The sequence below is a fragment of the Rhizobium sp. 18055 genome (assembly GCF_902706285.1).
In the GTDB taxonomy this organism is placed as follows: domain Bacteria; phylum Pseudomonadota; class Alphaproteobacteria; order Rhizobiales; family Rhizobiaceae; genus Rhizobium.
The window spans coordinates 1-56579 of the sequence record NZ_CACSKD010000017.1; the positions used below are offsets into that span (position 1 = coordinate 1).

59 protein-coding genes (1 of these 59 running past the window's edge) are annotated in these 56579 nt (G+C 60.0%); 38 read left to right on the forward strand and 21 right to left on the reverse strand.

Features of this window, described 5'->3' with window-relative positions:
- The first annotated feature begins 210 nt into the window (after positions 1-210).
- Both GVL52_RS23300 and GVL52_RS23305 read left to right on the forward strand, forming a co-directional pair.
- On the forward strand, positions 211-477 hold the full coding sequence (locus tag GVL52_RS23300; protein ID WP_160011487.1) for a hypothetical protein: 267 nt from the start codon (positions 211-213) through the stop codon (positions 475-477).
- A gap of 132 nt (positions 478-609) precedes the next feature.
- Positions 610-843 (forward strand): hypothetical protein, encoded by a 234-nt coding sequence (locus GVL52_RS23305; protein ID WP_160011489.1) that lies wholly within the window; start codon positions 610-612, stop codon positions 841-843.
- Between the two features lie 19 nt (positions 844-862).
- Here GVL52_RS23305 and GVL52_RS23310 read toward each other — a convergent pair whose 3' ends face one another.
- Together GVL52_RS23310 and GVL52_RS23320 are read right to left on the reverse strand one after the other, a co-directional pair.
- Entirely contained in the window at positions 863-1111 is a 249-nt protein-coding gene (locus GVL52_RS23310) for a hypothetical protein (protein WP_160011491.1), read from the reverse strand.
- Positions 1112-1608: 497 nt separating this feature from the next.
- Positions 1609-1815: a hypothetical protein gene (locus tag GVL52_RS23320; RefSeq protein WP_160011493.1), complete on the reverse strand. Its 207-nt coding sequence runs from the start codon at positions 1813-1815 to the stop codon at positions 1609-1611.
- 273 nt (positions 1816-2088) lie between these two features.
- On the opposite strand from GVL52_RS23320, the gene GVL52_RS23325 reads away from it, so the two are divergent.
- Both GVL52_RS23325 and GVL52_RS23330 read left to right on the forward strand, forming a co-directional pair.
- A complete protein-coding gene (locus tag GVL52_RS23325) occupies positions 2089-2517 on the forward strand; it encodes an OsmC family protein (RefSeq protein ID WP_160011495.1) in 429 nt (142 codons plus the stop codon).
- Between the two features lie 153 nt (positions 2518-2670).
- On the forward strand, positions 2671-3567 hold the full coding sequence (locus GVL52_RS23330) for a DMT family transporter (protein WP_160011497.1): 897 nt from the start codon (positions 2671-2673) through the stop codon (positions 3565-3567).
- 6 nt (positions 3568-3573) lie between these two features.
- Here the strand turns inward: GVL52_RS23330 and GVL52_RS23335 are convergent, their stop codons facing one another.
- The 7 genes from GVL52_RS23335 to GVL52_RS23365 all read right to left on the reverse strand — a co-directional run bounded on the left by GVL52_RS23335 (position 3574) and on the right by GVL52_RS23365 (position 13471).
- Entirely contained in the window at positions 3574-4596 is a 1023-nt protein-coding gene (locus tag GVL52_RS23335) for a polysaccharide pyruvyl transferase family protein (RefSeq protein ID WP_160011499.1), read from the reverse strand.
- 49 nt (positions 4597-4645) lie between these two features.
- On the reverse strand, positions 4646-6136 hold the full coding sequence (locus GVL52_RS23340) for a lipopolysaccharide biosynthesis protein (protein ID WP_160011501.1): 1491 nt from the start codon (positions 6134-6136) through the stop codon (positions 4646-4648).
- 59 nt (positions 6137-6195) lie between these two features.
- Positions 6196-7113: a glycosyltransferase family 2 protein gene (locus tag GVL52_RS23345; protein ID WP_160011503.1), complete on the reverse strand. Its 918-nt coding sequence runs from the start codon at positions 7111-7113 to the stop codon at positions 6196-6198.
- Positions 7114-7731: 618 nt separating this feature from the next.
- Positions 7732-9291, reverse strand: a complete 1560-nt coding sequence (locus GVL52_RS23350; RefSeq protein WP_244619260.1) for a VOC family protein — start codon at positions 9289-9291, stop codon at positions 7732-7734.
- 62 nt (positions 9292-9353) lie between these two features.
- Entirely contained in the window at positions 9354-10967 is a 1614-nt protein-coding gene (locus tag GVL52_RS23355; protein ID WP_160011505.1) for a response regulator, read from the reverse strand.
- 4 nt (positions 10968-10971) lie between these two features.
- Positions 10972-11397: a response regulator gene (locus tag GVL52_RS23360; RefSeq protein WP_160011507.1), complete on the reverse strand. Its 426-nt coding sequence runs from the start codon at positions 11395-11397 to the stop codon at positions 10972-10974.
- Entirely contained in the window at positions 11384-13471 is a 2088-nt protein-coding gene (locus GVL52_RS23365; RefSeq protein WP_160011509.1) for a PAS domain S-box protein, read from the reverse strand. The genes GVL52_RS23360 and GVL52_RS23365 overlap by 14 nt, the downstream gene beginning before the upstream one ends.
- A gap of 188 nt (positions 13472-13659) precedes the next feature.
- Between GVL52_RS23365 and GVL52_RS23370 the strand changes: the two genes are divergently transcribed.
- The 3 genes from GVL52_RS23370 (at position 13660) to GVL52_RS23380 (ending at position 15592) form a co-directional block, all read left to right on the forward strand.
- Positions 13660-14028 carry a response regulator gene (locus tag GVL52_RS23370; RefSeq protein ID WP_160011511.1) on the forward strand — a complete coding sequence of 123 codons (369 nt, stop codon included), beginning with the start codon at positions 13660-13662 and terminating at the stop codon, positions 14026-14028.
- A 407-nt stretch (positions 14029-14435) separates the two neighbouring features.
- On the forward strand, positions 14436-15140 hold the full coding sequence (locus tag GVL52_RS23375) for a helix-turn-helix transcriptional regulator (RefSeq protein WP_160011513.1): 705 nt from the start codon (positions 14436-14438) through the stop codon (positions 15138-15140).
- A 14-nt stretch (positions 15141-15154) separates the two neighbouring features.
- On the forward strand, positions 15155-15592 hold the full coding sequence (locus tag GVL52_RS23380; protein ID WP_160011515.1) for a response regulator: 438 nt from the start codon (positions 15155-15157) through the stop codon (positions 15590-15592).
- Positions 15593-15596: 4 nt separating this feature from the next.
- Here the strand turns inward: GVL52_RS23380 and GVL52_RS23385 are convergent, their stop codons facing one another.
- From GVL52_RS23385 to ybaL, 4 genes are all read right to left on the reverse strand, one after another.
- Positions 15597-16289, reverse strand: a complete 693-nt coding sequence (locus GVL52_RS23385; RefSeq protein ID WP_160011517.1) for a sensor histidine kinase KdpD — start codon at positions 16287-16289, stop codon at positions 15597-15599.
- A 106-nt stretch (positions 16290-16395) separates the two neighbouring features.
- Positions 16396-18939: a protein translocase subunit SecD gene (gene secD, locus GVL52_RS23390; RefSeq protein ID WP_160011519.1), complete on the reverse strand. Its 2544-nt coding sequence runs from the start codon at positions 18937-18939 to the stop codon at positions 16396-16398.
- Between the two features lie 96 nt (positions 18940-19035).
- Positions 19036-19419 (reverse strand): hypothetical protein, encoded by a 384-nt coding sequence (locus GVL52_RS23395; RefSeq protein WP_160011521.1) that lies wholly within the window; start codon positions 19417-19419, stop codon positions 19036-19038.
- Positions 19420-19476: 57 nt separating this feature from the next.
- Entirely contained in the window at positions 19477-21291 is a 1815-nt protein-coding gene (ybaL, locus tag GVL52_RS23400; RefSeq protein ID WP_160011523.1) for a YbaL family putative K(+) efflux transporter, read from the reverse strand.
- Between the two features lie 35 nt (positions 21292-21326).
- Between ybaL and GVL52_RS23405 the strand changes: the two genes are divergently transcribed.
- Positions 21327-21632 carry a transcriptional regulator gene (locus GVL52_RS23405; RefSeq protein WP_160011525.1) on the forward strand — a complete coding sequence of 102 codons (306 nt, stop codon included), beginning with the start codon at positions 21327-21329 and terminating at the stop codon, positions 21630-21632.
- Between the two features lie 4 nt (positions 21633-21636).
- On the opposite strand, the gene GVL52_RS23410 is transcribed toward GVL52_RS23405, so the two are convergent.
- Positions 21637-23061, reverse strand: a complete 1425-nt coding sequence (locus GVL52_RS23410) for a glycosyltransferase family 39 protein (RefSeq protein ID WP_160011527.1) — start codon at positions 23059-23061, stop codon at positions 21637-21639.
- A 651-nt stretch (positions 23062-23712) separates the two neighbouring features.
- Between GVL52_RS23410 and GVL52_RS23415 the strand changes: the two genes are divergently transcribed.
- The 13 genes from GVL52_RS23415 (at position 23713) to GVL52_RS23475 (ending at position 35671) form a co-directional block, all read left to right on the forward strand.
- Positions 23713-25320, forward strand: coding sequence for a globin-coupled sensor protein (locus GVL52_RS23415; RefSeq protein WP_160011529.1), 1608 nt, complete (start codon positions 23713-23715; stop codon positions 25318-25320).
- 63 nt (positions 25321-25383) lie between these two features.
- On the forward strand, positions 25384-25677 hold the full coding sequence (locus tag GVL52_RS23420; RefSeq protein ID WP_160011531.1) for an STAS domain-containing protein: 294 nt from the start codon (positions 25384-25386) through the stop codon (positions 25675-25677).
- Complete coding sequence (gene cheY1, locus GVL52_RS23425; protein ID WP_160011533.1) at positions 25677-26042, forward strand: chemotaxis response regulator CheY1; 366 nt, start codon at positions 25677-25679, stop codon at positions 26040-26042. Before GVL52_RS23420 ends, cheY1 begins: the two co-directional genes overlap by 1 nt.
- 18 nt (positions 26043-26060) lie before the next feature.
- A complete protein-coding gene (locus GVL52_RS23430) occupies positions 26061-28292 on the forward strand; it encodes a chemotaxis protein CheA (RefSeq protein WP_160011535.1) in 2232 nt (743 codons plus the stop codon).
- 4 nt (positions 28293-28296) lie between these two features.
- On the forward strand, positions 28297-28764 hold the full coding sequence (locus GVL52_RS23435) for a chemotaxis protein CheW (RefSeq protein WP_160011537.1): 468 nt from the start codon (positions 28297-28299) through the stop codon (positions 28762-28764).
- Complete coding sequence (cheR, locus tag GVL52_RS23440; protein WP_160011539.1) at positions 28761-29672, forward strand: protein-glutamate O-methyltransferase CheR; 912 nt, start codon at positions 28761-28763, stop codon at positions 29670-29672. Before GVL52_RS23435 ends, cheR begins: the two co-directional genes overlap by 4 nt.
- Entirely contained in the window at positions 29669-30712 is a 1044-nt protein-coding gene (cheB, locus tag GVL52_RS23445; protein ID WP_160011541.1) for a protein-glutamate O-methylesterase CheB, read from the forward strand. The genes cheR and cheB overlap by 4 nt, the downstream gene beginning before the upstream one ends.
- The gene (locus tag GVL52_RS23450; RefSeq protein WP_148196492.1) at positions 30712-31101 is read left to right on the forward strand and encodes a response regulator; all 390 of its coding nucleotides are present in this window, start codon (positions 30712-30714) and stop codon (positions 31099-31101) included. The genes cheB and GVL52_RS23450 overlap by 1 nt, the downstream gene beginning before the upstream one ends.
- The gene (gene cheD / locus GVL52_RS23455) at positions 31098-31652 is read left to right on the forward strand and encodes a chemoreceptor glutamine deamidase CheD (protein ID WP_160011543.1); all 555 of its coding nucleotides are present in this window, start codon (positions 31098-31100) and stop codon (positions 31650-31652) included. The genes GVL52_RS23450 and cheD overlap by 4 nt, the downstream gene beginning before the upstream one ends.
- A gap of 12 nt (positions 31653-31664) precedes the next feature.
- Positions 31665-32057 (forward strand): hypothetical protein, encoded by a 393-nt coding sequence (locus tag GVL52_RS23460; RefSeq protein WP_160011545.1) that lies wholly within the window; start codon positions 31665-31667, stop codon positions 32055-32057.
- Positions 32058-32167: 110 nt separating this feature from the next.
- Positions 32168-33853, forward strand: coding sequence for a flagellar basal-body MS-ring/collar protein FliF (fliF, locus tag GVL52_RS23465; protein WP_160011547.1), 1686 nt, complete (start codon positions 32168-32170; stop codon positions 33851-33853).
- Positions 33854-34165: 312 nt separating this feature from the next.
- Positions 34166-34912, forward strand: coding sequence for a helix-turn-helix transcriptional regulator (locus GVL52_RS23470; RefSeq protein WP_160011549.1), 747 nt, complete (start codon positions 34166-34168; stop codon positions 34910-34912).
- 12 nt (positions 34913-34924) lie between these two features.
- Positions 34925-35671, forward strand: a complete 747-nt coding sequence (locus tag GVL52_RS23475; protein ID WP_160011551.1) for a helix-turn-helix transcriptional regulator — start codon at positions 34925-34927, stop codon at positions 35669-35671.
- 61 nt (positions 35672-35732) lie between these two features.
- On the opposite strand, the gene GVL52_RS23480 is transcribed toward GVL52_RS23475, so the two are convergent.
- The 6 genes from GVL52_RS23480 to motA all read right to left on the reverse strand — a co-directional run bounded on the left by GVL52_RS23480 (position 35733) and on the right by motA (position 40905).
- Positions 35733-36173 carry a hypothetical protein gene (locus GVL52_RS23480; RefSeq protein WP_160011553.1) on the reverse strand — a complete coding sequence of 147 codons (441 nt, stop codon included), beginning with the start codon at positions 36171-36173 and terminating at the stop codon, positions 35733-35735.
- 4 nt (positions 36174-36177) lie between these two features.
- Positions 36178-37257: a flagellar biosynthesis protein FlhB gene (flhB, locus tag GVL52_RS23485; protein ID WP_160011555.1), complete on the reverse strand. Its 1080-nt coding sequence runs from the start codon at positions 37255-37257 to the stop codon at positions 36178-36180.
- Positions 37258-37384: 127 nt separating this feature from the next.
- Positions 37385-38425, reverse strand: a complete 1041-nt coding sequence (gene fliG / locus GVL52_RS23490; RefSeq protein ID WP_160011557.1) for a flagellar motor switch protein FliG — start codon at positions 38423-38425, stop codon at positions 37385-37387.
- A gap of 29 nt (positions 38426-38454) precedes the next feature.
- Positions 38455-39024: a flagellar motor switch protein FliN gene (gene fliN / locus GVL52_RS23495; protein WP_160011559.1), complete on the reverse strand. Its 570-nt coding sequence runs from the start codon at positions 39022-39024 to the stop codon at positions 38455-38457.
- Between the two features lie 63 nt (positions 39025-39087).
- Positions 39088-40026 (reverse strand): FliM/FliN family flagellar motor switch protein, encoded by a 939-nt coding sequence (locus GVL52_RS23500; protein ID WP_160011561.1) that lies wholly within the window; start codon positions 40024-40026, stop codon positions 39088-39090.
- Between the two features lie 6 nt (positions 40027-40032).
- The gene (motA, locus tag GVL52_RS23505) at positions 40033-40905 is read right to left on the reverse strand and encodes a flagellar motor stator protein MotA (RefSeq protein WP_160011563.1); all 873 of its coding nucleotides are present in this window, start codon (positions 40903-40905) and stop codon (positions 40033-40035) included.
- Between the two features lie 250 nt (positions 40906-41155).
- On the opposite strand from motA, the gene flgF reads away from it, so the two are divergent.
- The 13 genes from flgF (at position 41156) to fliP (ending at position 50206) form a co-directional block, all read left to right on the forward strand.
- Positions 41156-41890 (forward strand): flagellar basal-body rod protein FlgF, encoded by a 735-nt coding sequence (flgF, locus tag GVL52_RS23510; RefSeq protein ID WP_160011565.1) that lies wholly within the window; start codon positions 41156-41158, stop codon positions 41888-41890.
- Positions 41891-42020: 130 nt separating this feature from the next.
- Positions 42021-43352 (forward strand): flagellar protein export ATPase FliI, encoded by a 1332-nt coding sequence (gene fliI, locus GVL52_RS23515; RefSeq protein ID WP_244619261.1) that lies wholly within the window; start codon positions 42021-42023, stop codon positions 43350-43352.
- Between the two features lie 52 nt (positions 43353-43404).
- Positions 43405-43956 (forward strand): flagellar protein, encoded by a 552-nt coding sequence (locus tag GVL52_RS23520; protein WP_160011569.1) that lies wholly within the window; start codon positions 43405-43407, stop codon positions 43954-43956.
- 165 nt (positions 43957-44121) lie between these two features.
- Positions 44122-44514: a flagellar basal body rod protein FlgB gene (flgB, locus tag GVL52_RS23525; protein WP_160011571.1), complete on the forward strand. Its 393-nt coding sequence runs from the start codon at positions 44122-44124 to the stop codon at positions 44512-44514.
- Between the two features lie 4 nt (positions 44515-44518).
- Positions 44519-44935: a flagellar basal body rod protein FlgC gene (gene flgC / locus GVL52_RS23530; RefSeq protein ID WP_160011573.1), complete on the forward strand. Its 417-nt coding sequence runs from the start codon at positions 44519-44521 to the stop codon at positions 44933-44935.
- Positions 44935-45261, forward strand: a complete 327-nt coding sequence (locus GVL52_RS23535) for a flagellar hook-basal body complex protein FliE (RefSeq protein WP_160011575.1) — start codon at positions 44935-44937, stop codon at positions 45259-45261. Before flgC ends, GVL52_RS23535 begins: the two co-directional genes overlap by 1 nt.
- A gap of 19 nt (positions 45262-45280) precedes the next feature.
- Positions 45281-46072, forward strand: coding sequence for a flagellar basal-body rod protein FlgG (flgG, locus tag GVL52_RS23540; protein ID WP_160011576.1), 792 nt, complete (start codon positions 45281-45283; stop codon positions 46070-46072).
- Between the two features lie 14 nt (positions 46073-46086).
- Complete coding sequence (flgA, locus tag GVL52_RS23545; protein WP_160011578.1) at positions 46087-46566, forward strand: flagellar basal body P-ring formation chaperone FlgA; 480 nt, start codon at positions 46087-46089, stop codon at positions 46564-46566.
- Positions 46563-47684 (forward strand): flagellar basal body P-ring protein FlgI, encoded by a 1122-nt coding sequence (locus tag GVL52_RS23550; RefSeq protein WP_160011580.1) that lies wholly within the window; start codon positions 46563-46565, stop codon positions 47682-47684. The genes flgA and GVL52_RS23550 overlap by 4 nt, the downstream gene beginning before the upstream one ends.
- Positions 47684-48229: a MotE family protein gene (locus tag GVL52_RS23555; RefSeq protein ID WP_160011682.1), complete on the forward strand. Its 546-nt coding sequence runs from the start codon at positions 47684-47686 to the stop codon at positions 48227-48229. The genes GVL52_RS23550 and GVL52_RS23555 overlap by 1 nt, the downstream gene beginning before the upstream one ends.
- Complete coding sequence (flgH, locus tag GVL52_RS23560; RefSeq protein WP_160011582.1) at positions 48226-48942, forward strand: flagellar basal body L-ring protein FlgH; 717 nt, start codon at positions 48226-48228, stop codon at positions 48940-48942. Before GVL52_RS23555 ends, flgH begins: the two co-directional genes overlap by 4 nt.
- A gap of 11 nt (positions 48943-48953) precedes the next feature.
- Positions 48954-49472 (forward strand): flagellar basal body-associated FliL family protein, encoded by a 519-nt coding sequence (locus GVL52_RS23565; RefSeq protein WP_160011584.1) that lies wholly within the window; start codon positions 48954-48956, stop codon positions 49470-49472.
- Complete coding sequence (fliP, locus tag GVL52_RS23570; RefSeq protein ID WP_160011586.1) at positions 49469-50206, forward strand: flagellar type III secretion system pore protein FliP; 738 nt, start codon at positions 49469-49471, stop codon at positions 50204-50206. The genes GVL52_RS23565 and fliP overlap by 4 nt, the downstream gene beginning before the upstream one ends.
- 82 nt (positions 50207-50288) lie before the next feature.
- Here the strand turns inward: fliP and GVL52_RS23575 are convergent, their stop codons facing one another.
- Entirely contained in the window at positions 50289-52211 is a 1923-nt protein-coding gene (locus GVL52_RS23575) for a glycosyl transferase (RefSeq protein ID WP_160011588.1), read from the reverse strand.
- Positions 52212-52582: 371 nt separating this feature from the next.
- On the opposite strand from GVL52_RS23575, the gene GVL52_RS23580 reads away from it, so the two are divergent.
- From GVL52_RS23580 to GVL52_RS23595, 4 genes are all read left to right on the forward strand, one after another.
- Positions 52583-53464, forward strand: a complete 882-nt coding sequence (locus tag GVL52_RS23580; protein ID WP_160011590.1) for a flagellin — start codon at positions 52583-52585, stop codon at positions 53462-53464.
- Between the two features lie 280 nt (positions 53465-53744).
- Positions 53745-54626, forward strand: coding sequence for a flagellin (locus GVL52_RS23585; protein WP_160011592.1), 882 nt, complete (start codon positions 53745-53747; stop codon positions 54624-54626).
- 259 nt (positions 54627-54885) lie between these two features.
- Positions 54886-55794, forward strand: a complete 909-nt coding sequence (locus GVL52_RS23590) for a flagellin (protein ID WP_160011594.1) — start codon at positions 54886-54888, stop codon at positions 55792-55794.
- A gap of 285 nt (positions 55795-56079) precedes the next feature.
- Positions 56080-56579, forward strand: the 5' portion of a protein-coding gene (locus GVL52_RS23595) for a flagellin (protein WP_160011596.1). Its footprint extends 466 nt past the window's final position; only the first 500 of its 966 coding nucleotides appear in the window; its start codon is at positions 56080-56082; its stop codon lies beyond the right edge, outside the window.

Consider the following 56579-nt stretch of genomic DNA (forward strand, 5'->3'; position numbering starts at 1 on the left):
CTTCGCCTTGAAAGCCGGGCTATGGTTCCGGCGCGGTCGTCTCGTCATGGTATCTCCTGTTCCCGGCATCTAAGCCGAAGTCAGGCAGAAATTCCACTTATCCCCAATGTGCAGATTTCCCGAGCCATCTCTGTATTTTTTGTTTGTGCAGGAAGTGCCTGCTGATACAGCAACGCGATATCGCGGCGATCACTGAGAAAAGCAAACACCATGGCAAAGACCAAAGAACCGAAGCTCGAGCATTCCGAACTCGCCGGCGAATTCACCGATGATGGCATCACCGTGCTGGTCGATATCTTCCGGCCGGAAGGCACGAATGGCGATTGGAAGATGGAAGTCGTTACCCAGGATGAAGACCTCATCGAATGGGAAGAAGGCTTCGAAACCGACCGCGAGGCTTTCGACGAGTTTCTCGCCACTGTCGAGCGCGACGGCATCCGCAGCTTCGTCGAAGACGAGGAACCCTCCGTCCATTGAGGGCGTGACGCAGCCGTGACGTCGCAGATGGACTGGTAGATGTCGGCTATGTTGCATCGTTAAAATAAGTCGAAACTAGAGTAGGCCGCACCGAAAGATAAGTGCGCGCAAAGCGCGCCGGGAACAGCAAACATGAAGGCGTTGGAATACAGAGCCGCTTTAGCGGTCCTGGGTTTGACCACTGCTGGCGTGGAAAAGCTCTTTGGTGTCGATCAGATTACCAGCCGCCGGTGGGCGTCCGGCGAGCATGACGTCCCGCGTGCGGTGGCCTTGTGCCTGTTGCTGATGGCCTCTCACGACACCTCGGTTGTCCAGGCGCAGATCCTGGCAGACGGCGTCGATGCGCCGCTGGCGAAGTCGGCGTAACACCCAGCGCCCTGCGGGTTCAGGCTGCCGGCGCTTGTAGCATCTTCTTCAGCACGTCGAGAAGCGCCTTGGAGTCGTCGTTGGCGCCCATCAGGCGCAACCGCTCCTCCGCCAGGCCGATCATTGCCTCAAGGCTTTCGCGCTCGCTCCAGCCGGCGGCAACCGAGGCGCGCGCCAGATCGTCGAATGCGAATTGCATTGCATCCTGGCAGCGCAAGTCCCTGTCGGGATCGTCGCCGGCAACAAACGGTCTGTAGATCTCCCGCATCCCAGTGCTCCGCAAATCGGCTGAAGAAGCCATGGTGCATCATAGGCTTTAACAAAGTGCTGATTAAGACCTGTTGGAATAGAGATGCCGAAGTGATCGTCGGATCGCCTTGCAGAACGTTGAATGGACCAGCGAATGTCCGCACCCTGTCCGGCAAGAATGGCCGGGCAGGCCTATCTCACGATCCTGATGCAGTGATAATACTGCATTTGCTGCTTTGGAGAGATTTCATCTGCCTCGCATTGCTGATCTATACGTCAAGGCAGCAATCATATCCCTGATCATCGGTATCGGAATGGCCCTGAAAATGGGCCTGAACATCGCGATCACGTCGATCATCACCGTCGTCGGCGTGCTGATGTTCGCCGTCATCATTTTTTCCGCCGGGCAGGTGGCCGCGAAGCCGTCGCTGCCGTCCTGTCGCTGAACGATTATCTGTCGGTCATGTCTCGTATTTCTGGCGCTCATTCTTGGGCAATGGGAGCCAGTCGATAGGTCTAGTGAATGACCTGAATGCGAATGCGCTCGTTATAGGCGTATGAGTGGCAGTCGATCGCAGCATCGCCAACAAAGATCACGTCGCCGTCGGAATCGAAAAGGCCCCAGCAGGCCTCCTCGTCGACATAGACTTTTCGAACGTAACCGAACGGCACCGTGTCGAACACGACGTTGGGGGCAACCGCAACAGTCTCAAGTTCCCGCATGGACAACTCCGATGAGTTATTTCTGTTTTAGTGCGGTAACATATTGCCTCCTCAAGCCAGCCCGGGGCTATCCCCAAAAATAGGGATGGGAAACTGAGCTTGACGTTTGACCATTCCATGATTGCCGAATCGCCTGGGAATCCTCAGATCTGGCCGCATTTGAGCGGCTGCGTTCGATCCCGGTTTGCGATTGCGAAACATGGCGAAACTGCGTTGCGCCATGCCTCTGAAGCTCCTATCTAACAATCGGCATCATTCATCGAGGAACAAGCAATGGCCGATCTGAAAGTTCGCACCCGCCCTGTTGGTGCAAGCGCTACACTCGGCCGCACCGGCTTTCCGCATGTCACCTCGGCCACGCAGGGCGAGATCGACATCGTCACCGGTCCATCGCAGCCGGGCTTCAATCCGCTCGATCTGCTTTATTCGTCGCTGTCGGCCTGCCTTGTTCTGAGTGCCCGCATGGCCGCAAGCCAGCTCGGCGTTCTCGATCGCATCACCGAACTCAAGGCCGACGTCACCGGAGAGAAGGCGACCGAGGGTGTATCGCGGGTCAAGACCTTCAACATCGCCTTCTCGATCAAGGGCGATATCGACGAGGAGACCCGTCGGAAGATCGCCCATGCCGCAGAAGACGAGATATGCACGGTGAGCAACACCATCCGCGGCAATCCCGAATTTTCCACCGTCATCTCCGGCTAATCGTTCGCCTCGATTGATGACCGCGGCAAACGACGACATCGCCGGTTTTGACCGCGGTTGTCGTTCCCTGGCTATTGCCAGCGCCCTGATTCTGCTAATCGCCAGTCAAGATGGCGTTGTTCCACCGACGCGCAGCAGCAAGCACCGGAAACCATGTCGCCAGTCTCCTCCGCGCTCCCGCAGTCGGCTCCCTCCAACAGGTTTGCCCTTGTCGCGCTCATTCTTGGCGGTGCCGCCATCGGCGGATCGCCGATCTTCGTGCGGCTGTCGGAAGTCGGCCCGATGGCGACGGGCTTCTGGCGCGTGGCGCTTGCCCTCATCCCGATCTTCATCGTCTCGCTGATCAAGGGCGGGGACACCGGCGCCAAGCCGCAGACATGGTCGGATTGCGGCATGCTCATTCTGCCGGGTATCATCCTGGCGGCGGATCTGATCACCTGGCACCTCTCGATCACCATCACCTCCGTTGCCAATGCGACGCTGCTTGCCAATCTGGCGCCGGTCTTCGTCACGGCAATTGGCGTGCTGTTTCTCGGCGCTGCCGTCACCCGCATTTTCGTCATCGGTCTGGCGCTGGCGGTGGCCGGTGTCATCATCCTCAAGGGCGGGCCCGCGTCACTCGGTCAGGGCGACCTGCGCGGTGATGGCGGCGCCATCCTCGCAGCGGTCTCCTATGCGCTCTATATTCTGGCGATCGGCAAACTCCGCAGCCGTTTCGATACCGTTCGCATCATGCTCTGGAGCACGGCCTCGGCCGCGGTCTGCCTGTTCCCGTTCGGGTTTTTCCTGGAGGAGCATCTGCTGCCGACGACGGCCCATGGCTGGGCCATGGTCTTCGGCCTGGCGTTCATCAGCCATGCCAGCGGCCAGGTGGCGATCACCTATGCGCTCGCCTACCTACCGGCCGCCTTCTCGTCATTGACGCTGCTGCTGCAGCCGGTGGTGGCCGCAATCCTCGCCTGGATCCTGCTCAGCGAGCCGCTCGGCCCGATGCAGGCCGTTGGCGGCCTGGTGGTGCTCGCCGGGATCATGATATCCCGGCGAGGCTGATCGTGATCAGGCGACGGCAGCCTGCTTCTGGACGCGGCGCGCGTCGAGCAGCGCCAGTGCCTCATCGACGGTGCCAGCCAGTTCAGCCCTATCAGTGTTGCAGGTGTTCCAGGCTTCGATGAAGCTGCTGGTCTTGCCGTAGCTATTGTCGAGCACGCAATGATCGGCGCCGATCAGTATGCACATGATATGGCCGTGCATACGGTCGGTGATCACCTGCCGGGCCGAGCCGAGCAAAGCCACGCCGCGGTCGAAACGCTGCTGGGCGCGCTCGCGATAGGCAAGCTCGGTCATCCGGGCGCGACCGCCGATCTTGCCGCTCATCAAGCCCTTCAGAATGGCGGCATGCTTGGTCTGCTTCTGGAAGTCGGCGGGCTCATCCGGCCAGTCGGACTTCACCGTGCCTGGGCGCAGCGTCGCTGCCGTCAGATCCTGCGGCGTGCCCACTTCCTGGTCTTCGCGCAGGTTCAGCAGCAACTCGTGCTGCGGCACCGGCTTGGCAACCGGGCCGATGCAGAACGCCATGTCGGGGCAAAGGCGCGTCTCGCACTGGAACCAGCGCTGCGCAAAGGCAAGGCTCTTCTTGTCGCGCACCAGCAGCGTGAACTGGCCATGCTTTTCGATGGCGCGTGCGGTGCTGTCGACGTTCTCCTGGTCCTTGAAGTGGATCGTCTGCGCCAACTGCACGATCGGCCGTCCCTTGTGGCGCTCCAGCATGCCCTCGCGGAACTGGCGGTATCCGGCCCAGATATCGCCGAAGTTGCCGCCGCCATGCAGGAAGATCCGGCCGTCGCCGATGGCGCCCAGCATCCGCTCTTCGTCGAAGGTCGGAATTTCGGTCACATAGGCCGGGCGCGAGCGCTTCTTGTCGAAATAGGCAAGCTCACCCAGCCAGATGGCGCTGTCGCCGATATTGTAGTGGTTGGGAAAGTCCAGCAGCGCGTAGCGTTCTGCAGGGTCGAACACGTCGGACAGGTTTTTTTCGATCACGCCCTGAAGGCGATTGATGATCGTCAGATTGGATTCCATTGAAGGCTCCTTGTTTTAGGGACAAGAGGTCCGGGACTGATGCGCAGGCTTATGCCTGCGCCTGTTTGCGAAACGGATTGAGCGACATCGCCAGAGCGATGTAAGGCCGGATGACCGAACGGCCGAAGATCGGCAGGAAGGCGAGGTAGACCACCGCGCCAAGCCCGATGCTTAGCCCAAGCGCCAGCCAGCGGTTTTGGATATGCTCGACGATCACGGGATGAGCGAACCAGACGCACGCCGCCATCAGCAGCGAGCCGCAGAGCGGCAGTGCCACCGCCTTCATCGTGCTCTTGGCATCGATATTGGCATAGCGCGACAGGACATATTGCTGGTAGGGCAGCGTCAGCCAGGCGCGCAGCGTGTAGCCGGCTGCGACGGCAACGACGCCGTAAGGCACCAGCAGCCAGGTCAGCACAAGCGTCGCGGCAAGCTGCACTGCGGCCACCGAGAGGATCGATTCCGCCCGGTTGACGGCAGACAGCGCCGACGAGGCGAAGAAGTTCATCACGAACGGCACCGACATCAGCACCAGAACCGTGGCGATATCGCCGGCATTGCCCCACTTGTCGCCGAACAGCAGCGCGATCATGTCGTTCGACAAGGCGCCGAAACCGAACAGCAGCGGGATGGTGCCGAGTGCTGCCGCCCCGACGATCTTGTTATAGGCATTGCGGAAGGCGATGCGGTCGTTCTGCAGCCGTGACAGCGTCACCAGTGCGACGCTGCCGATCGGCGCCAGCACCGCCTGTCCGATCAGCTCGATCAGCCGCCAGGCAATCCGATAGCGGCCGACTTCGACCGGGCCATACCAGCGCGAGATGAAGATATCCTGGACGCGGGCCAAGAGCATCCACATCAGCTGCGTTACCACAAGGCTGATGCTGAACAGGAACACCGAACGGAACAGCGGGATGTTGAAGCGGAACCGCGGCATCCACGGATAGGCGACCCAGCCGAGCAGGACGGTGGCGATGGCATTGACGGCGGTCTGCGCCACCAGCGCCCACACGCCCCAGCCCATGAAGGCGCAGGCGACGGCGGTGACGCCCGACAGCAGGCTGGCCGCAATCGCCTGGGCCGCGAGGTTCTTGTGGCCGAATTCACGGGCCAGGCGGGCATTATGGATGACGGCAAGCGACGACACCGGCAGCAGCGGTGCCAGCCAGCGCAGGATCTCGGAGACCTTGGGATCGCGGACCAGCTCACCATAGTAGGGCGCAAACACGAAGACGACGGCAGCCACGATGCCGCTGAACGCAATCGTCGCCCAGAAGGCGGTATCGGCCAGTTCCTCGTCGAGGTCGAGCTGGCGGGTCACGGCGTCGCCAAGGCCGGCATAGGCCAGAACCCGGCCGATCTCGACAAACAGGCTGGCCAGCGCAAATGTGCCGAAATCGCCCGGACCGAGTATGCGGGCGAGAATGACGAAGATCACGAAGGTCGCAATCGTACTCCACGCAACGCGAACGACCGACCACAGCACGGAAAGCGCGGTCTTCTTCTTCAGTTCGGCGTGGGCAATTGCCGTATCTGGCATTCAGTATCCAATCGAATAGACGCGCACAGGCGCGGGAGCTTCGGTGGCAATGAGACCGCCTAGGCGGCTCGCCCCGTCTTCTGGCCGCGCCAATAGGCGACCATGCCGGTGAAATTGTCACGCAACTGGCTGCGATAGGTCAGTCCGAGTTCGTCGCTGAGCTTGCGGCGGCCGATCGCTTCCAGCACCGCCTGGCGGATATCCCAGCGCAACATGCCGCGCATGTTGGAGCGGCGGTCGAACAGATACTTGGCGTAGAGTGCGCCGTTGCCGAAGGCATAGCCGCTCTGCAGCTTCTTCACGTCGCCGAGTTCACGGCGGCCATGGAAGTGCTTGACCGCAAATTCCGGAAGATACTCGACCCGAATGCCGGCATTGAAGGCGCGGTGCACATAGTCGGTGTCCTCGCCGGAGCGGAACGGCGAGCCTGCGCCGAAGCGTGAATCGAACAGTCCAACCTTGTCGACGAGCGCACGGGGGAATGCCATGTTGGCGCCGTGAATGAACCCGCCGGTATGCAACTCGCTCGTCAGCACCGCAGGCTCGAGTTCGGTCTTGATCGTTACCGGCAGATCGCGCGCGTCGCCGAGCTCGATCCGGCCGCCACGCATGACCGGCTCTTTATCGGCAGAAAAGAGCGCGGCGAGCACGGTGAAATAATCGGGAAAGACCTCGCAATCGTCGTCGGTGAAGGCCAGGATCTTGCCCTTGGCTGCCGTCATGCCGCTATTGCGCGCAACCGCCAGCCCAGGCTTTGCTTCATAGACGAGATTGGTGCTGATCGGCGCGTTCTTCGCCCATTCGCGGACGATATCGGAGGTGTTGTCGGTGGAACCATTGTCGACGAAGACAAGTTCCAGCCGCAGATAATTCGCCTGCCGCGCAGCGTTCGAAACAGCATCCAGGCAGTTCGTCAGTCCATATGCCCGATTTCGCGATGAAATGATCAGGCTGATGTCCACGGGCTGAGGAGGCATTCATTTTCCCTTCTGCAGTCGAAGTCGAGGGAAGGGTAGGGCGCTCCCCCAGGCTCGGCAAGAAACATTTTGCATTGCAGCAAACCAATACAGTTTGCCGAAAAACCAAAACAATGTGGTGATTTCTTGCTGATATATTATTAATCGTCAGGGGTTGATATTAATGCCGAGATATTTCTGAATAGAAGAATAGTAATTGTAATAATTCGTGTTCTTTTAATATTAAATGGATTCTTATATTGGTTCGTTGCTGCGCTTTTCCGCTGAAAATCTTCGTGTAGCATGCATTTGAATAGACGAAATTCCATAAAAGCAAGGGGCTTACTATCTATGACGCGTCGCACGTCCCGTGCGCTTCTTCGCACATGCGAAACCGTCGCCGCAAACAGAGAAGAGTAGCGTGGCTCTGCAAATATCGCCGGCGGTAATATCTGATGTAACGCAGTCTCGGTAAACTATCCTTCCAGTCTGACTTTAAGGAATGCGCCGAAGCCGAGTAAATATTTCAGAATTCCACCAAGGGATGTGGATGCGCGCAAACAGCAGACGCTGATGCTGAACGGCGCGCCAGCAACCTTGAATTAGACTATGTGGCCGCACGCAGTTGCTACCCGCGACCTATTCCTCTTGCGTCAACCACTTCTGGATGACCGGCACATCGTCATCGCCAAGCATGTGGCCGGTCGGGATGATGCTCGAATCAACCGTTGCACCGGAGCTCTTCAGGCGTGTTTCCAGGTCGCTGGCATATTTGCCATAGGCATCCGTCTTGCCGCTGATGACCAGCAGGTCGGTACCCTTGAGGTCGGCATGCGGGTAGTCGCTGAGGACCGGCATGGAGCGCAGCAGAACCGCCTTATGGACCAGGTTCGGGTGAAGATAGAGCAGCGAGTTCAGAAGATTGGCGCCGTTCGAATAGCCGACATAGACGAGTTTTTTCGGGTCCAGCCCGTATGATTTCACCGCCCCGTCGATGAAGGCGGCGAAGGCTTCCGCCTCGCTCTTGATGTCCTGCTGGTCGAAGGAGAATGGCGTGATCCGCTTGTACCAGCGCGGAATGCCTTCCTCCGTCGCCCGCCCGCGCACGCCGAGCAGCGTCGCGCGCGGCGCCACCTTGTGCAGCAGCGGCATCAGCGTCGTCTCGTTGCCGCCCGAACCATGCAGCAGCACCAGAACGGTGCCGTCGGGGTCCGGCGGCGTGTAGAAGCGGTGCACGAAGGGCAGGTCGCGATAGTTGACGCGCGGCTCGCCGGGCATCGAAAACTGCGGCAGCACCACCTTCAGGTCCTTGAGGTCGGTGATCGGGTCCTTCGGCACGAACAGCTTTTCGCCCAGCGTCTCCAACGGCTCGTCCACCATCATGCCGGGTTTGTCCGTCGCCAGCTCGATCAACGAGCCACCCGGCTCGCGCACATAGAGCGAGCGGAAATACTTGCGGTCATGCACGTTGATGTCGGCTTCGGACGCCCCTTCATCCTCTAGCTTTTTGTGGACACCGGCCAATGCTTCGTCATCGGCCGCGCGGAATGCCACGTGGTCGAAAGTGCCGGTTCCCGGCGCGCCGGACCAGAAGCCCTTGGCGTTCCTGACGTCGATGATGTCGCCGGACTGCGAAACCAGACGGTCGATGTTGCCGCGGCTTTCCTGGAAGCGGTAGCCGAAATGGCTCTCGACGAAGCTGCGGCTTTCGTCCGGCTTTTCGGTCAGCATGGTCGCCCCGCGCACCCGCTGGACGGCATGCTCCACCGGCACGCCGGCCTTGTCCCAAACCGCGGGAGATTTCAGCCTCGGGGTACCGGCCAGCTTGACGATGATATTGTCGGGGTCTTTCAGCCGCAGCACCGGCTCGCCGAATTCATCGGCCGGCCCTTCGGTGCGGATACCGAAGCTCATTGCCCGCGTCAGCCAGTAGCCGATGCTCGACGGGTCGATCGCCAGCCCGAGTTCGCTGAGTTGCCCGAAGCCGGCCCTTCCGGCCGCGCCATCTTCCCAGACAAGGAACGTCACGAGAGAGCCGGGTGTGCCTTCCGCATCGCCGTAGAACAGATGCAGCTGCGTAGCGTCCTCGAAGCCTGCCGTCTGCTTCACCAGTCGCATGCCGAGAAAGCCCGCGTAGAAATCGACATTCGCCTGCACCTTGCGGGTCAGAAGCGTGATGTGGTGGATGCCAGATACCATAGAGGGAAGCCCGGATTGCATGGGGGACAGAAGGAGCGCGGAGATGAGGGTGAGTATAACTGTCATATCATTGCGTTTGCTGGGTGCCTTGTTTGCTCTGCATAAAGAATTAGGGCATCTCCGCAAGGCTGCAAATCCAAAGTCCCAAGATCTTCCAGCGCCAGCTGCAATTGCTGCAGCGTCGGTGGCTTGATCATATAGGCGCGCGCACCCAGCGCCTTGGCGCGCTGCATGTCGTCCTCATCGCTTGATGTGCTGAGGATACAGACCGGAATCCGGCTCAGCCGCGTGTCTGCCGAAAGTGCGCCGAGCACCTCGAATCCGTCCATGATCGGCATGTTGATATCGAGCAACATGAGATCGATCAAAGGATCGTGACCATCGCTCGCTCGCTCTTCGAGAAGCCGCATCGCCTCTTGCCCGTTGGTCGCGATGTGCAGGTTGAAACTGACCTTCTCCCGCTTCATCAGCTTTATCTTCAAAAGCTGCACATCGGCGGGGCTGTCTTCCACCAGCAGAACCTCCGCCACGCGGCCGATCCCGTCTGTCCGCTGCTCGGCTCGCTGCGGGTTCAGCGCGTCAACAGCCGTCTCGGCGGCGGCAGGCAGCGCCAGCGGCAGTTCCACGATGAATGTCGTGCCGCCATCCTCTGCGTCCTCGCACCAGATGGCGCCGCCATGCAGCTGCGCGATGCGCCGACAGATTGCCAGCCCCAGCCCCGTCCCCTCGATGCCGCGGCCGACCAGCCGCTTGAAGGGTTGAAAGATCAGGTCGCGATGATCGGGCGCGATACCCGGCCCGTTGTCACTGACCGCAATCCGGCAGAGCGGACCGTTGCCGAGTGTCGAAATCCGTACCTCAGGAACCTCGGCCTCGCAGTATTTGATCGCATTGGAAACCACATTCTGTAGCAGCTGCACCAACAGCGTCCCGTCACCCATGACGTCCGGCAATGCGCCACGCTTGATCTCGGCGCGCCGGCTGTCGATCTGTTCGCGCAGATTGCGCTCCACCTGGTCGATCACCGCGGACAGCGAGACTGGCTTTACCTCCAGATCACCGGAGGCCTCGAGCTTCGAAAAGCCCGACACCTTGACGATCAGATCCTCCATGTGGTCTGCGGCGCTCAGCACATAGTCGAGCAGATCGTGATCTTCACCGCCGAGCGAAGGCGACGCCTGCAGCAGCTTGCTGAACGACTTGATCGTCCTCAGCGGCTCCTTCAGGTCATGCGCCATGGCGCGGGTAAAGATCTCCAGCGACTGCTGCTTCTGCTCAAGCCTGGTCGCCAGGTCGCCATGCATGACGGCGCTCTGGATGCAGCGGTGCAGCGTTTCCGGCGACAGCGTATCCTTGGTCAGATAATCGCGCGCACCGCCCTTCATCACCTCGACGGCAATCGTCTCGCTGCCCTGGCCGGTCAGCATGATCACATTGGCCGAAGGATCGAGCTTCAGGATCTCCTCGAGCACGCCGACGCCGTCGCGGCCGGGCAGCGAGTAGTCGAGCAACACGCAGTCGGGCCGCTTCCGCGCATGGAGCGCAAGGCCCTCCTCGCCGGTCTCCGCCTCGAACACCGCGTAGCTTGCGCCCGGCACCCGCGACAGCATCCGCCGGTAGACCTCGCGGTCGTCGATATTGTCGTCGATGATCAGGACAGCGCTGCCCTCCGGCATGGCTTCACCCTTCCAGCGGCAGAATGGCGATCTCGAACCAGTATTCCTTCAGCCGCTGGATCGCCGCAAACAGGCCGTCGAGATCGACCGGTTTCTGCACATAGGTATTGGCGCCCAGCGCATAGCAGCCCTCGATGTCGCGCTCGTCGTCCGAAGTGGTCAGGATCACCACCGGGATCTTGCGCCAGGTCGGATTGGACTTGATCATTTCCAGCGTCTTGCGCCCGTCCAGCCCCGGCATGTTGAGGTCGAGCAGGATCAGGCCCGGCCGCGTCTCCATCGTGGCGAGCATATCAAGCGCCTCCTGGCCGGACGGTGCCCACTGCACCGGGTTCTTCAGGTTGGCGCGCTTGAAGGCGCGGATCGTCGCTTCGAAATCGTCCTCGCTGTCTTCGACGATCAGGATCGGCTGTGATTCACGTTGCGGCATGTTGGCCCTCGCGCTTGTGACCCAATGTAAAATAGAAAGTGGTGCCCTGGCCGATCTCGGACTCGAGCCAGACATCGCCGTCATGGCGGCCGATGATCTTGCGCACGAATGTCAGGCCGGCACCCGTGCCATCATCCGTGTCCTGGGGCTTTTCGAGCCGCTTGAAGATACGGAAGATGTCCTCGTGAAACTCTTTTGGAATGCCCTTGCCATTGTCGCGAACGAAGTAGACGTCCCGCACCGGGCTGCCGCTTTCGCTGCCAAGCCTGGCGACATGGCCGATCGTCACGACCGGTTCGGGCTTGTCATTGTATTTGACGGCATTGGTGATCAGGTTGCGGTACACCTCCGTCAGCCGCAGCTGATCGCAGACCACCTCCGGCAGCGGCCCCTCGACAAGCACCTTCGCCTGCCGTTCCTCCAGGTAGAGCTCCATCGTCGAGACCACGTCCTTGACCACGGCATGGACATCGGTGCGCTTGATCGCCAGCTGCTGGCGCCCGATCCGCGAGAAATAGAGCAGGTCGTTGACCAGCTTCTCCATCCGCTGACTGAGCTTGACGATGCGGTTGAGGCGCCTGACGCCATCCTCGTCGAGCACCTTTTCGTAGTCTTCCAGCAGGAAGCGCGAGTGATTGTGCATGCCGCGCAACGGCTCCTTCAGGTCATGCGAGGCAATATACGCGAACTCGTCGAGATCGGTATTGCTGCGCTCCAGATCATCGGTGTAGGCCTGAAGCTGGCCAAGCATCGTCCGCAACTGCTGCTCCTGCGCCACCCGCAGGCTGATATCCCTGAGGATGGCGACAAAGGTCACGGCTGGCCCTGTTGTGAAGGCGCTCAGCGACACATCGAGCGGAAACTCCTCACCATGCCTGCGCAATCCCGAGATCGTGCTGGTCGTTCCCGTGGTGTGCCGTGCGCCGGCGCGCAGATAGTCTTCGATGTAGCGGTCGAGCCCAGGGTGATGGGCTTCCGGCAAGAGGATGTGCACATGCTGGCCGATTGCTTCGCCGGCCGTGTAGCCGAACATGTCCTCGGCCGCCGGATTGAACAGCGAAATGTTGCCATCCGGATCGATGGCGATGATCGCATTCGGCGTGTAGCGGGTGACCGTGTCGAAGCGGATGCGCTCGGCGTCCAGACTGTCGCTTTTCCGGTGGAAATAGAACACGAAAACCGCCACCAGCCAGAGCGTGGCAACTGTTATCGCCCGGTTCGCGGCCTCATAATCATAATGCGCGCCGTCCCGATCGATGGCGAAAAATCCAAGCAGGATCAGCACCGAGCAGACCAGTGCCAGGCTGAACGGCGCTGTCCGGCTGCTGAACCAGAGCGAGGTCAGAACCAGCGGCAGGTAGAGCATGCCGTTTGCCACGCCAAGCGGCGTATAGAGATCGACGAGAAGCCCGACGAGGCAGATCGTGGCCGGTAGCCACACCGGCATGCCACCATGATTTTCCGGCTGCAGCCACCAGGAGCGCACGAGCATGGCAGATCCGAGCAACAGCGCACCCGCGGCCGTGTGGATCGCCATCCCGATATTCGGTCCCCATCGGTAAATATGTTCGGCGTGCACCGCGTAGCCAGCGAGTGCGGCTATCCCGAGCCCGCTGACGACATAGCCGATCAGTTCTTCGAACAGCCGCGCCTTGCCTCTCTGCTCCGGCGGCGTCAGCGCCAGCGAAAGGTTGGAGAAGAACAGGATCACCGCCGTGTTCGGCGCCATGCCGCCGCCGACCCGTGCGAAAAAGTCGGTATCGACAAAGATACCGGCCAGAAAATGCTCCATGACCTGATGCTGTCGCCCGACAGACGCAAGTTCGAGCAGGCGCATGCCGCTCATGACGGTCGCGAGGGAAAACAGCAGGAACGCGCCCAAACGTGCACGAGCGCCTCTCCGCACGGAGAAAATGAGGCCGGCCCCGGTCAATGCAAAGCAGATGGACGTATTGATGGCCATGGCCGACGACAGGTGCATCACCGTCAGGATCGGCTCGACCTGCCGCAGCCAGGCGATGAAGATCGATAGCCCCAGCAGCAGGATGAGCCCGCCGAGGACGACTGTGGTCAAACGATGCCGTTCCTGGCGCCCGGGGGCACTCGTCCTTCGACCAATGATCGGCTTCACCACGCGTTGTTCTCCGGTCCCGCGGTTACTATTTCCAGAATTGGAAATTATTCAATATACATCTGTTGCGATGGTTGTGGCTTCGTCCAGACGTGAAGCGTTCAGTTGCAGTGGGATCGGAGAGGGCGGTCATGGCGGCGGTATTTTATGTGGACGACAGCCGCGACGACCTGTTTTACGCCGAGTATATCTGCAGGAAGCAGCAGGCCGATATCGACCTGACCTGCTTTTCGACGAGCCAGGCAGCTTTCGAAGCGCTGCGCACACGCCAGGCAGAAGGTTTGGCATTGCCGGACCTTTTGATCGTCGATCTCTACATGCCCCTCGATAGCGGACTGGTACTCGTGGCGCGCTTGCGCTCTGATAGACACTTCGCGTCACTGCGAATCGCCGTGTGTTCCGGCTCGGATGCCGAAGCAGATCGCGAACGGGCGCTGGCCTCCGGGGCGGATCTATATGTTGAAAAGCCCATCAGTCTCAGTGCTCTCACCCAGGATTGACAATAGCCATCAAAGGCGTTCAGCTTATTTAGGTATTTCTGACGCAGGGGTTGCAAGTCTGATTGACACGACTTTGGCTACATCTCAAAATATACACTGACAGGGTTGGGGAGGAGTGCCGAGAGAGCCGATTGACTTTTGTTTGCCGAAACAAACGCAGACGAACCATTGACTGAAAGCCCGCCGACTCTCTCCGATACCCAAGGGCACCGCTCTCCGCATGCTAGGGGCATGAATGCGCAAAGATGTTGGACCGGGGCAAGTGTTGCATGCCGACTTCGTGATCGGGCTTCTGCAATCTCGTCTCTCGACAGTCTTCGCATTGTTATTAACTGTACCAGTCTGGCGCGTGTATCCTCAAATGTCGGGATACCGTCTTTGCTGGTATCAAAAGGCAGGAATGCGGAATGAGTGGCGCAGTGGCACTTCCATTTCACGCTGGCCCTGAACTCGGGCGGGCGATCAATCGGACGGATTTCTTTCGCCTGTTGAAGGCGGCAGCGCACCACTATGCTTTCGATAGCTTCGCGCTTGCCCGCATTTCCGAGGCCTCGCAGCCCTTTGGCGCCCGCGACATCATCATCACCAATGTCGCCGAGCGCCAGGCCGGCTTCTTCATCTACGCGATGAGCCGGGCGCTGGGCTTCATCAAGACCAAGGCCATACAGTTCCTCGCCACCCCCCTGAGTGGCAGGGCCGGCAACCTGCAGAACTATCCGCCCGATCTCGTGCTCAATGAGTTCGACGCAAACGCCTTTCTGCTCATCCCGCTGTTCACGCCGGAGGGGCGGCGCTACTGCGTGGCCTTCAGCGGCAAGCGACAGGAGCCGGCGCAGGGCGAGGTCGCCGATATCCTGCTCGACACGATGCGGATCTTCGACAAGTTCTATGAGGAAATTCTCGTCAACGAAATGTCCGGACGCCTGACCCAGCGTGAGAACGAAGTCGTTCGCTGGACCAGCGAGGGCAAGACCTCAGCGGAGATCGCCATCATCCTCGGCCTGTCGGAACACACCGTCAATTCGCACATCGCCTCTTCCGTCAGGAAGCTCGGTGCGGTCAACCGCGTGCATATGGTGGCGATGGCGCTGCGGATGGGGTTGGTCTCGTGATCGGACAGGCTGAAATGAGCGCGGCAGCGATCGGCCGCGATGCCGTCAAGCTTCTCTTCGTGGACGACGAATTCATCGAATTCCGATCCTTGAAGAAGACGATCGCAACGCTCACCGATCCGCCGGTAGATATGGTGTATGCGCAATCCGTGAGCGATGCGCTGGCCAAGCTCGCCACCGGATCTTTCGACCTGATCCTGCTCGACAACCGGCTACTGCCGAACGACGATTTTCGCCAGACTGCTCCGAAGCTCCGCGCAGCCGGCTATACCGGCCCGATCGGCATCGTCTCGATGGATGTGTCGGACGGATATTTCCAGCAGTTCCAGGACTATGGCGTGGACTTCCGTATCGGCAAGGACGAGATCGATGTCGAGACGCTGCAGCACATCATCCGTGAATATGTCCGCTATGACATGCCCGACGTCTGGAAAGACGATTACAACGTCTGACGCACTACTGGACCGGTAGCTGGACCGCGAACTGGCTGCCGCTTTCGTCCGACCGTTCGAGGCGGATCGAGCCGCCCAGCGCAGCAATCAGGTCACGCGATGCCGTCAGCCCAAGCCCCGGTCGCTTCGCAACGCCATCGGGCTGCATCGTCCAGAAAGCGGTGAAGATATTGCCCTGCTGCTCGCTCGGGATACCCGGGCCGTTGTCGGAGACAAGCACCGTCCAGGTCGCTCCACGGGTATCCGCCTCGACCCGGACGCGTGGGGCTGCCGCGCCCCGATGCACCAGCGCATTGGCGATGATGTTTTTCAGAGCCAGCCGCAGCAGGGTCGCATCGCTCCTGACGTTGGCCAGCACGTCGATCTCGATCGTCGCATCGCGTGCCTCGATCTCGTTCCTGAGCTCGGCCCATATATCCCTGACCAACTGGCCAACATCGACGTCGCCGATCGACAGTGTCGGCGCACCGGATGCGAAACCGACCAGCGCCTTCGTCATCCCCTGCGCCGCTTGCGCCTTGGCGAGGATGGTCTTCAGGTAATCCACATGCTCCTCATCGAGCCGGTCGCCGAGATCGTCGAGCAGGATTTCCGCATACATCGCAATATGTCGCAGCGGCGATTGCAGGTCGTGCGATGCGATGGCGAGGAAACGCTTGACCCGCGCTTCGTCTGTCTCTGTCGTCGATGATGGCATGGTCCGATGCTCCAACCCTTGCTGGAGAATAGAAAGCGGGCGCCGGTTCTGCAACCGGCGCCCGCATCAATTTCCGATCAGCAACCTGTATTCGTTGCGAATGTCGTTAGCGCGCGGACTTGCGCGAAGTGCCCGGCGGAATGATCTCCACCTTGTCCTCGTTGGCCGAGACGGCCGCGCGGTGGCGTGTGCGCCAGTCGCCGAGGAACAGCAGGATCGGTGCCGCGATGAACACCGACGAGGCGGCCGCCACCAGAATGCCGAATACCATCGGCACGGCAAAGCTCTCGACCGCACTGCCGCCCCAGATTGCCATCGGAAGCAGAGCGAGGAAGGCGGTGACGTTGGTGTAGAGGCTTCGTGCCAGCGTTTCGTTGATCGATTTGTCGATCAGTTCGCGCAGCGGCATCGACTTGTAGAGACGCATGTTTTCGCGCATGCGGTCGTAAACCACGACTTTGTCGTTCACGGAGTAACCGACCAGCGTCAGGATCGCCGCGATGGCGGTCAGGTTGAAGTCGAGCCCCGTCAGCGCGAAGAAGCCGATGCACTTCGTCACGTCGAGGATGAGCGTCACGATGGCGCCGACCGCGAACGGCCATTCGAACCGCCACCAGATGTAGAACAGCATCGCCAGCGAGGCGATGACGACGGAGAGGATACCTGCCCAGGCAAGCTCGCCGCTGACCTTCGGCCCGATGACGTCGGTGCCGGTGACTGTCGCGGTCGGGTCGATCTTGATGAGTTCGGCCTTGAGCTTGGTAACAGCAGCCGTCTGTGCCTCTTCGCCGCCGTCCTGTCTCTGGGCGCGAACCGCCATGGTGTTGTTGTCACCATAGGACTGCAGCGTCACTTCGCCGAGGCCGAGGCTGTTCAGGCCCTCGCGGAAGCGACCGAGATCGGTGGCTTCCTGTGTCTTCACCGACATCTGGATACCGCCACGGAAATCGACGCCGTAGTTGAGGCCGGGATGGATGAACAGGATCACCGAGGCGACCGACAGCAGAGCCGAGACGGTCACGCCGAAGAAGCGCGCCTTCATGAACTGGATGTGCTTGTCGTAAGGATAGAAGATCGGCAGCAGCGGCTTGATGTTGATAGTCTTGAACTTGAAGCGACGGGTGATCTCGATCATCGAGACGCGCACGAAGGCGACCGATGTGAACATCGAGATGATCAGGCCGAGCGCCATGGTGACGGCGAAGCCGCGAACAGGACCAGAGCCGAACCAGAACAGGATGGCGGCGGCGATCAGTGCCGTCATGTTGCCGTCGATGATCGTCGAGTAGGCGCGGCGGAAGCCGGTGTCGATCGCTGCAAAGGCACCTTTGCCCTTGCGCGATTCTTCGCGGATACGTTCGTTGATCAGGACGTTCGCATCGACCGCGAGACCGATGCCGAGCACGACGCCGGCGATGCCGGGCAGTGTCAGCGTGGCACCGACAAGCGTCAGGGCCGAGAAGGTCAGGATCGTGTGGATCAGCAGTGCGACGTTCGCGAGAATGCCCCAGGTGCCGTAGAGCAGGAAGATGAAGGCGGCGACGAGAATGAAGCCGACAACGCCGGAATAGACACCCTTGCGGATGGCGTCGGCACCAAGGTCGGCACCGACGGTGCGTTCTTCGATGACGGTGAGCTTGGCGGGCAGGGCGCCGGCGCGCAGCATGGCGGCAAGCGTATTGGCCGTATCGGTGGAGAAGCTGCCGGAAATCTGGCCGGCACCGCCGGTGATCGGCTCGCGGATGACGGGCGCGCTCAGCACCTTGTCGTCAAGCACTATGGCAAACGGATTGCCGACATTCTGGCGGGTGATCTCGGCAAAGCGGGCAGCGCCTGCGCTGTCGAAGCGGAAGCTGACCACCGGCTGCGAGCTCTGGTCGAAGCTGACGCGGGCGTCCGAAAGGCGGTCGCCGGAGATTTCGACGCGATCGAGAACCGGATAGCTGTTGCCCTCGTCGTCCTTCATGACGGTGACACCGGCCGCCGGAGCGCTGCTCGGTGCGATCATGTGGAACGACATTTTCGCGGTCGAACCGAGAAGCTGGCGAAGGCGGGTCGGGTCCTGCGCGCCCGGCAGCTGCACGAGAACGCGGTTTCCACCGATGCGCTGGATCGTCGGTTCGGCAACGCCGACCTGGTCGACGCGCTGGCGAATGACTTCAAGGCTCTGCTGAACCGCGGAATCGACGTTGCTGGCGATACCGGCCGCAGAGAAGGCAACGATGATGTTGCTGCCGCTCGTGGTGACCGACAAATCCGACTGGCCGGCGCTGATGCCTGTGGCAATCGTGTTGCTTAGCGTCTTCAGCTGCGCAACGGCATCATCGCTCTGTGCCGTGTCGTTCAGCGTCACGACGATCTGGTTCTGATTGCGAACGATCGACTTCGTCTGGATGTTCTTTTCGCGAAGCACGCGACGGGCATCCTGCAAAAGCGACTGCAGGCGCTCGCGGGTGAGGTCGGCTTCGTCAACTTCGAGAACGAGGTGCGAGCCGCCGCGAAGATCGAGACCCAGCGAAACCTGATTGTGCGGCAGCCACGAGGGCAGGCGCTGCAGGGTCGATTGCGGCAGGACGTTCGGCAGGGCGATCAGCATGCCGAGGAAAATGATCACCGCATAGGTGGCCACCAGCCATGGTGAAGTGCGCATTGTATTGTCTATCCTTGATAACGCTTGAACCTGCGCATGTCGCGCAGGCGGGCGTGTCGTAAAATGCAATGAGAAGCGCCGGTCAGGCGCGTGTCGTCAGGCCGCGAACGCAGGCGGGCCGTGCGAATTGTAGGCTTTCGCGTCGGATGCACGAGGAGCCGGAGAAGCAGGCTGAGCAAGCGAAAGTGCGCCTGGAGGTGCGCGCTCCGAAAGGGGAAGCGCTGTTGGTGCGGCATCGCCAGAAGCATGGGTCGCATATTTCTGCGCGACCTTGCGGTCGGCAGCGAGGACGCCGCGCACGACGTCGCGGGCGCTGACCTGCAGCGGCTGGCCGTCCTTGCTCGAGGATGAGAAGGAGTTCGGACCGCGCGCCGGGCCGAGAACGAGGTTGCCGCCAAGCAGCAGGCCGAGATAGGCGAAGATCGCCACGGCAAGCGACACGGCAACGCGACCGGTCATGCGGCGCGTATCGAACCTCATCGGGAAGTCTTGCTGATCTTCAATCTCGAACCGGCTCAACGGTGCAAAATTCTCTCATTATTTTTCTGGAGAAGGCGTTTCCTCGGCCGGGATTGTATCAGCCTCGGTCCCGACTTCATAGGGTGCACTGTCATGATGCACTTGGGATAGCCGGTCAAGCATCCCCATGGCGATTTCCCGCTCGCCCATGATCACGGTATCTGCGCCGTAGTGCTTCAGTTCCTCCACTTCCGCGTCGGAATGCGCACGCGCGACGATCAGTACGCCGGGATTTGTGGCGCGCCCCTGTTCGGCAACGCGGCACGCCTCGAAGGCGTTGGGAATGGCGATGACGAGGCTGCGGGCGCCCTTCAGATTGGCGAGATCGAGTACCTCGCGCGACACCGCATTTCCGCTCACCGTTTCGATCCCCTGATCGCGAAGGGCTGCAATCCGGGTGTCTGAGTCCTCGATGACGAGGAAGGGCGTGCCGGAGGATTTCAGATTCTGGCCGACGATGCTGCCGACCCGGCCGTAGCCGACGAGGATGGCGTGGCCGCGCAAGGCTGTCGCATGCACTTCGTCTTCGATGACTGTAACCTTCTCGATCGCCTCAGCGGCAGCGGCAGCTTCGGCCTTCGGCTCGGCGGCGGGTTCCTCGCGTTTCGACTCGAGCAGTGGCCGCAGTCGGTCGCAGACATAGAAGAGCAGCGGATTGAGGATGATCGAGATGATCGCACCGGCCAGAATAAGGTCGCGACCTTCTCCCGGCAGCAGGCCGAGATCGACGCCGAGGGCGGCGAGAATGAAGGAGAATTCACCGATCTGGCCCAGGCTGGCCGAAATCGTCAGCGCTGTTCCTATGGGTTTTTTGAACAGCAGCACGATCAGGAACGCGGCGAGCGACTTGCCGATGACGATGATGAAGACGGTGGCAATCAGCGGGACCGGCTTGTCGACCAGAATGTGCGGGTCAAACAGCATGCCGACGGACACGAAGAACAGCACCGCGAAGGCGTCGCGAAGCGGCAGGCTCTCCTGGGCTGCCCGATGGCTGAGCTCGCTTTCGGCGAGAACCATGCCGGCAAAGAAGGCACCGAGCGCCAGCGACACGCCGAACAGCTTGGAAGCACCGAAGGCAACGCCGAGTGCGATTGCCAGAACACCGAGCCGGAACAGTTCGCGCGAGCCTGTGTGGGCGATGCGGTGCATCGTCCAGGGGATGACGCGGCGCCCGAAGATCAGCATCACGCCGACGAACAGCGCCACCTTGATCAGCGTCATCGCGATGATGCCGCCAATGCCCATGTCGAGGCCGAGCAGGCGATTGACCGCTGCAGACAGCGGCTCGACGGGGCCGTGGTCGCTGCCGATGCTGGCCGCTGCGGGAATGAGGACCAGCGCCAGGACCATGGCAAGGTCTTCGACGATCAGCCAGCCGACCGCGATCTTGCCGCGTTCGGTCTCGACCAGCCGCCGCTCCTGTAGTGCTTTCAGCAGCACCACCGTGGAAGCGACGGAAAGAGCGAGGCCGAAGACCAGGCTCCCGCCCGTCGGCCATCCCATCAGCGCGCCCAATCCCCAGCCGAGGATCGTCGCAAAGCCGATCTGGACAATGGCGCCCGGCACCGCGATCCCTCGCACCGAGAGAAGATCCTTCAGCGAGAAATGCAGGCCGACACCGAACATCAGGAGAATGACGCCGATCTCGGCAAGTTCGGGCGCCAGCCCCTGGTCGGCAACGAAGCCCGGCGTATGCGGCCCGACCAGAATGCCGGCAACGAGATAACCGACCAGCGGCGGCAGTCTCAGCCGGTGGGCGAAGGCGCCGAGAATGAACGCAAGCACGAGACCCCCGACGATTGTCGAAATCAATGGTGTATCGTGCGGCATGAGTTATCTCCCCGACTGGAAATCCCGTTTCAATTATGACATATATGGTTTATATCAACCAATATGGGTGGTTTGACAAAATGGGTCAAGGCGCAAAAGAAACTATTCTCACTCCGGCTCTGTGCCGCGCTGCTCGCGGATTGCTTGACTGGACGCAGGTCGATCTTGCCGACCACGCCGCCGTTTCGCGCAGTACGATCCGCGATTACGAAGGCAAACACCACGAGCTTCATCGCGCCACGGAAGCGCAACTGCGCCTGGCCTTCGAAAAGGGTGGCGTCGCCTTTGTCGAGGTCGAGGCGATGGGCACCTGTCTCTGCCTTTCACCGACGGCCGAATGATACGCTACTTGCCCGCAGCCAGACAGCCTGCTTTCACCTTGTAGGCGTAGAGGACGCTGCCGCGATAATACCCGTCGCCTGGGTGCCACGATTTGATGTTTTGAGGCGTCTCGGCACAATCGAAGGGCTGGGTGGTGATGAACAGCACGTTGCCGCCGACCGTGGCCGGCAAAGCGAAGGTCTGCTCATAGTAGTTGTCTGGCGCTTGCGCCGGCGGCCGCGCATAGATCCGCAGTGGCTCGTTTCTCAACGTGTGGAACATGTCCGCCAGGATGTCGCGGCTGTCGCTGACGATGATATTGGTGCCGGCCTGACGCGCCAGGTCGCCGGCCTCGAGGCTGATGGCGCTGCGCCCGAGATAGCGCTTCATCACCTCCTCGCCATTCGGCAGCACCAGCTGGTGGGCGAAGACGGCGGCCAGCGGAAACAGCAGGCTGACAGTGCCGTTTATGATGAGCGACACCCGAAGCCCCTTTGGCCATTCGCGATGCAGCAGCCAGACAGCCAGCATCGTTCCGGCGATATAGGCCGTCACCGCCCAGTTGGCATAAGCCTTGGCAATCAGCGCCTGGAGCGTGATCAGCAGCACGACGGGCACGGAAAGCCAGATCAGCAGCTTCTCGCTCGGGCCGCTCTGTCCTTTGATCATCCGATAGACCGCCCAGAGGATCGCGAAGAACACGATCGGCCCGACCACTGCGAACTGCGCGGCAAAGAACTCCAGTCCGTGCCGGATGTCGAGGCTCATCGCACTCCAGTGCGCGATGCTGGTCGTATGCTTGATCGTCGTCGCATCATGGGTGGCGTTCCACCAGAGGTTCGGCAGGGCGACGACGATGGCGGCAGCGGTCGAGATGAAGAAGTCGCGCCAGGATATCCGCGCCATCGGCAGCAGGATCAGCGCTATCAGGCCACCCGGAACGACGAACAGGATGGCGTATTTCGAAAGAAACGCGCAGCCGAAGGCAACGCCCATCAAAAGCGCCAGTCCGATGGAACGCCGGCCGGTCAGCCCGAAATAGGCAAACAGGGCAACCGCCAGGAAGAAGAGAAGAACGACATCGGTCGAGAAGAACACCGACGACAGCGCCACGCCGGGCAGGGTGATGTAGGTGACGCCTGTCCAGCCTTCGATGTCGCGGCTGACGAACCGCTTGGCGGTCCTCATCAAGACCAGCGCCGTCGCCATATGGATCAAAGGACCGCAGAGCCTGATCCAGAAAATCGAGGTCGAACCTGACATTTCGGTCATCGCGCGGATGACCCAGGCGATCATCGGCGGCTTCGAATAGTATCCGAAGTCAAAATTCTGTGACCACAACCAGTATTGCGCCTCATCGACGAACAGATCCGTCGTGTCGAAATGCAAGGCAACGATGCGCCATAGCGTCACGCCGAAAACGATAAGAAGGCCGAGGCGTGCGGACATGGTTCTGATTTCCGTAAACTCAACATCACCACTGACGAGAACGGCAGAGCCTCTCGACGGAGTAGTGGTCAAGCACGTCCATTACAGTTGTTTTATGACGGAAATTCAAAGGACTCGCAGAGGCAGTGCGACACGGCTTGCCTCAATACGGTCGAGAAGTGCAACCGCTGTGAGAACAGAAACAGCAAGGAAACATGCACCCAATCCAAGAACAATCATTGCCCAATCCTTATGACATCATGTCGCGATTTGGTCGGGATATAGCACGAAGCTTGCTTCGAACTTGTAGCAGCCGCGCAACGCAACGCCAGTATTTCATAGATGGTTATTCGCGTTGCTCCGAAAGCCGTCATTCATAAAATGCGTATTAACCTTCAGGCAAGGAATTAACCATAAACATTGCACTACACGTCGGAATGGGAAATTTTTAGTGTTCCTAGCAGGCATGACGCCGAACCGCCGTACCGGGTCAATCCGGTATCGATCTCTCAAGTCGCTCTGAAATAGTCCGCACTGATCGGGATACGTCCGCGCACTGGCGATAGCTGGTGCCGGGTTGCCGTCCCGCCGACGTGCCTATCGCCAGAGGCTTGAGTTCTTTCCGGGCATTTCCGCCCGGGCATTGGTTGGGGACAGGCGTTGGGGCAGAACATGCCATCGGATCAGGATCGTGGAGCACAGGCTGGCAGCCTGCGCGATCGTCTGCGCTTTGCCGGCCTCGATGCCGAGCAGTGCGAGATGGTCCGCCGCTACCGCCCGGCGCTTCAGCAACACCTGACATCCGGCCTTCGTGATCTCTTCCAGCGTTTCCAGGCGTTCCCCGATGCCGCCCGCAATTTCGAGAGCGAGCGTCAGGTCGAGCGGCTTCATGATTTGCAGACGTCGCACTGGGACGTGCTGACGGACGCCCGCTTCGACAGCCTCTATGCAGAGCGCGTGAAAGTACTGTCGGATTCCGAAAGCAAGATGGGGCTCGATCCGCGCTGGCACGTCGCCGGCCACGGCGTCGTCCTCGAGCATGTCATCGGCGGCCTTGCGACCGAACTCGCGGGCAACGCCTTCCTGTCGAGCACCAAGCGCCGCAAGCGCGAGATTGCCGATCTGATGACGGCGCTGATCCGCCTCGTGATGGTCGATGTCGAAATTGCCGTTTCGCTGCGCTTCAATGCCCTGCGCGCCACCCAGCAGCGCCAGCTCGCCGATCAGCGCATCGCCGACAAGACCGAGGTCGCCCGCCTTTTCTCCGACGTCATCGAAGGTCTTGCCGCCCGCGACCTGACAGCCCGCGCTGTCGTCGAGCAGGACGGCCCGCACAATGATGTGGCCGAGGCGCTCAATGCCGCGCTCGAAGCGCTGCAGTCCGAATTCGGCACGATCAGCGAACGGACGGCAAAGGCGGAAGCCTCCGTGCAACTGCTCGGACAGTCCTCGCGCAACCTCTCCGGCCACGCCTCTGGCCACGCCGAACAGCTGCTCGCCTCCGCCGCCACCCTTTCGGATCTTTCCATGAGCGTGCGGCAGGGAGCGGCAGGTAGCCTCGCTGCCGAAAATGCCGCTGCATCGACACGCGCCGCCGCCGAAGCAAGCGGTGAAGTCGTCGGCCGCGCCATATCGGCGATGGCCGATATCGAGCAGTCTGCAGAGCGCATCGGCCAGATCATCGGCGCGATCGATGAAATTGCCTTCCAGACCAACCTCCTTGCTCTCAATGCCGGCATCGAAGCCGCCCGCGCCGGTGACAGCGGTCGTGGCTTCGCCGTCGTCGCCCAGGAAGTCCGCGCGCTGGCGCAGCGGTCTGCCGATGCCGCCCGCGAGATCAAGACGCTGGTCACCACAACCAAGTCGCAGGTCAATGCCGGCGTCCAGATGGTCGGCCGCACGCAGGATTCGATCGGCAGCATTGTCCGCCAGGTCACGGACATCAACACGGCCATTGCCACCGTCGCCAGCCAGGCGAGTGAAAACGCCTCGATGCTCGATGCCGTCACCACGGATGTGAAGGGCCTTGGCGCACGCGTCGCCGAAAGCGCCGGTGCGGCACGTCATTCGGCCGAAGGCGCCGACGATCTCCACACCGTCATTGTCGAACTTGGCCGAACGGTGCGCGAATTCCGCATCGCCCGCAATCGCGCCGAGACCGACCGCCGGCCCGTCCGCTCCGTCGATGTCCAGCCGGTCATGCCGGTCGAGCAGGACGATGCGGCCTTCGATTTCAGTCCTCCGCTCGCAAGCCTCGGGGGAGGACGGAATGTTTATTAACGTACTGGAACATGACGGCGACTCACATTCGTTGGGCGCAAATCAGGGGACAAGGAAAATCTGATGGCAGCAAAAAAGAGTGGGAAAACGCTGAACTTGGCAGCGACCCTCGATCTCAACGAAGCCTCCGCTCTTCGCGACAAGCTGTTGTCGATGCGCGGCAACGCCGTATCGATCGACGCATCGGCGGTCGAGCGCGTCGGCACCCTCGGCGCCCAGGTCCTGATGTCTGCCGCCAAGACGTGGAACCAGGACAAGCTTGCGTTCACCTTCACCAAGGTTTCGGACGCGTTTCAGAAAACCATGCAGCTGATCGGTGTCGATATTCAACCGCTGCTCGCTAAGGAGATCAAGTGATGAAGAAAAGAGTACTGACCGTGGATGATTCACGGACGATCCGCAACATGCTGCTCGTGACCCTCAACAATGCGGGCTTCGAGACCATTCAGGCAGAAGACGGTATCGAAGGCCTCGAGGTTCTCGAAACCTCAAATCCCGACGTCATCGTCACCGACATCAACATGCCACGTCTCGACGGTTTCGGTTTCATCGAAGGTGTTCGTCGCAACGACAAGTACCGCGCCATCCCGATCTTGGTCCTGACGACCGAAAGCGATGCCGAAAAGAAGAACCGGGCACGTCAAGCCGGTGCCACCGGCTGGATTGTCAAGCCTTTCGACCCTGCCAAGCTGATCGATGCCATTGAGCGCGTAACCGCTTAAACCCAGGAATTTCTTCTTATGGATATGAACGAAATCAAAGAGATCTTTTTCCAGGAATGCGAGGAACAGCTCGCCGAATTGGAATCCGGTCTTCTGAAAATGAATGATGGTGATCGCGATCCGGAGACCGTGAATGCGGTATTCCGTGCCGTCCACTCGATCAAGGGCGGCGCTGGCGCCTTTGGCCTGGATGATCTCGTCGCCTTCGCCCATGTGTTTGAGACCACACTTGATTGCGTTCGTTCCAACAAGCTAGAGCCGAATCAGGACGTCCTGAAGGTCATGCTCAAGTCGGCCGACGTCCTCGCGGATCTCACCAACGTCGCCCGTGACGGCGGCGCTGTCGATGAAGGCCGCAGTCGTGGTCTGGTCAAGGAACTGGAAGCGCTCGCCAACGGCGAACTGCCATCCCCGTCCGCGGCCCATGAAGCGCCTGCAGCGGCTCCCGTTGCCGCAGCAGCCAAGCCGACCGATGACAGCGGCTTCGAGCCGATCCCGTTCTCGTTCGACGGTTTTGGTGGCGACGAGACCTTTGAAATCAGCTTCAAGCCGCGTTTCGAGCTCTATTCGAAGGGCAACGACGCCACCCTGTTGCTGCGCGACCTCAGCCGTCTCGGCGAAATGAGCATCTATTGCAACATGGATGCGCTGCCCGGCCTCGACGAGATCGATCCGGAAGCTGCCTACTTCTTCTGGAACGTCACGCTGAAAACCGACAAGGGCGAAGACGCGATCCGCACGGTGTTTGAATTTGCCGAGTGGGATTGCGAACTGACGGTGACCGCCGCTGCGGAAGAAACCGCAGCTGTCGCATCGGAAGAGCTGCCGATGATTCCGGTTCCCTTCGATCTGTCTGCCCTTGATGACGCCAGCGAAGTCTCGGCCTCTGAAAAGAGCGCTGCAGCCGTCGCCGAACCGGTCTCGAATGTCACCCCGATCGCATCGGCTGCCGCCCGCGTCGAGAAGAAGGAATCGGCCGCTGCTGCCAATGCCGCCGCCGCTGCCGCCGCCGCTGCCCAGAATAACGCTGCCAACAACAGCGCTGGTCAGACCATCCGTGTCGATCTCGATCGCGTCGACCGCCTGATCAACCTCGTTGGCGAGCTTGTCATCAACCAGGCGATGCTGTCGCAGAGCGTCATCGAGAATGATGCGACCGGCACGTCCGCCGTCAACATGGGCCTCGAGGAGTTGCAGCAACTCACCCGCGAGATCCAGGACTCGGTCATGGCCATCCGCGCCCAGCCGGTCAAGCCTGTCTTCCAGCGCATGTCGCGTATCGTTCGCGAAATCGCCGACATGACCGGAAAGTCGATCCGCCTGATCACCGAAGGTGAAAACACCGAAGTCGACAAGACGGTCATCGACAAGATCGCCGAACCGCTGACGCACATGATCCGCAACGCTGTCGACCACGGCGTCGAAAGCCCGGAAAAGCGCACCGCCCTCGGCAAGAACCCGGAAGGCACCGTTCGCCTCACCGCCAAACACCGTTCGGGCCGCATCCTGATCGAACTGGCCGACGACGGCGCCGGTATCAACCGCGAAAAGGTCAAGCAGAAGGCAATCGCCAACGAGTTGATCCCCGCGGATTCCAACCTGTCGGACGAGGAAATCGACAACCTCATCTTCCTGCCGGGCTTCTCTACGGCCGACACGATCTCCGACATCTCCGGCCGCGGCGTCGGCATGGACGTCGTCAAGCGCTCGATCCAGGCACTCGGCGGTCGTATCAGCATCACCTCCAGGCCCGGACAGGGCTCGGTGTTCACGATGAGCCTGCCGCTGACGCTCGCTGTCCTCGACGGCATGGTCGTCACGGTCGCCGGCCAGACGCTGGTGGTCCCGCTGACGGCAATCGTCGAAACATTGCAGCCTGAAGCGGCTGCGATCCATTCCTTCGGTGCCAGCCATCGCCTGATCTCGATCCGCAACTCTTTCTGCCCGCTGGTCGATGTCGGTCGCATCCTGAACTTCCGCTCCACCCAGGCCAATCCGGTCGAAGGTGTTGCCCTTCTCGTCGAATCCGAAGGCGGCGGTCAGCGCGCTCTGATGGTCGATGCGATCCAGGGTCAGCGCCAGGTCGTCATCAAGAGCCTGGAAGCCAACTACACCCACGTACCGGGGATTGCCGCAGCTACCATTCTCGGTGATGGCCGCGTCGCTCTCATTCTCGATGTCGATGCTGTTGTGGGCGCCTCGCGCGGCCAGGCCCTGAGACAAGAAGTTTCGTTAGCGGCGGCGGGTTGAGCTTATGTCCTACACCGTAAAAAGTCTGAACGAAGGGGACCGCGAACTGATCGCGTTCCGCGTCGGAGATCAGGAATTTTGCGTCAATGTCATGCAGGTTCGCGAGATTCGCGGTTGGACGCCAGCAATGGCCATGCCGCACTCGCCTTCCTACATGAAGGGTGTCATCAACCTGCGTGGTGCGGTGTTGCCGATCATCGATCTTTCGGCACGTCTCGGCATGAAGCCGACCGAACCCACCCAGCGCCACGTCATCATTGTTGCCCAGGTCCATCGAAAAGTGGTGGGTCTGCTGGTCGATGCGGTGTCGGATATACTGACTGTTAGTGAAGACAACGTACAGCCAACACCTGAGATCGCAAGTGAGCTACAACGCCAGTTCGCGCGCGGCATCATGCCGATTGGAAACCGACTGATCTGCCTGCTTGAACTAGAAGCCATCTTCCCCGAAGCGGAAAGCGAAGCTGCATGAGTGTCCTGAGTGCAAAAGACGTGAGGCCGGGGAGCCCCGACGAGGTCCTGGCGAGCGGCGAATATCCGCTGACGCGCCGTGACCTCATGGAGATCGCCGCGATGATCTACTCGGATGCGGGCATCTTCCTCAACGAGACCAAGGCATCGCTGGTCTATTCGCGTCTTTCCAAGCACATCCGTAATCTCGGCATTTCAGGCTTCCGCGAATACTGTTCGCTGGTGTCGTCGCAGGCCGGTGCCGCGCCGCGCCGCGAGATGCTGTCGCACCTGACAACCAATTTTACCCGCTTCTTCCGCGAGAACCATCACTTCGAGCATCTGCGCGATCACGTTCTGCCCGAACTGCTGCAGCGCGCCAAGTCCGGCGGCAGGGTTCGCATCTGGTCTGCCGCGTCTTCGGACGGGCAGGAGCCTTACTCGATCGCGCTCACCGTGCTGTCGATGATGCCGAACATTGCCGACTACGATTTCAAGATCCTGGCAACCGATATCGATCCGAAGATCCTCGCGATCGCCCGTGCCGGCGCTTACGACGAGAACGCACTGGAAACCGTGTCTCCCGCGATGCGCAAGCAATGGTTCAACGATGTCGAGATTCAGGGTCGCCGCAAGGTACAGGTCGATGATCGCGTCAAGCGCCTGATCACCTACAACGAACTGAACCTGATGGCCCAGTGGCCGTTCAAGGGCAAGTTCGACGTCATCTTCTGCCGCAACGTCGTCATCTATTTCGACGAGCCGACGCAGATGAAGATCTGGTCGCGTTTTGCCGAACTGCTGCCGGAAGGTGGACATCTTTATATCGGTCACTCCGAGCGGGTATCCGGCGATTCCAAGAACGTCTTCGACAATATCGGGATCACCACATACCGCTATACGACCAAGGGCTTGGGGAGGAAGGGGTGACCATGGCCGCACGCGTTCTTGTTGTAGACGATTCTCCCACCATGCGTGGTCTGATCACCGCAGTGCTTCGGTCTGATCCTGACGTTGATGTCATCGGTCAGGCGGGCGACGCTATGGAAGCGCGCGAAGCGATCAAGCAGCTCAATCCCGACGTCGTGACGCTCGATATCGAGATGCCGAACATGAACGGCCTCGAGTTTCTTGAAAAGATCATGCGGCTGCGTCCGATGCCGGTGATCATGGTCTCGACGCTGACCCATCGCGGCACCAATGCAACATTGGCTGCCCTGGAAATCGGCGCGTTTGATTGCGTCAGCAAGCCGCAGCCGGGTGATATGCGCCCGTTCGGCGATCTGGCCGAGAAGGTCAAGGCCGCCGCCCGTTCGCAGCGCCGCCAGGTCATGGCGCCGCAGCCGGTGACGCCGCCACCTGCGGTCGCCGACTACCGCGTTGGCCGCAAGGTCGTGGCGATCGGTTCCTCCACCGGTGGCGTGGAAGCACTGATTGCCGTGCTGCAGAAATTCCCGGCCAATTGCCCGCCGACGGTCATTACCCAGCACATGCCGTCGACCTTCACCAAGAGCTTTGCCGAGCGCCTCAACCGCCTCTGCGCTCCCGTGGTCCAGGAAGCGACCGATGGCGCGCGTCTGGAGATCGGCAAGATCTATCTGGCGCCGGGCGGCGAGCGGCATCTGCAGGTGGTCAATGCCTCCGCACCCTGCTGCCGTCTGCTTGAGCGCGATCCGGTCAACGGCCACCGGCCCTCGGTCGATGTTCTCTTTGATTCCGTTGCGGAACTCGCAGGTCGCAATGCCGTCGGCGTGATCCTCACCGGAATGGGGCGCGATGGCGCTGCCGGTCTTCTTAAAATGCGGCACGCAGGTGCGCGTACCCTCGGACAGAACGAAAAGACCTCGGTGGTCTACGGGATGCCAAGGGTAGCTTTCGAACTCGGTGCTGTCGAACAACAGTTGCCACTCAATGCCATCGGCGAAGAAATCTTAAAGATGACAGCCGCCCGGAAGGAAGGAACTGACTAATGTCAATCGCAGAGAAAATCAAAGTTCTGATCGTCGACGATCAGGTCACCAGTCGCCTGCTGCTCAGCGACGCGCTGACCCAGCTCGGCTTCAAGCAGATCACCTCGGCAGGCGACGGCGTGCAGGGCATGAAGATCATGGCCCAGCAGCCGCACCACCTAGTCATCTCGGACTTCAACATGCCCAATATGGACGGTCTCGGCTTTTTGCAGGCAGTCCGCGCCAACCCTGCCACCAAGAAGGCAGCCTTCATCATCCTCACCGCCCAGGGCGACCGTGCACTGGTCACCAAGGCAGCGGCGCTCGGAGCAAACAATGTTCTGGCAAAGCCCTTCACCATCGAAAAGATGAAGGCGGCAATCGAAGCCGTATTTGGAGCATTGAAATGACGATCGAGGTTGCGGCCCGCCGTGTCCACATCATTCAGGGCGAATGGAAGGTCCTGAATGACCCGAACGCGGTTTTGACGACCATACTTGGCTCGTGTGTGGCTGCATGCCTGCGGGATCCAGTGGCTGGCGTGGGGGGTATGAATCACTTCCTGCTGCCAGGCAATGCGACCACGCCGACGACGGGGGGAGACGCGACGCGCTATGGCGTGCATCTCATGGAGCTGCTGATCAACGGCCTCTTGAAGCAGGGCGCGCGTCGCGACCGCCTGGAAGCCAAGATCTTCGGAGGAGCGAAGACAATCTCGACGTTTTCGAATGTCGGGGAACAAAATGCCGCTTTTGCTACGCAGTTTCTGAAAGACGAAGGCATCCCTGTTGTCGGTTCCAGCACCGGCGGCGATCACGGGCGCAAGCTCGAGTTTTGGCCGGTGTCCGGTCGCGCTCGGCAATACCCGCTGACTGGTGCTGAAACGCAGAAGACGGTCGCCCTTGAACAGCGCCCGGTTGCTCCGCAGAAGCCGGTCGAAACCAGTATCGAATTCTTCTGAGCCGAGGTTCCAATGAACGTGAATACACAGGCGGAGCAGCCGTCGCCGATCGAAGCGCTCCCCGATATCCTGATGCGGGTGGTCTCCGAGCTGCATGACGTCGCCTATCTGATCGAACGGATCGAGCCTCAGCTTCTTGAAATCGGCGGTGCGAAGCTGCTGAATTCGCCGGAAAGCATGAAGGTCATGCAGGGCATCGATCTCGCTGTACAGAAAGCGCGCGGCATCGCCGAGTTCATCGATACCATCACCGGCGAGATCTCCAATGAATGGATGGTCGATGTCGCAACGGCACTCAGCCTCGTCAAGCTGAGCGAAATGCAGCGCGCGCTGGGCGGCGGCGGTATGCGCCACGGACATTCGCAGCCGCTGAACAAGGCAGCCGGCGACTTCGACTTCTTCTAGTCGCCGTGCTTACTTGCACGTCAATACGAAACGCTCGCACAAGTTTCGGCCTCTATAGGTCAAATTAGGCAATAGGCCTGCTTTGTCTGTAAAGATCGTGCGAGAACAGAATGAATCTGTTAAATCAATTAGTTCAGATTATTAGGAACTTCGGTTCCCTTGGGCGGAATCGCCTGCTGGCGTTGGCCGGTATCGGGATCGTTTCGGTTGCGCTCATTCTCGGTGCAGCCTTTTTAGTCAATAAGCCTGCCCAGGAAACGCTTTATGTCGGGCTTGATTCGTCTGACCTGAACCAGATCAGCATCGCGTTGGCAGAATCCAATATCGCCTTTCAGGTCGGTACCGACGGCTCGAGCATCACAGTCCCTGCCGGCATGACCGGCAAGTCGCGTCTTCTGCTCGCCGAACGAGGACTGCCGAACAGCAACAATGCAGGTTACGAACTTTTCGACAAGGTCGGCTCGCTCGGTCTGACCTCCTTCATGCAGGAAGTCACGCGCGTTCGCGCGCTGGAAGGTGAGATTGGCCGCACGATCCAGTCCATCTCTGGCATCTCGGCCGCACGTGTTCACATCGTCATGCCGGAAGTCGGCAATTTCCGCCGGGCCGAACAGAAGCCGACGGCGTCCGTCATGCTTCGAGCGAGCGCCTCGACAGGCCGCTCCGCCGCAAGCTCCATCCGTCATCTTGTCGCCTCGGCCGTGCCGGGGCTCGAAATCGGTGATGTGACCATTCTCGATTCCGCCGGACAGCTGCTCGCTTCGGGCGACGAGGCCGGCAGCAGCAATCTCAACCGCTCGCTCGGTATCGTCCAGAACGTTCAGGACGAAGTCGAATCCAACATCGACAAGGCGCTGGCACCTTTCCTCGGCATGGACAACTTCCGTTCCAGCGTCACGGCGGATCTCAACACAGACAGCCAGCAGATTCAGGAAACCGTCTACGATCCGGAATCAAAGGTGGAACGCTCGGTTCGCACCACCAAGGAAGCGTCGCAGTCGCAGCAGAAGCAGTCCGACAACGCCACCACGGTTGAGCAGAACATCCCGCAGGCGGCGCCCGATGCCGGTGGCGCGGCCGGCCCGGAATCGCAGGACAAGTCTGACAAGAAGGAAGAGCAGACCAACTACGAGATCAACAGCAAGACCACCGCGACCACCCGCAGCAGCTACAAGGTTGAAAAGCTCTCCATCGCCGTTGTCGTCAACAAGGGACGCATTGCCCAGATGGTCGGTGAGCCGGCTGATCAGGCAAAAATCGACGCCTATCTGGCGGAGATGCAGAAGATCGTCGGCTCGGCCGCCGGTATCAGCAGCGACCGCGGCGACATCGTCACGGTCACAGCCATGGACTTCCTGGAAAACCAGCTGCTTGAAGACAGCGGCACCGGCTTCCGCGTCATGGACATGCTGAGCCGTAACCTTGCCGGCATCATCAACTCGCTTGCCTTCGTGGTTGTCGCCTTCCTGGTGATCTGGATGGGCGTTCGTCCGATGGTCCGCAGCATGACCGGCGGCACCGCGATCGGCGGCGACACGTCGATCGAAAGCGCCGGCCTCGAACTTCCGGACTTTGCACCGGCCGGCGATGCCGGTGGTGGAGGCCTCATGGACGGCTTCGGTTCGGACTTCGGTTTCGACAGCACCGAGGATCTCCTCAGTCTCGGCGACGACGAGGGCAGCTTCAATCGCCGCGTCAAGGAAGGTCCGGAGCGCAAATTGGCTCGGATGGTCGAGATCAACGAAGAACGTGCAGCAAAAATTCTCAGAAAATGGGCGGTCGATCACGCCGCATAAGAAAAGGCCGGGCAACCGGCCTTTTTCTTATTTATAGGCATCACACACATGAAGATGGGGCCAAACTCGCGCATGACGCGAATCGTGTTGCCATAAGGCACAGAATCATCTTAGTTTCGTGCTGCTTGTAAGAGATGAAATCCTTGTGCGAATCAATGCATAAAGTACAGCAAGAGTAAATCCCAAGAACTCGGAGATGGTGATTTGCGGCTCTTGCCTTAGTCTTGGATGATTCGCGGAGAAGCTGCATTTCTTAGCTGAAAGACGTGATCAAGCTTTTTCGTGATAGGTTCTCAGCCGCAGGATTTGCCAATGGACATGCATATATTGCAAGCTCTCAAGAGCGAGACGAGGACGACGAATTTCGTCGGCATCGCGTCGGCGAACCTGTCATCACGCTCCGATCTGATCGCGCAGTTGTGCGAGATCTCCAGCACCGCAAGATTGCAGCCCGGTCTGCGCATCCTGACGGATTATGTCGGCGCCTCGCACTATCTCTTGGCGCGGGCGGATTTGCTGCAGGAGGCCGGCCTCGATTTCGTTGTCTCCTCCGACTGGCCGTTCGATCTCGTCACAAATCTTGCTGAGGCTTTCGTTGGTGGTTTCGGCCGCGCGACGGAGCTCGAGAAATGCATGCAGCTCTTTCGGCCGCATTTTGGCGTGCTGCCCGATACCGCCGATGTCCCCGATGGTGCGAGCCGTCAGTACTGCTCGTTGATGTTCAACATCGGACGCTCCCGCCTCGCATTGATGTTCCTGTTTGATGATGGTTTCATCCTGTCGCAGGAGCGGCTCAGGGATGTGGGCCTGCTGACGGCCTATTACGCCAGCCTGCTGCAATATACTGGCACGAAGACCGACCGCGACTTCGAGCTGACGGATCGCGAGCTGGAGTGTCTCTTCTGGATTGCCGAAGGCAAGACCAGTGACGAGATTGCCATGATCCTCGGTATCTCGCGCAACACCATCAACAACTACATCACCAGCGTCATGCGGAAAACGGCAACAAAAACCCGTTCGGAAGCCATAGCGTTCGCGGTCAGAAATAATCTCGTCTAAGGGGACTGCGTAATGGCATTTGCATCGGGCCGGTCAATCAACAGTTCTGATAACCCGCGGTCCGCGCGCGCCACGAGAGTGAGCAGCCGGTCTGATCTGTTCCCCCGCCTGGTTGCCATGCAGAAGCTTGCCGACGCGCAGAATTTTGCCGTGTATCGCATGAGCGGCTCCGGCCTGCCTGCCAAGCAGCGGCTGATCTGCGAGCTGGAGAACTGGGGCCCCTCGAATGCGTCACTGAACAAGGCTTTTGCCGACGCCTACGGCGATGCGCTGATCGAGCACATCGAGAAGTCGCTGCTGCCGCTCGCCTGGGCGGGTAGCCATGATCGCAGCTTCCCCAGTGCCGTTGGTATCGCTCCCTTCCTGGTGCGCCTGCAGGACGGCCTGGTGCCGTTTTCCGGCATGGCCTTTCCGGTGCGCCTGGGCGCCATCGGCAACGGCTTCGTGGTCTTCACGGGCGACGATCTCGATCCGCCCAATGAGATGGTGGTTGAGCTGCATGGCCGCGCCTGCCAGGTGATGATCGACCTGCTGTCGCTCGACGAGCGGCGCGTTGCCGCAGCCGAGGCGCTGAGCGAACGTGAGATTGCCTGCCTGCAGCTGGCCGGTGACGGTCGTATCAGCGAAGAAATCGCCGACAAGCTTGGCCTGTCCGTGCACACCGTCAATGCCTATCTCGGCTCTGCGACGATCAAGCTGGATTCGGTCAACCGCATCCAGGCGATCGCCAAGGCGATCCGGCTTGGCTATATCAGCTAAGCTGTCGCGCAAAAAAAAGCCGAACCCTGCAGGGCGCGGCGCTCTTCTCTCGATCGGATTGTTAGCTTGCCAGCGCCTGTAGCGGCGGGACATTGTAGCGCGCGTTGTTCAGGCTTTGCGCCAGAAACATGGTGTTTTCGTGCGGATCGGCCGACGGGTTCTCGAAGGCAATATGGTTGATCTCGATGCCGGCATGCTCGGCAGCCATCGTCAACTGCGCGTAGACGGTAACGCCACGCGGCTTGATCTCCAGATCGATAACCACCTCGGGCTTGCCGCCCCACTCCAGCGTATAGCTCCCGCCATGGCCGAAATTGACCGTGCCCGGATGAAAGAACATCTCGGCCGCCGATGAGACGAGATCCGAGAGATTGCCGTAATACTCAAAGCGCAGGATCGAAATCAGGTCCGAAGCGTCGAGAAGACGCAGTTCGGTCGCGACCGGGCTGATTGCTTCAGCAAGAATCTTTTCACGCTGCGCAGAGTAGGGGCATTTTTTCATTCGGTCATCTTACCCGGTTGTTCTTGGCTTTCGCCGCATAAACCCGATGAATGAGTTCCGCGACGGCCTTATAAAATACTGACGGGATGACACTATCCACCGAGACTTGCGCAAACATGGAGCGCGCAAGAGGCGGATCTTCGAAAACAGGTATTCCGTTGGTCTCTGCGATCTCTCTGATTTTCAACGCAATTAGGTCCTGGCCCTTGGCAACGACGATCGGTGCGTCGTTTTCCTCGCGCACGTAGCGCAGTGCTACGGCGTAGTGGGTCGGGTTGGCGATCACCATGGTGGCGCGGGGCACGTTGGCAATCATGCGCCGCCTTGCGCGGTCGCGCATGAGGGCGCGCTGGCGGCCTTTCACGAATGGGTCGCCCTGCGACTGCTTGTTTTCCTCCTTGATTTCATGCCGCGACATCTTCAGTTCCGAGAACCAGTGATAGCGCGTCCAGAAAAAGTCGCCGATGGCCACCACCGCCGTCGCCACCAGAACGACGAGCGTGATCTTCTGCATCCCCGACATCATGCGGGTAAAGATGGTCGTGGGGTCGGAAAACATCGCGTCGATTGCTGCGAAGTAGTCGTTGCGGAGAACGAGCACCATGACGATGCCGACGATCAGGATCTTGGTCAGTGATTTGCCGAATTCGATCAGGCCGGACAGGCTGAACAGCCTGGACCAGCCCGCAGCCGGTGAAATGCGTGACCATTGTGGCCTGATACGCTCGAGCACGGGCACCGGCAGGTTCTGGCCGATCGAGGCCACGACCCCGAAGGTCATGAACAGGATCATGGCCGGTGCCAGGAGCTGCGCGCAGACCCAGCCCAGATGGATGAAGAGCGAGAGCGCGTCAGGGCCGGTATCGATCTTCCACTGATCCGGCTGCTCGAAAATATCCTTGAGCGACGCACCGACGACGCTGAGGCCGTTCGGCAGGAAGAAGATGAGGTAGATGTAGGTCGCAAGCACCGTGGCGAAGAGAGGGAGCTCTCGCGAAAAAGGTGTATTGCCTTTGTCAGCCGCGTCCGTTTGCTTTTTCGCGGTGGGCGCTTCTGTTTTGCTGTCCTTGTCGTCGTCGGCCAAGGTCGCGGCTCCCCGTCAAAAAGAAAAGGCCGCACCAATGCGCGGCCGTCTCTTCTTGTAGTCGCCGCGATTGCCACGATCAATCGCGGCAATCGAATAGTCGGGACCTGTACACAGCAACGGCGGTTTAAGCTGCCGCTGCTCCTTCGGCTTCGCCTTCCTTGAGCTGGATCTGGCCGGAATTCGCGAGCCGAATCGCTTCCTGGGCGATAGCGCGCCGTGCAATCGCGATCTCGCGCGGATTGATGCCGGCGGTGCCGCTTTGTAGGTCCGATTCGATCATGCGGCGCTGGCGAGGGCTGATCGAGGCAAGCACTGCCTCGCGCATTTCCCCCGAAGAGCCACGCAGGGCCATGGTCAGGATGTCGGCTGAAATGTCGTTCAGCAGCATGACACGGCCACGCTGCGGCATGACCATGAGATCTTCGAACAGGAAGATCTTCGGACGAACCTTGTTGACCGATTCGCGGCTGATCGATTCGAGCGAGGTGAGCAGCGTATCGACCTGCGGCTTGTCCATCTCGTTCATCAGTTCGGCAACCTTCGTCGAGCCGACCGAATTCTTCTCGGCATCGATCTCGGCCAGCAGGTTCAGCACCTGCTTCTCGATGATCTGCGCTGCCTTCGGGCTGACGGATTTGAGGTTGACGGTACGGTTCATGATGTCGGCGCGGCGGCCGTCCGGGATCTGCATCAGCACCTTGGCACCGAAGGAAGATGGCATCATGGAGAGAATATAGGCAACGGTCTGCGGATGTTCGCGCAGTAGGAACTTGCCGATGAAAACCGGATCGCCGTCGCCGAGACGGTCCCAGATCGAGGTCTCGTAGGCCTGGAATGCGGTGCGTCGGCCAAGCAGGCTATCGACTTCGTCAGGCGTCAGCCCCTCCTCGAGGATGCTTTCGATCGCCTTGGCGTTGTCCATCAGGCCTGCGCCTTCGGTGAACAGGTCTTCGAACTCGGCCACGAGGCCGAGCAGTTCGTCCGGAGGGATTGCGCGCAATGCCTGTGCCGATCCGATAATCGTCTGCAGCTCGGCTTGCGTGAAGTATTTCAACAGTCTGCCAGCGACCCCTTTCCCCATAGCGAGGAGAACGGCCGCTGCTTTCTCAGCCTGGGTCAACGGTTTCTCGGCAAGAGCGCCGCCGAAATCGTCAAAGTCCATCATGGTCTAACCTCTCCGTCCCTACACCGGGATCAGGCTTTCCTAGTACCTAAAACTTCTATCAGTTTTACGCCAAAACGTGTGTCGTCATTTTCCAGAACGGTGATCTCGCCGCGCGCAATCTTGCGGCCATTCACCATGATTTCGACCGGCTCGCCGATTTTCTTGTCGAGGGCGATTGTGGCGCCCTCGTTCAGGTTCATCAGCCCGGAAACCTGCATGCGGCTGCTGCCGAGCATGATCTGGACATCGATCGGGATGTCCATGATCAGGTCCATGTTGGACTGCATCGCGCTGCCGAGCGGCGCAGCTGCTGCCGGCGATGAGAACGACGTGTCGCCGAAATCGGAAACGCCGCCGAAGTCCGACGACCCGCCGAAATCGCCGCCGCCGAATGTCGTATCGGTTGCCGTGTCGAGATCGCCGCCGAACGCGGACAGGTCGGTGCCGCCGCCGAACGCATCGAGGTCACCGCCGAAATCCGGCATGCCGCCGTCTGCGTCGGTCTTCAGTACGCCACGCAGATCGTCGATAGCCTGATCAAGTTCGGCTTCGTTGCCTGGTAGCTCGAGATCGGTGCTTTTTGGTTTTTTCGTCGCCATGAAAATCACTATTCCAGTTGAAACTTGCCTCAACCTGCCTTGAGGGACAGGGGCCGAAATACGCTAATTCATTAAGTAGCGGATAAGGTCGTCATCCGAGTTGATCGTATCCTTCACCCGGACGGTATAATTCTCGCCCGAGCGGCCAAACTCGCAGACGTAGAGCTCTCTGCTATTGGCGCTGACATCGACGCGGACATCGCCGCTGTCGAGGAAAGGAATGACATCGCCGGCCGCCAGCTTCGAAATCGTGCGCAGCGTCAGATCCTGGAGCCGGATCTTCGCTTCGAGCGTGACCTGGGAACGGCGGACCTGTTCGGAAATCTGCTCCGTCCATTCGGACGAGTTGGCCGACTGGTTCTTGGCGCGCGGGGCAACCACCTTGGTCTTCAGCAGCGCTGCCTGCGACACGATCAACGCGAAGTCGGAGGTGATACCGGATAGCGTGATCGACATGTTGATCGACGCGGCAAATTCGCCATGCGTGTCGTCAGCGGCTTTCGGCCGTGTCTCTGCAGCATGCGGCGCCTCGAGCAGCGGCTCAAAGCCGCCAGGCGCATCGACGGCGGAGCGAAGCACGCTGGCGATCTTTTCGAACACCGTGACGCCAAGCTCCAGCTCGATGACCGAAAGCAGGCGATCCGCCGGCTGCTCGACCGTTTCAGGCGATGCACCCAGCAAATGCTCCATCAGGGTAATGATAAAGCCGTTGCCGCAGGCAAACGTGATGTCCTGCGACCAGTTGCGCAATGACCCGTTGACCAGCGTGACGCTCTCGCCGAGATCGGCGATCAGGTCGTTCTTGTAGCCGGCATGGCAGCCGAGATAGTTGACCTGGACGTCGAGGTCGGTTTCGCTCTTGATGACATCAGGCAGAAACTCGCGGTAGACATCGCCGAATGCCGTGCAGATCTTTTCGACCGTGACCTTGTCACCCAGCCTGCCCGTCAGCTTTGCGAGCAGGGCGTCGTCCATTGCTGGTTTCTGGAGTTGCGCGTTCATGTCCGTTTAGGCCGCCTTGTTCTCGCCACCGGGGTTCATCATTTCCTGCTCGACAGCGTCGATGGAAGGACGCTCGTACGCCGAGATGGTCTTGCGGCCGTATTCGAGAGCAACCTGCGGCACCGAGCCGTTCATGTAGGCAAGCAGCGTCTGCTTGACGATGATGTAGAGGCGGTGCTGCTTGGAGCGGACGATCTTGATCTGCGACACGATCGGCGAGCAGACGCAATAGGAAAGCAGAATGCCGAGGAACGTTCCGACGAGCGCCGAGCCGATCAGGTGGCCGAGAACTTCAGGCGAATCGTTGATGTGCGCCATGGCCTTGATGACGCCGAGAACCGCCGCCACGATGCCGATTGCCGGGAAGGCGTCGCCCATCGTCTGAATGGCATGGTAAGGCTTCATCTTGTCGTGCAGGATCGTGTTGATTTCTTCGTCCATCAGCGCCTCGATCTCGTGAGAGCGGGCATTGCCGATGATGATCAGGCGAACATAGTCACAGATGAAAGCCGTGATCTCCTTGTTCTTCAGGATCGTCGGCGCGGACTGGAAGATCGAGGATTCGGCTGGATTGTCGATATGCGCTTCGATTTCGTTGCGTGACTTGGTGCGCAGATCGCGCATCAGCGAATACAGAACACCGAGCGTATCGAGATAGTTGCGTTCTTTCGGTACCGAGTGCTTGAAGGCTTCCCCGAGCGCCTTGCCCGAATCCTTCACCACCTTCATGGGATTGCCCATGATGAAGCTGCCGATGCCGGCACCGCCGATGATGACGAGCTCGAAGGGCTGCCAGAGAGCTTCGAGGTGACCGCCCATGGCCATGAAACTGCCGATGATACAGCCGCAGACAATCACAAATCCGATAATGATATTCATCGTCAGTCCAAACCTGATCGTTATTTTCAACCGAAGGGATAGGATCGTTGGCTTGCGTGAGGCTGAACGTGGTCCGGCGCCGCAAGCTTTTTAGATGCCAGCTTCGCACAAGGATTTGCTGTCACTCTGCAGGTGACGAATGGGTCATCGCGCCCGTTTCTGAGATGCCGCCTCAGCGGAACCGGGTCCGAACACACGACAAACACCCCGATTTCGTACCGTTCATCGCCTGTGCCAGGAGTTTACCCCCATGCAATCCGGTCTCTATGTTTCATTGTCGTCGCAGATGGCACTTGAGCGTCGTCTCGACACCATCGCCGACAATCTGGCGAACGTGAACACGACGGGATTTCGCGGAACCGAGGTAAAGTTCAACCAGATGCTTGGCGAGACCGACAACAAGATCAATGCCAAGATCGCCTATGTCTCGCAGGGCAATGACTATCTCTCTTCGGACAACGGCGAAATGAACCACACGGGCAACATGCTCGATTTCGCCATCAAGGGCGATGCCTGGTTTCAGATCGACACGCCGGCCGGCAAGGTCCTGACAAGAGACGGCCGTTTCAGCCTGACCGATACCGGCGAACTGGTGTCCACCCGTGGCTATCCGGTCCTCGACGCCGGCGGCGGCGCGATCCAGCTCGACAGGACAGGCGGCGAACCCAAGGTCGGCTCCGACGGAATGATCTACCAGAACGACAAGCAGGTGGCGTCGCTTGGACTTTTCGAAGCGGATGTCAGCAAGGGGTATCTGCGCTATGAAAACAGCGGCGTCATGACCACAGAGACACCGCGCCCGGTGACCGACCGCTTCAATGTCGGTGTCCAGCAGGGCTACCTGGAAAATTCGAACGTCAACGCCATGCGCGAAATCACCCAGCTGATCGAGGTAAACCGTGCCTTCGAAAGCATGACATCGCTCAGCAAGGATACCGAAGACGCATTCAGCGAAGCGGTCAAGACTTTGGGCGGCAGCCGATAGGCGGAAGGTTTGATTGATGAGTAATCCAACGCTTGCTGAAAACGCCCCGCAGACCGAAGGCGCTCTGCTGACAGAAAGCGCCCTGCTGACAGAACGCGCTTTGTCGCCGAAGCTCACGCATCTCGAAGCGATGGTCTCGCGCTATTCGAAGCCCGAGTTCATGATTGCGCCCGGCGGCCACGTACAGACGATCGCAACCGGCCACTACACGGTCACCGGCCTCTCGCGGCACGTTCGCCTGGGTGAGTTTGTCGCCCACAAATCGCCGACCGGCATCCATCTCGGAGAGGTCGTCCGCGTCGAACCGGACCTTGCCTTCGTGTGCCCGATCGAGCCCGGCGAACCGATCGGCATCCATGACACCGTCATTCGCAAGGGCGCGTTCCGCATCGCGCCGACCGATAGCTGGTGCGGCCGTACCATTAGTTCCCTGTGTGATCCTATCGATGGCAAGGGCCCTGTCGTCGAAGGCCTCAAGCGCCGTTCGATCTCCAATACCGCGCCGCCTTCGATGACCCGCCAGCGTGTCGAGAAGGGCTTCAAGACCGGCGTGCGCGCCATCGATATCTTTTCGCCGCTCTGCCTCGGGCAGCGTCTCGGCATTTTCGCCGGCTCCGGCGTCGGCAAATCGACGCTGCTCTCCATGCTCGCCCGTGCTTCGGCATTCGACAAGGTTGTGATCGCCCTCGTCGGCGAGCGCGGCCGCGAAGTGCGCGAGTTCATCGAAGATACGCTCGGCGCCGACATGCAGAAATCTGTCGTGGTCGTGGCCACCAGCGACGAGAGCCCGATGCTGCGCAAGATGGCGCCGCTGACGGCGATCACCATCGCCGAGCATTTCCGCGATCAGGGCGACAACGTGCTTCTGATCGTCGACAGCGTCACCCGTTTTGCCCACGCCATCCGCGAAGTCGCGACCGCCTCCGGCGAGCCGCCGATTGCCCGTGGCTATCCGGCCTCGGTCTTCACCGAGCTGCCGCGTCTGCTCGAGCGTGCAGGCCCGGGCCCCGAAGGTACGGGAACCATCACCGCGATCATCTCCATCCTCGTCGATGGCGATAATCACAACGATCCGATCGCCGATAGCACCCGCGGCATTCTCGACGGCCATATCGTCCTGCAGCGCAGTCTCGCCGATGAAGGACGCTATCCGCCGATCGACCCGTTGGCCTCGATCTCGCGTCTGGCCCGCAAGGCCTGGACGCCGGACCAGGAAAAGCTCGTCTCCCGGTTGAAGACGCTCGTGCATCGCTACGAGGAAACCCGCGATCTCAGACTGATCGGCGGCTATCGCCAGGGTGCCGACCCGGATCTGGACATGGCCGTCAAGCAGGTGCCGATCATCTACGATGTCTTGAAACAGTCGCCCGGCGATGCCGCTTCGCTGGATGCGTTCGCCGATTTGGCCGGAGCGCTGAAAGCCGCCGCAGGCATGGGCAACCAGCAGGCCATTCGCCGTTAGAAGATGGCCGCCGTTGGAAGATAGCCGCCGTTAGAAGATAGAAAGACATTACGTGAACGATTTTGACGACGACGAAAAGATCCCCCCGCTGAAGCCGGGACGCCGCAGAACGACCTTCCACGACCGCGCGATGACGGTCGCAGGCCTGCTGCTGGCCGGCGCGTCCGCGGTCTTCCCGTGGTATGTCTTCTTCAACGAGGGCAAGTTCGGCATCAATGTCGCCGAGGGCGATCGCACACGCGAAATGCCGGATTGGCCGGCACGCGAGGTATTCAGCGTTTCGCCGCTGGCGCTGGCGAACAGGAACCCGCCGGAGAAAAAGCCTGACGTGCCGGTGGACCCGTTGACGACGGCGACGGTCTCGAGCATCGGCAAGGAAGACGACAAGGGCGCGCCCGCCGAAGACCAGCCGTTCCCTGGCAAGTCTGCTTTTCGATTGCTGCATGTCTCCAACGGCAGGGCTTTGATCGAAGACACGTCGGGCATGTATGTCGTGCGCGTCGGCTCGATCCTGCCGGACGAAAGCCGCCTGGCGACGCTCGAGCAGCGCGACGGGAATTGGGTAATCGTGACGTCGAAGGGCGAGATCTACGCCCGCAATTAAATCGCCTCTCTCCCAACGTTTCAAAAGGCTCCTCCACAGGTGAGGAGCCTTTTTCGTTCCGGGATCGGCGACATCGGTGATCGCCCGAAACAGGGACCGTCATCTCCGTAAGTCTGACGCAAGATTACCGCCGTAGGGTTACATTAGTAAAAATGGAGAGTTCCCATGCAACCGATTCAACTGTTCAACTTGGCCTCGCGGCAGGCGGAATGGCTGACGATCCGCCAGGAGGTTGTTGCCGGTAACATCGCCAATGCGAACACGCCGAAATATCACGCCAAGGACATCACGCCATTCCAGGCCGTGCTGGATCAATCCGACGTGTCGATGGCGCGTACCGATCCGGCGCACCTGAGTGGCAATGATCTGAGCACTAAGAACGACATTGATATCAAGGACGCGGCCCTCGATCAGGAAATCGGGGTTCAGGAATCCGGGAACACGGTCGGTCTGGCGGAAGAACTTTCCAAGTCCGGCGAAATCAAGCGCCAGTACGAGCTGAACACGTCGCTGATCGGCTCGTTCAACCGAATGATGCTTATGACGGTGAAGAGCTAAGATCATGGATCCTTTGTCAGCAGCTATGAAAATCGCCAGTTCCGGTCTCGAAGCGCAGTCCACGCGCCTGCGGATCGTTTCTGAAAACATCGCGAACGCGCGCTCCACCGGGGACACCCCCGGCGCAGATCCCTATCGCCGCAAGACCATTACCTTCGGTGAGGCAGTTGATCGCGCAAATGGCACAAAGACGGTGAACATCAAGAAGCTGGGCGTCGATGAATCGAAGTTCAGCACCGAATACGATCCGAACAATCCTGCGGCGGATGCCAAGGGTGTGGTCAAGCTGCCCAACGTCAACATGATGGTCGAGATGGCCGACATGCGCGAGGCCAACCGCTCCTACGACGCCAACCTGCAGACCATCAAGCAATCCCGCGACCTGATTTCGTCGACAATCGAACTACTGAAGAGCCAGTGATGATCAACAGCATAAACAGTGTCAGCTCCCTGTCGCTCACGCGCGATCTCGCCGGTGTCGATCTCGGGAAAACCGAAGCCTCGTCATCTGCGCAGAGCGCAACAAACGATGCCAGCTTCGCATCGGTGCTCGGCAACGTCGCCAATGGCGCTGTCAGCTCGCTGAAGAGCGCCGAAAGCATGTCCTTCGAGGGCATCAAGGGAACGGCTTCTACACGCGAAGTCGTCGATGCCGTGATGCAGGCGCAGCAAACGCTCCAGACCGCCATTGCCATCAGAGACAAGGTCGTTTCGGCCTTCCTCGATGTCACCAGAATGCAGATGTAGTTGATTTAAGGAAGAAGCCATGAGAGCGCTTGCCATTGCTGCCACGGGCATGGATGCCCAGCAGACCAATCTTGAAGTCATCGCGAACAACATCGCGAACATCAACACCACTGGCTTCAAGCGCGCACGCGCTGAATTCACCGATCTTCTCTATCAGACCCAGCGCGCCCAGGGCGTGTCCAACCGCGCCAACCAGGCGATCGTCCCGGAAGGTGCCAATATCGGTCTCGGCGTCCAGACCTCTGCCGTGCGCAACCTGCACATCCAGGGCGAACTCGCGCAGACCGGCAACGATCTCGACGTTGCAGTGGTTGGCCGCGGCTTCTTCCAGATCCAGGCACCGGATGGAACGAACCTCTACACACGTGCGGGTGCGTTCAACAAGAGCGAGACCGGCCAGATCGTCACGATCGACGGCTACACTGTCGCGCCGAACATCACTATCCCGGTCGGTTCGACGCAGGTCACCATCAGCCGCTCCGGCGAAGTGACGGCAATGCTGCCGGGGCAGACCACGGCATCGACGCTCGGTCAGTTGCAGCTCGCCGACTTCGTCAACGAAGCCGGCCTGAAGCCGCTCGGCGACAATCTGTTCCAGGAAACGCCGGCCTCCGGCCAGCCGGTCGTCGGCACGCCTGACGATCCGGGTTACGGCTATCTCAAGCAGAGCTACCTGGAATCGTCCAACGTCGACCCGGTCAAGGAAATCACCGAGCTGATCTCGGCGCAGCGCGCCTACGAAATGAATTCCAAAGTCATCACCACCGCCGACGAAATGGCCTCCATCGTCAGCCAGAACCTGAAGAGATAAGGAAGGGCCGAAACATGATGTTTTGCCGGATAGAAAATGTTCTCGGATGGGCGAGAGCCGCAATCATCGTAGCCACTGCGCTTGCCGCGCCGGCAGCATACGCTGCCATGGGTACGGCCGTTGTTCCGACGACAATGATCTATCCCGGCGAAACCATCTCTGGCGATCAGCTGCAGGAAGTCGAGGTTACCAACCCGAACCTCAGTGGCGATTATGCCAAGTCCATCGGCCAGGTGGACGGCATGATCTCCAAGCGCACCCTGATCCCCGGGCGTACCATTTCTGTCTCTGCGCTGCGCGAGCCCTTCACGGTCACGCGCGGTTCTTCCATTCGCCTGATTTTCAAGCTCGGCACGATGGCGATCTCGGCTGCGGGATCGCCGCTTGAAGACGGCATGACGGGTCAGCTCATCCGCGTCCGAAATATGGATTCCGGCGTCATTGTCAGCGGCACCGTGCTCGCCGACGGCACAATACACGTGGCTGCAAAATGAAGATTATGTTTCGTCTTTTCGTCGCGCTCGCGCTTCTGGCGCCGAACTTTCTGGCGGTCGCGCCAGCCTCGGCGATGAGTTCGCGCATCAAGGATATTGCTTCGCTGCAGGCTGGCCGTGACAACCAGCTGATCGGCTATGGCCTGATCGTCGGCCTTCAGGGAACCGGCGACGGCTTCCGCGCGTCGCCGTTCACGGAGCAGTCGATGCGCGCCATGCTGCAGAACCTCGGCATCTCCACCCAGGGCGGCCAGTCCAGCGCCAAGAACACCGCGGCCGTCATGGTCACCGCCAATCTTCCGCCATTCGCCAGCCCCGGCAGCCGTCTCGATGTCAACGTCAGTTCGCTCGGCGACGCCACGTCGCTGCGCGGCGGCACGCTGATCATGACCTCGCTATCGGGCGCCGATGGCCAGATCTACGCCGTTGCCCAGGGCTCGGTCGTGGTCTCGGGCTTCACCGCCCAGGGCCAGGCGTCAACGGTTACCGAAGGTGTGACGACCGCAGGCCGCGTTCCCGGCGGCGCCATCATCGAACGGGAGCTTCCCTCGCGCTTCAAGGATTCGGTCAATCTCGTCCTGCAACTGCGCAATCCGGACTTCTCCACGGCCGTCCGCATCGCCGACGTCGTCAACGGCTATGCGCGCGTTCGCTTCGGCGGGCCGGTCGCAGAGCCGAAGGATGCGCAGGAAGTCATCGTCCAGAAGCCGAGGGAGGCCGATCTCACCCGTCTCATGGCCGACATCGAAAACCTCACCGTCGAAACCGATACGCCTGCCAAGGTGGTGATCAACGAGCGCACCGGCACGATCGTTATCGGCGCGGATGTCCGTGTGTCCCCGGTCGCGGTCAGCTACGGCACGCTCACGGTCCAGGTCAACGAGACGCCGCAGATCATCCAGCCCGAACCCTTCTCGCGCGGCGTCACTGCGGTGCAACCGCAGACCGATATCACCGCGCAGAAAACCGGTGGCAATGTCGCACTGATCGACGGGCCTGATCTGAAGACGCTGGTGGCCGGTCTCAACAATATCGGCGTCAAGCCGGATGGCATCATCGCCATTCTGCAAGGCATCAAATCTGCCGGCGCCCTGCAAGCGGAGCTTGTCCTGCAATGATGACGTTTCCCGGTGCGAACATGACCGTTTCCGAATTGCTTCGGCGCCTGGCGCTGCCTGCTGCGGCTGTGCTGCTGCTGACCATTCCCGGCGCCTTCGCGCAGGAAGCGCGCACCTCCGCCGGCGGAGAGCTGACGTCAGACGAAGAGATCAAGCAGTTCTGCAGCAATATTGCCGAACCGGCCCGCGATCAGCGCTATCTCCTGCAGAAGCAGGAACTGGACAAGCTCAGAGCGGATGTCGACAGCCGCATCGCCGAAATGCAGAAGCGCCGGGACGAATACCAGGACTGGCTGAAGCGCCGCGACGATTTCATGAAGCAGGCCGAAGCCAGCTTGACGGATATCTACAAGAAAATGAAGCCGGACGCTGCCGCGCAGCAGCTTCAGGCCGTCAAGGTCGAAGTGGCCGCCGCCGTCATCATGCGGCTGAACGCGTCGCAGTCGAGCTTGATCCTGAACGAGATGGACCCCGTTAAGGCCGCGGTCATCGCCAACATCATCGCCAGCGCGTCCGATCCAAATACGTCGAAGGACCCCTCATGAACAAGCGTTTCCCGGCAGCGATTGCCGCCGTGGCCATTCTGGCCGGCTGCCAATCCCCGCAGGCGATCAACGAGATCGGCCGTGCCCCCGCCATGAGCCCGATCGGCAGCGGCCTTGCCTACGGGCAGACGCAGCAGATGTCGATGTACCCGAAGCAGCCGCGCCAGGTCGCACAGGGCTATTCGCTCTGGAGCGATTCCCAGGCGGCTTTGTTCAAGGACGCCCGAGCCCTCAACGTCGGCGATATCCTGACGGTCGACATCTCGATCGACGACAAGGGATCGTTTGAAAACAACTCCAATCGCAACCGTACCAACAGCAGCGGGCTGAACTGGGACGCAGAGGCGAACATCCTCGGTTGGAACCCGTCGTCGAAAACAGACGTGACCTACGGCTCCGACACCAGCACCGATGCCAAGGGCAAGATCGAGCGCACCGACAAGCTGAAGCTGATGGTCGCAGCCGTCGTCACCGGCATTCTTGAAAACGGCAACCTGGTGATCAGCGGTTCGCAGGAAGTGCGCCTGAACCAGGAACTGCGCATCCTGAACGTCGCCGGTATCGTTCGTCCTCAGGACGTCACCGCCGAAAACCAGATCACCTACGAGAAGATCGCCGAAGCGCGCATCTCCTACGGCGGCCGCGGCCGCCTGATGGAAGTGCAGCAGCCTCCGCGCGGCCAGCAGGCCGTCGATCTTCTCTCGCCACTCTGAGGTCTGATACCATGGCAGATGCAGAAGGTAGCGACGGCCAGCCGAAGAAGAAGTCGGCAATGATGATGACGATCATCGGCCTTGCCGTGCTGACGCTGCTTGGCGGCGGTGGCGGCTGGGTCGTCGGCGGGATGATCGCCCCCAACATCAAGGGTGCGGCAGAGGCCGAGCAGGCGACGGAAGCCAAGGGCGCTGCCGAGCAGAAAAAAGAAGGCGAGGCCGGACTTCCGCATATTTCAACGGAAGCCAACAACGTCGTTCAGCTCGAGCCGATCACCTCGAACCTCGCATACCCATCGGAAAACTGGGTTCGCCTTGAAGTCGCTCTGCTTTTCAGCGGGCCGCCGGATGTGAAGCTCGCCGAGGATATCCATCAGGATGTCATGGCCTACATCCGCACGGTCTCGCTGCAGCAGATAGAAGGCCCGCGCGGCTTCGAATATCTTAGGGATGACATCCAGGAGCGTGTTGACCTTCGTGCGCAGGGACGCGTATCGAAGATCATGTTCAGGACCTTCGTCATCGAATGATTCGATTCCTACTGATTTTGGCTGCCATGATGGCGGTCCCGGAGCTGGCGCATGCGCAACAGCTCCCATCAAACCTGTTGAACCTGCCGGTAGATGGCTCGGTCGCAGCATGGATCATCCGAACCTTCGGTCTTTTGACTGTTCTGTCGGTCGCGCCTGGCATCCTCATCATGGTGACCAGCTTTCCGCGCTTCGTCATCGCCTTTTCCATTCTGCGCACCGGCCTCGGCCTGGCATCGACCCCCTCGAACATGATCCTGCTGTCGCTGTCGCTGTTCATGACCTTCTACGTCATGCAGCCGACCTTCGATCAGGCTTGGCAGACAGGCGTTCAACCGCTTCTGGTCAACCAGATCAACGAGCAGCAGGCCGTCGAGCGGATTGCCGAGCCGTTCCGCACCTTCATGACCCGCAATACCCGCGAGAAGGATCTGGCGCTGTTCGTCGATCTTGCCCGCGAGCGCGGCCAGACGGTCGATACCGGCGACAAGGTCGATTACCGCGTCCTCGTTCCGGCCTTCATGATCTCGGAAATCCGCCGCGGCTTCGAGATCGGCTTCCTCGTCGTTCTTCCGTTTCTGGTCATCGACCTGATCGTTGCCACCATCACCATGGCCATGGGCATGATGATGCTGCCGCCAACGTCGATCTCGCTGCCGTTCAAGATCCTCTTCTTCGTGCTGATCGATGGCTGGAACCTGCTTGTCGGCAGTCTGGTGCGGTCGTTCAACTGAAACGACACGCGGCGCTTGCAGCGGACGAACAATAAAAAAGCCGGCGATCGCCGGCTTTTCCATGTCTGGTAGGTGGCGACCGTTAGCCGGCCGCACTCCCGAATGGTGCCATCCTGGCCGGCAGCGCCGGAACCGTGATGTGATCCGGATCCAGTCCCTGCTTGGCGCGATCGACGATCATCTCGTAGGCCGTCTCGAGATGACGGCAGAAGCGCTCGGCATCGAACAGTGGCTTGATCAGCCGGTTCGCCTCAAGCGTCTCCTTGAAACCGGCCACGCGCTCGCGGTTGTTGGCCAGATCGACAGCCATGTCTTCGTAGGCCTGTACGTCTGCTGCCACGAGTTCTGGCAGGCCGATCGCGTTCAATAGGCTTTCGCTGACCCGTGACGCGAAGTTGGTGCCTTTCAAGGTCAGCACCGGCAACCCGCCCCAAAGCTGCTCCGACGTCGTCGTGTGACCGTTGTAGGGCCATGTGTCGAGTGCGAGGTCGGCTGCCTGCTGCCTGTCGATATGCGCCTGGTAGTCGGCATGCCCGCAGAAGACGATCCGCTTGGCAGGAATGCCCTGCCGCTTGAAGTATTCCCTGAGGTTCGCCTCGCTGGCCGGCGAGACGGCCATGAGCCAGAGTACGCTCTCCGGCGCCCGGCGAAGGATATTGCACCAGACATTGACCGTTTCGGGCGTGACCTTTCGGCTGGCGTTGAAAGAGGCAAACACGAACTTGTCTTCGGGCAGGTCAAACTGCGCGCGATACACGGGTCTCGGCAGTGGCCGGTGAACCGGGTCGTTCGGCTGGTAGGTATCCGGCATATGCAGGAATTTTTCGTGATAGTGCGGCTTCGACGTTTCCGGCAGCACGAACTTGTCACCGATGATATAATCCAGGTCGGTATTGCTGGCGCTGCCCGGAAAACCCAGCCATGAGACTTGAACAGGCGCTGCACCGTGGTTGAGGATACCGTACCGCGTTTCGAAGGTCGGACCCTTCAAATCCACCAGGATGTCGATACCGTCCGCTCGCATCAGCTTTGCCACTGCCTCGTTCGACATGTCACGAACAGTCACGATCCGGCCCCAGAGGTCTCGGTCGATGGTGCTGTGATCGAGGTTCGTCTGCTTGGTATGGCAGTACAGCGTCACCTCGAAACGGTCGCGGTCGTGGAGTTCCAGAACGCGGCCCAACAGCTTGATCGTCGCGTGCTGCTCGAAGAAATCGTTCGACAGGTACCCGATGCGGATTTTTTCGGCCCATTGATGCGGTGTCGCCCTGCGCCCGACCGAATGGTCCTCCGACTGGAGGTGATTGATGCTCCATGCCTGTCGGTTTAGCGCCTCATCACCGCACCACTGCAGATTATAGAACTCGCTCTCGTGCTTGAGGAAGTCCCTTTCGCCCTGCTTCACCAGTTCGTCGACGGCAGGTTTGTGCAGCGCGATCGCCGAGAGATCGCTGACGTCGCGGCTGAACATCAGATACAGCAGTCGGAACTGAATGAGCTTCGGAAAGCGCTTGAACAGGTTGCGGGCCAGGAAAGCCTGCGACACGTCCGATGGATTGTTGCGAAGCATCCGAACGGCAAGCCGGGTATGATCGAGGTTGCTGCTCTCTGCCAGCACCTTGCAGAAAGGCGATAGAAGTTCGTCTTGGCCACGCTGCAGGTAGATTGATGCCAGCATGTATGCGATTTCCGCATCGAGGCCGTGCTGCAGCATGTATCGCAGACCGAGCCGCTGCGCATCGTCCTCATTGCCGGCTTCGAAATGAAGAAGGGCGGCCTTGCGCGAGAACTCGGCACCGCTGGCGCCCGCCTTTTCTCCGGCCAGCGAAAATGCCATCGCCGCATCTGCCTTCATTCCCAGCTGCTGTAAGGTTCGCCCCAGCAGCACATAGACTTTTGCGTCCTTCTGCGTCTCAAGAAGCGAGTTCAGGGTTTCAAGGGACTTCACATAGCGCCCGCTCTGATAGTCTTTCGATGCTGCAGAAAACGAAACCACACGATTCACGGCCAACCCTCGTCACTTCCATAAAACGACTTTCACCAAGCCACGCCGTTCCGCTTCAGGACGGCGAACTGATGCTATTGGGTCGAATAATGCCACGCGAAGCTTGCCCCAGGCAGGAAATCCGGGCGTCGGTGCAAGGCTTTGGGCTCAATGCGTGCGCCGCGCTTTAATATTAAGTTAACCATTTGTATTTGTTTGAAAAAACCAAAATGGCTATTAATCAGTCTTCAAGGTTTTGCTGCGAAATTCATTCTCGACATGACGGGTTTGGTCCTAATGCAGACGACCAAGTGGCATGAAGCCGAACCGTCATTGCCGGTACATAAGTCCGGTAATGTCCTCCATGGTATCGAATTTCGGGGACGTATCCAATGACAAGCATCAACACAAACTCTTCCGCAATGGCAGCGCTTCAGACGCTCCGTAGCGTCAACAACAACCTCTCCAAGACCCAGGACGCCGTGTCGTCTGGTCTGAAGGTTGGTCAGGCATCTGACAACGCTGCCTACTGGGCAATCGCCACGACCATGAAGTCGGACAATAGCGCCCTTTCTGCCGTTTCTGACGCCCTGGGCGTTGGTGCAGCCAAGGTTGACACGGCTTACACCGCCGTCGAAAGCTCGATCGACGTTGTGACCGAGATCAAGGCAAAGCTCGTTGCCGCCACCGAAGATGGCGTCGACAAGGACAAGATCCAGGACGAAATCACGCAGCTCCAGAAGCAGCTGAGCAGCATTTCGGCTTCGGCTTCGTTCAACGGCGAGAACTGGGTATCCGGTTCTGTCGGCGACACGCAGTCGGTTGTTTCTTCCTTCATCCGCACCGCCGGTGGCGTCAGCGTCAGCACCTCGGGTTACTCGGCAACGGCCGACGACCTGCTGTTTGCAGACGATACTGGCATTCTGGACCGTGACGGCGCAGTATCGGGCGCTTCCATGACAGGCTTCTCGATCAGCTCGACCAGCACCAAGGGCGATATCGACCAGTTGATCACCGACACCGAAACTGCACTGAAGGGCATGACCGCGCTGGGCTCCAAGCTTGGTTCGCTTCAGACCGGCATCGAGCTGCAGACGGACTTCGTGTCCAAGCTCAGCGACTCGATCGACTCCGGCGTAGGCCGTCTGGTCGATGCTGACATGGAAGAAGAATCCAGCAAGCTTTCGGCGCTTCAGACCCAGCAGCAGCTGGCTGTTCAGTCGCTGTCGATCGCCAACTCCTCTTCGTCGAACATCCTGTCGCTCTTCCGCTAATAGCGGTCGAACGCCAAAATCGAGAGTCTTTGCGGCCGGGTATTCCCGGCCGCAATTCGTTTTGGCAGCAAGCCGGCACTGTGGGCTAAGTCACGGGTATTTCTTAAATTATTTGCTCACCAGTTCAGTCTTTCTTAACCATGTTGCGGTCATATGGGCTCATCGAAACGGTGAGTTGATCAGCAGAAGGCGCGGTCAACAGGCATGAGGCTGACCGCCGTTTCCGGTAAAAGCCGGAATGTCCCTCCGTATCAAGCCTGCCGAAAAAGGGGCCATTTATATGACCAGCATTCTTACGAACAACTCCGCGATGGCTGCGCTCCAGACGCTGCGTAGCGTCAACAACAACCTTTCGGACACGCAGAACGCTGTGTCGTCAGGTCTGCGCGTTGACAAGGCATCTGACAACGCTGCCTACTGGGCAATCGCCACGACCATGAAGTCGGACAACAGTGCCCTTTCGGCCGTTTCTGACGCCCTGGGCGTTGGTGCAGCCAAGGTTGACACGGCTTACACCGCCGTCGAAAGCTCGATCGACGTTGTGACCGAGATCAAGGCAAAGCTCGTTGCCGCCACCGAAGACGGCGTCGACAAGGACAAGATCCAGGACGAAATCAAGCAGCTCCAGACGCAGCTGAGCAGCATTTCGGCTTCGGCTTCGTTCAACGGCGAGAACTGGGTATCCGGTTCTGTCGGCGACACGCAGTCGGTTGTTTCTTCCTTCATCCGCACCGCCGGTGGCGTCAGTGTCAGCACCTCGGGTTACTCGGCAACGGCCGACGACCTGCTGTTTGCGGACGGTTCTGGCATTCTGGACCGTGACGGCGCAGTATCGGGCGCTTCCATGACAGCCTTCTCGATCAGCTCGGCCAGCACCAAGGGCGATATCGACCAGTTCATCACCGACACCGAAACTGCACTGAAGGGCATGACCGCGCTGGGCTCCAAGCTTGGTTCGCTTCAGACCGGCATCGAGCTGCAGACGGACTTCGTGTCCAAGCTCAGCGACTCGATCGACTCCGGCGTAGGCCGTCTGGTCGATGCTGACATGGAAGCAGAATCCAGCAAGCTTTCGGCGCTTCAGACCCAGCAGCAGCTGGCTGTTCAGTCGCTGTCGATCGCCAACTCCTCTTCGCAGGGCATCCTTACACTGTTCCGCTAAGACCAGAGGCGCCAACCGGCGCCTTGGCAAGGGACATCCGCCGCCGTCGGCGGCCAATCTTGAAAACCGCGCTCAACCGAGCGCGGTTTTTTTTCTGTGCGTTAACCTTTCGTTAACCCAACTCATGTTTTCTGGCGATCATTAAACGGTATGTTAACCAAGCTTAAAAACTGGTTAGCAGGCATGAAGCTGATGAACCGTTCCCGGCGGCAGACCGGAATGTCCCTTTTTAAAGTTGCCAGCAAGGGGCGCTCTTTTCATGACAAGTATTTTGACCAATGTCGCGGCGATGTCCGCACTCCAGACTCTGCGTGGAATCAACGGCAGTCTGGAGACGACGCAGGCCCAGGTCTCGTCCGGCTACCGTGTCGCCGACGCCAAGGACAACGCGGCCTACTGGTCGATCGCAACGACGATGCGCTCCGACAACCAGGCGCTCTCGGCCGTTTCAGACGCACTTGGTCTCGGCGCCGCAAAGGTCGATACGGCCTATTCGGCAATCGACAACGCAATCGATATCGTCAGCGAGATCAAGGCAAAGATCACCGCCGCCACCGAAAACGGTGTCGATAAGGACAAGATCCAGGACGAAATCGAGCAACTCCAGCAGCAGCTTCTGAGCATCGCGCAGTCTGCGTCTTTCTCTGGCGAGAACTGGGTCGCGGGCAGCGGCACCAAGAGCGTCGTGTCTTCGTTCGTGCGCGGTGCGAACGGTGAAGTCTCGGTTCAGACAACCGACTATCAGCTGGATGACAGCGCCACCGGCAACGTGCTTTTCGGGATGTCCGCCACGGGCGAAATCGACACCGAAACCGGCATCATCGGGACGGATAACGGCGGCTACGGTTCGATCTACAACATGGACATCTCGGCTTTCAGTGTCGATGATCTGAACGCGACCTTGACCAATGTCGAAGCCGGCCTCGGCGCCCTGACCAAGGCGGGCTCGCAGCTTGGTTCGATCTCGACGCGTATCGACCTCCAGGACGCCTTCGTCTCCGATCTCAGCGACTCGATCGACTCAGGCGTCGGGCGCCTGGTTGATGCCGATATGGAAGAGGAATCGAGCAAGCTCACCGCCCTGCAAACCCAGCAGCAACTGGCGATCCAGTCGCTGTCGATTGCAAATTCGAGCGCTCAGAACATTCTGACACTGTTCCAGAACTAACGCCGCAGGCAACTGGAGCGCCGTGTCGCGCCTTATGCGGGGCTTACCGAAAGCCGTATCTCCGGATGCGGCTTTCTCTTTGTTTTGAAACGGGAATCAAGATTGCGCGAGGCTTGCGCGGGCAGTTTTGTGGCACTTGCGCAACCCTTGGGCGTTGGTTACCTTCTCTTAAGAATTGATTTGTTCTAGCGACAAGTCGACTGGGAAATCCAGTCGAGGGCATGAGGCCACCTCAGTCGCTGCCGGCGGTCCGGTTTATCCTTTCCTCCACCTCAGAGCCCGAAAATGACCACCAGAATCACGAGTTCCGCCCAGGTAAATGCCCTTGCTGCATTGCGCATCATCAACAAGGACGTCGCGACAACTCAACAGCAGGTTTCGTCAGGTTATCGCGTGGAAACCGCTGCGGACGACGCAACCTACTGGTCCTTTGCGAGCGTGCTGCGGTCAGACAGCAGCTCGATGACCAATATCCATGACGCTTTGGGCGTCGGCGCATCGAAGGTCGATACGGCCTACACGGCCATGGACAACATCATCGATCAACTGGGTCAGGTCCGTGCGACGCTGGTCAGCGCCACAGAAGATGGCGTCGATAAGGACAAGCTCAACACGACCCTGAGCCAGTTGAAGCAGCAGATGCAGACCACGGTTCAGTCCACGAGCATCGCCGGTGAAAACTGGTTGCTCAATCAGGAGCCGACCTTGCCGACCAATCGCTCCGTCATCGGCGGTTTCACCCGCGGAACGGGTGGCGAGTATCAGGCGCAGACCATCACATTCCC

Coding starts and splice junctions, on each gene's coding strand:
- GVL52_RS23300 (WP_160011487.1), top strand. CDS start 211: ATGGCAAAGACCAAAGAACCGAAGCTCGAGCATTCCGAACTCGCCGGC.
- GVL52_RS23305 (WP_160011489.1), top strand. CDS start 610: ATGAAGGCGTTGGAATACAGAGCCGCTTTAGCGGTCCTGGGTTTGACC.
- GVL52_RS23310 (WP_160011491.1), bottom strand. CDS start 1,111: ATGCGGGAGATCTACAGACCGTTTGTTGCCGGCGACGATCCCGACAGG.
- GVL52_RS23320 (WP_160011493.1), bottom strand. CDS start 1,815: ATGCGGGAACTTGAGACTGTTGCGGTTGCCCCCAACGTCGTGTTCGAC.
- GVL52_RS23325 (WP_160011495.1), top strand. CDS start 2,089: ATGGCCGATCTGAAAGTTCGCACCCGCCCTGTTGGTGCAAGCGCTACA.
- GVL52_RS23330 (WP_160011497.1), top strand. CDS start 2,671: ATGTCGCCAGTCTCCTCCGCGCTCCCGCAGTCGGCTCCCTCCAACAGG.
- GVL52_RS23335 (WP_160011499.1), bottom strand. CDS start 4,596: ATGGAATCCAATCTGACGATCATCAATCGCCTTCAGGGCGTGATCGAA.
- GVL52_RS23340 (WP_160011501.1), bottom strand. CDS start 6,136: ATGCCAGATACGGCAATTGCCCACGCCGAACTGAAGAAGAAGACCGCG.
- GVL52_RS23345 (WP_160011503.1), bottom strand. CDS start 7,113: ATGCCTCCTCAGCCCGTGGACATCAGCCTGATCATTTCATCGCGAAAT.
- GVL52_RS23350 (WP_244619260.1), bottom strand. CDS start 9,291: ATGGTATCTGGCATCCACCACATCACGCTTCTGACCCGCAAGGTGCAG.
- GVL52_RS23355 (WP_160011505.1), bottom strand. CDS start 10,967: ATGCCGGAGGGCAGCGCTGTCCTGATCATCGACGACAATATCGACGAC.
- GVL52_RS23360 (WP_160011507.1), bottom strand. CDS start 11,397: ATGCCGCAACGTGAATCACAGCCGATCCTGATCGTCGAAGACAGCGAG.
- GVL52_RS23370 (WP_160011511.1), top strand. CDS start 13,660: ATGGCGGCGGTATTTTATGTGGACGACAGCCGCGACGACCTGTTTTAC.
- GVL52_RS23375 (WP_160011513.1), top strand. CDS start 14,436: ATGAGTGGCGCAGTGGCACTTCCATTTCACGCTGGCCCTGAACTCGGG.
- GVL52_RS23380 (WP_160011515.1), top strand. CDS start 15,155: ATGAGCGCGGCAGCGATCGGCCGCGATGCCGTCAAGCTTCTCTTCGTG.
- GVL52_RS23385 (WP_160011517.1), bottom strand. CDS start 16,289: ATGCCATCATCGACGACAGAGACAGACGAAGCGCGGGTCAAGCGTTTC.
- secD (WP_160011519.1), bottom strand. CDS start 18,939: ATGCGCACTTCACCATGGCTGGTGGCCACCTATGCGGTGATCATTTTC.
- GVL52_RS23395 (WP_160011521.1), bottom strand. CDS start 19,419: ATGAGGTTCGATACGCGCCGCATGACCGGTCGCGTTGCCGTGTCGCTT.
- ybaL (WP_160011523.1), bottom strand. CDS start 21,291: ATGCCGCACGATACACCATTGATTTCGACAATCGTCGGGGGTCTCGTG.
- GVL52_RS23405 (WP_160011525.1), top strand. CDS start 21,327: ATGACATATATGGTTTATATCAACCAATATGGGTGGTTTGACAAAATG.
- GVL52_RS23410 (WP_160011527.1), bottom strand. CDS start 23,061: ATGTCCGCACGCCTCGGCCTTCTTATCGTTTTCGGCGTGACGCTATGG.
- GVL52_RS23415 (WP_160011529.1), top strand. CDS start 23,713: ATGCCATCGGATCAGGATCGTGGAGCACAGGCTGGCAGCCTGCGCGAT.
- GVL52_RS23420 (WP_160011531.1), top strand. CDS start 25,384: ATGGCAGCAAAAAAGAGTGGGAAAACGCTGAACTTGGCAGCGACCCTC.
- cheY1 (WP_160011533.1), top strand. CDS start 25,677: ATGAAGAAAAGAGTACTGACCGTGGATGATTCACGGACGATCCGCAAC.
- GVL52_RS23430 (WP_160011535.1), top strand. CDS start 26,061: ATGGATATGAACGAAATCAAAGAGATCTTTTTCCAGGAATGCGAGGAA.
- GVL52_RS23435 (WP_160011537.1), top strand. CDS start 28,297: ATGTCCTACACCGTAAAAAGTCTGAACGAAGGGGACCGCGAACTGATC.
- cheR (WP_160011539.1), top strand. CDS start 28,761: ATGAGTGTCCTGAGTGCAAAAGACGTGAGGCCGGGGAGCCCCGACGAG.
- GVL52_RS23450 (WP_148196492.1), top strand. CDS start 30,712: ATGTCAATCGCAGAGAAAATCAAAGTTCTGATCGTCGACGATCAGGTC.
- cheD (WP_160011543.1), top strand. CDS start 31,098: ATGACGATCGAGGTTGCGGCCCGCCGTGTCCACATCATTCAGGGCGAA.
- GVL52_RS23460 (WP_160011545.1), top strand. CDS start 31,665: ATGAACGTGAATACACAGGCGGAGCAGCCGTCGCCGATCGAAGCGCTC.
- fliF (WP_160011547.1), top strand. CDS start 32,168: ATGAATCTGTTAAATCAATTAGTTCAGATTATTAGGAACTTCGGTTCC.
- GVL52_RS23470 (WP_160011549.1), top strand. CDS start 34,166: ATGGACATGCATATATTGCAAGCTCTCAAGAGCGAGACGAGGACGACG.
- GVL52_RS23475 (WP_160011551.1), top strand. CDS start 34,925: ATGGCATTTGCATCGGGCCGGTCAATCAACAGTTCTGATAACCCGCGG.
- GVL52_RS23480 (WP_160011553.1), bottom strand. CDS start 36,173: ATGAAAAAATGCCCCTACTCTGCGCAGCGTGAAAAGATTCTTGCTGAA.
- fliG (WP_160011557.1), bottom strand. CDS start 38,425: ATGATGGACTTTGACGATTTCGGCGGCGCTCTTGCCGAGAAACCGTTG.
- fliN (WP_160011559.1), bottom strand. CDS start 39,024: ATGGCGACGAAAAAACCAAAAAGCACCGATCTCGAGCTACCAGGCAAC.
- GVL52_RS23500 (WP_160011561.1), bottom strand. CDS start 40,026: ATGAACGCGCAACTCCAGAAACCAGCAATGGACGACGCCCTGCTCGCA.
- motA (WP_160011563.1), bottom strand. CDS start 40,905: ATGAATATCATTATCGGATTTGTGATTGTCTGCGGCTGTATCATCGGC.
- flgF (WP_160011565.1), top strand. CDS start 41,156: ATGCAATCCGGTCTCTATGTTTCATTGTCGTCGCAGATGGCACTTGAG.
- fliI (WP_244619261.1), top strand. CDS start 42,021: ATGGTCTCGCGCTATTCGAAGCCCGAGTTCATGATTGCGCCCGGCGGC.
- flgB (WP_160011571.1), top strand. CDS start 44,122: ATGCAACCGATTCAACTGTTCAACTTGGCCTCGCGGCAGGCGGAATGG.
- flgC (WP_160011573.1), top strand. CDS start 44,519: ATGGATCCTTTGTCAGCAGCTATGAAAATCGCCAGTTCCGGTCTCGAA.
- GVL52_RS23535 (WP_160011575.1), top strand. CDS start 44,935: ATGATCAACAGCATAAACAGTGTCAGCTCCCTGTCGCTCACGCGCGAT.
- flgG (WP_160011576.1), top strand. CDS start 45,281: ATGAGAGCGCTTGCCATTGCTGCCACGGGCATGGATGCCCAGCAGACC.
- flgA (WP_160011578.1), top strand. CDS start 46,087: ATGATGTTTTGCCGGATAGAAAATGTTCTCGGATGGGCGAGAGCCGCA.
- GVL52_RS23550 (WP_160011580.1), top strand. CDS start 46,563: ATGAAGATTATGTTTCGTCTTTTCGTCGCGCTCGCGCTTCTGGCGCCG.
- GVL52_RS23555 (WP_160011682.1), top strand. CDS start 47,684: ATGACGTTTCCCGGTGCGAACATGACCGTTTCCGAATTGCTTCGGCGC.
- flgH (WP_160011582.1), top strand. CDS start 48,226: ATGAACAAGCGTTTCCCGGCAGCGATTGCCGCCGTGGCCATTCTGGCC.
- GVL52_RS23565 (WP_160011584.1), top strand. CDS start 48,954: ATGGCAGATGCAGAAGGTAGCGACGGCCAGCCGAAGAAGAAGTCGGCA.
- fliP (WP_160011586.1), top strand. CDS start 49,469: ATGATTCGATTCCTACTGATTTTGGCTGCCATGATGGCGGTCCCGGAG.
- GVL52_RS23580 (WP_160011590.1), top strand. CDS start 52,583: ATGACAAGCATCAACACAAACTCTTCCGCAATGGCAGCGCTTCAGACG.
- GVL52_RS23585 (WP_160011592.1), top strand. CDS start 53,745: ATGACCAGCATTCTTACGAACAACTCCGCGATGGCTGCGCTCCAGACG.
- GVL52_RS23590 (WP_160011594.1), top strand. CDS start 54,886: ATGACAAGTATTTTGACCAATGTCGCGGCGATGTCCGCACTCCAGACT.